We start from the raw sequence: 56,717 nt of genomic DNA, 5'->3' as shown, positions 1-56,717 counted from the left end.
CCGCGCCCCCTCTTCGTGTGGGCGTCTTCTCATCCGCGCGCGCCGCCTGCGCATGCGTGATCGAGCGGCTGCCTGAGCGCATCGCGCCCGGGCAGCCCCCACGTCTTACCCCTGGAAGCACCACCCCTTCGACGTCAGGCACGGCACGTCGCCCGTTTTGGGCGCACTTTGGTCCGAGCTCAGTCGCGCCACGTCCGCAGTTGCGGACGGTACGCCGTGACGCGTCCTGCCTGACGAGTTTTTTGCGCCCGGAGAGCAATGATGAGAAAGCCCCTGACGGCTGCGCTGCTGCTGGCGGCCAGCCTTTCGGTCAGCGCGCAGCAACTGACCGTGACCGAACCCTGGGTCCGTGCCACGGTGCCCCAGCAGAAGGCCACCGGCGCCTTCATGCACCTCAGATCCGATGCCGATGTCCGCCTTGTGGCCGCGGAATCGCCCGTTGCGGGCGTGGTCGAGATCCACGAGATGTCCATGCAGAACGATGTCATGAAGATGAGCCCCATCTCCGGCCTCGATCTGCCCGCCGGACAGGACGTCGAACTCAAGCCCGGGGGCTACCACGTCATGCTGATGGACCTCCGGCAGCAGGTGAAGGTGGGCGATGAGGTACCGCTACGCCTGGTCATCGAACGCCGCGACGGCAGCCGCGAATCCGTGGACGTCGTGGCCCCGGCCCGCCCGCTCAATGCCCGCATGCAGATGAAGCACTGATGCTTCGCCCAGCGCGTCGCCCGCTTGGCGAGTCGACGTCGGTGCATCGCGTGCATCGACCTTTTTCCGCTGTGTGCCGATGGCACGCCGCACCACCTGGCATTTTCACGCAGTTTTAGTCATCACTAGGAAAACGACATGAAGAAGACCTTCAAACGCCTGCCGCTCGCAATTGCCGTGTCGATGGCGATTCCGGCGCTCGCGCTTGCCCAGGAAGCGCGCCTGGATAGCGTGGTCGTCACGGCGCCGACCATGGACATGCCGCTGACCGTCACCACCGACCCCAAGGCGCCTCGCCAGCCGCTACCGGCGCACGACGGGGCAGATCTGCTCAAGAGCGTTCCTGGCTTTTCGGTGATTCGCAAGGGGGGCGCGGATGGTGATCCTGTGTTCCGGGGCATGTCGGGCTCGCGCCTGAGCATCCTGCAGGACGGCCAGGAGGTTCATGGCGGCTGTGGCGGACGCATGGACCCGCCCACCGCCTATGTCTACCCCGAGTCCTATGATCGCGTAACGGTGCTCAAGGGGCCGCAGACGGTGCTCTATAGCGCCGGCAGCTCGGCCGCGGTCGTGCTCTTCGAGCGCGACATCGAGCGCATGATGCAGCCCGGCTGGAGCATGAACGGCAGCCTCACCTTCGGCAGCTGGGGCCGCAACGACCAGGTCTTCGATGCGAAGGCGGGCAACCCCGACTTCTACGCGCGCATAGGCGCCACCCGTTCCGACAGCGACAACTACGAGGACGGTGACGGCAAGAAGGTGCATTCCTTCTACACCCGCTGGAGCACGACCGGCGCAATCGGCTGGACCCCGGACGACAACACCCAGCTCGAGCTCAACTTCGGGCGCAGCGATGGCGAAGCCGCGTACGCCGACCGCGGCATGGACGGCACCAAGTTCGAGCGCGAGCATGTCGGTGTGAAGTTCGACAAGCGCAACCTCTCGCCGCTGGTACAGCGCATCGAGGCCAATGTCTATTACAGCTACATTGACCATGTGATGGACAACTTCAGCCTGCGACGGAAGCCGCCGGCGGCGCCGTTCTCGGTCAACAATCCTGACCGCGAAACGAAGGGCGCCCGCTTCGTCGCAACGCTCACCCCGGCCGATCAGTGGATGTTGAAGCTCGGGGCGGACTACAAGGACGACATGCATACGCTGCGTGCGATGCAGGGCGCCACGCCGCCCGCATACGCCAGTGCCGCCCGCAACAAGGATCTCGGTTTCGAGCGCTATGGATTGTTCGGTGAGGGAACGTATTCCCTCGATGACATGCGCCGTGTCGTCGCAGGCCTCCGGTTCGACCAGCATGAGGGTACGGACTATCGGCGCGCGATCAAGGACGTGGCCGCTGGAAACATGCTCAACACCTCGCCAAACGCCTTTGCCAATCAGAGCCGTGAAGAGAATCTGACGAGCGGCTTCCTGCGCTATGAAAATGATTACGCGGGCGGAGCGGGGACGTGGTATGCCGGACTGGGCTATGTCGAGCGCTTCCCCGACTTCTGGGAGATGATGCGCGCTACGCCAATCTCGGGCACCTCGAACAGCGTGGCCGATGCTCGCGACTTCGGCAATCTCGACTACGAGAAGACGACGCAGCTGGACATCGGCGCGAACTGGGCCGTCGGGGCGGTGAGTGCTTCCGTTGCCGGCTTCTACAGCAAGGTCGATGACTACATGCTGCTGCGCTGGTGGCAGGTGGGCTCGACCGCGGTCGCCGACGTGCGCAATGTCGATGCGACGCTCTACGGCGCAGAAGCGGATGTCACGTGGCGTTTTGCGACGAATTGGAGTGCGACCGGCACCTTGGCATGGGTGCACGGCAAGAACGACACGGATGGCAAAGCGCTCGCCCAACAGCCGCCGCTCGAAGGTCGCCTGGCAGTCGAATACAACGATGGCAGCTTCTCGTACGGTGGTCTGCTTCGTCTGGTTGCCAAGCAGGATCGTGTCGATGTCGGCTCGGGTAGCATCGTTGCAGGAGGTAAGGACCTCGGTCCGACTTCTGGCTTTGCCACCTTGGCGCTGAATGCCGGATGGCGGCCGAACAAGGCGACCTTGCTCACCGTGGGGGTGGATAACGTCTTCGATCGCACCTATAGCGAGCACTTGTCGCAGGGCAGTGCCGCGATTTCGGGATACGAAGTCGCGGTTAACGAGATCATCAACGAGCCTGGCCGGACGTTCTGGCTGAAGGCTCAGATTGCACTTGACTGACGTGCGTCGCGGCTGAGGCCGCAGGGCGGGCGTGTGCGGGGGGACGGCTCTGCCGTGACGCACATACCCGCCTGACAAGGCGCATCGTCCCGGAGGGGAACGGGATGAATACTGGATTGAAACGCTCTTACGAGCTGGGCCAGTTCGACTGCGGGTCGTGCACGGCCAGCGGGACATCATCGTGCGGCGCGCTCGCCGCACTGATTTCGGCAGCCGGAATGCTGTCATTCAAATCATATGTCTTCGAGCCAGGGGCTGCGCTGATGCAGCGCGGAGCGCCTGCGCTCGGCGTTCACTTCGTGGTTTCGGGTGCAGTGAAGCTTGTGTGCGAGGACTTTGTTGGCAAGGAGCGCATCGTGCGCATTGTCCAGGACGGCGGAATCATCGGCCTGGAGGCCCTCACGGAGAGCAGGACGCGGCACGTTGCGCTTGCGCTGGACGAGGTCCGCACCTGCTGGATCGACGCGGTCAGGCTCCGGGATAGCCTGCAGCGCGTGCCGGAACTCCAACTGACGCTGCTACGCCAGATGCAGGCGGCCCTGCACGAGGCGGAGTCCTGGATCTCGGATCTGGCCAGTGGCACGGTGCCTGCGCGCGTGCGTCTGGCGCGGCTGCTGTTGCGCCTGCGTCTAGGCGGTGAGAATCGGGTGCGGCGGCTGAACCTGAGCGATGTGGGGGCCATTCTGGGGCAGACGCCCGAAACCGTATGCAGGGCGCTGAAGACCTTCACCCGCGACAAGGTGCTGGTGCCGCAAGGGGGGGGTATCGGTCAGCGCTTCTATCTGGCCGACATCGAGGCACTTCATTTGATCGCGCGAGATGGCGCGCCTGAGGTGGCGCGGGTCGAACCGGTCAAGCCGCCCTGTGCCGAGGGTGGCAAGCGCTGTCCGAAGTGCGCTACATGCGACCGCCAACCGACAGCGAACTGCATGGCGCAGGCGGCGGCCGCAAGCGATGTGCCGGCAGAGGCATGGAGTTGATCGCGGGCGGAAGTGCGACGCGGTCATTGCAGGGCAACCCGCGAACCGGGTTGCCCTGCGGTGGAGGCTTGCGGTGGTGCGTTGGGCGTGCGGGCCTCGTGTCCGCAAGCGCCTGAAAGCACGAGGGCGCCCGGGCCGTGTGGCGGGGCGCCCCTGCTTTTGCAGCGTGGCCTGTCGCGCGAGATTACTTCTTGCGCATCGGCGGCAGGTCGGTGCAACTGCCGTGCGCCACTTCGGCTGCCATGCCCACCGTCTCGCCCAGGGTCGGGTGAGGGTGGATGGTCTTGCCGATGTCGACCGCGTCGGCGCCCATCTCGATCGCCAGGCAGACCTCGCCGATCATGTCGCCAGCCGACGGGCCGACGATGGTGCCGCCGATGACGCGGTGGGTCTCGGCATCGAAGATCAGCTTGGTGAAGCCGTAGTCGGCACCGTTGGCGATGGCGCGGCCGGATGCCGCCCACGGGAACTTGGCGGTCTCGACCTTCTTGCCTTCGGCCTTGGCCTGCGCCTCGGTGTAGCCGACCCAGGCCACTTCCGGATGGGTGTAGGCCACGCCCGGAATCACCGTGGCGTCGAACGCGGCTTTATGACCTGCGGCGACCTCCGCCGCGACGTGCGCCTCATGGACCGCCTTGTGGGCGAGCATGGGCTGGCCGACGATGTCGCCGATGGCGAAGATGTGCGGCACGTTGGTGCGCATCTGCGCATCCACCGGGATGAAGCCGCGCTCGCCGACGATGACGCCCGCCTTGTCGGCGCCGATCTTCTTGCCGTTGGGCGCGCGACCGGCCGACTGCAGGATCATGTCGTACTTGACCGGCTCGGTCGGTGCGCCTTCGCCTTCGAACTTGACCCACAGACCGTCGTCCTTCGCCTCGACGGCGACGGTCTTGGTCTTCAACATGACCTTGTCGAAGCGGTGGGCGTTCTGCTTCTCCCACACCTTCACCGCGTCGCGGTCCGGCCCCTGCATCAGGCCGTCCATCATCTCGACCACGTCGATGCGCGCGCCCAGCGTGGAATACACCGTGGCCATTTCCAGGCCGATGATGCCGCCGCCGATGACCAGCATCTTGCCCGGCACCTGGCGCAGTTCCAGCGCGCCGGTGGAGTCGACGATGCGCGGGTCCTTCGGGATGAAGGGCAGATGCACGGCGGCCGAGCCGGCAGCGATGATGCACTGCTTGAACTTCACCACCTTCTTGGCGCCGGTCTTGTCCTGGCTGGTGCCGGTGGTTTCCTCGACCTCGAGGTGATGCGGGTCGAGGAAGTGGCCGTAACCGCGGATGACGTCGACCTTGCGTGCCTTGGCCATGCCGGAGAGGCCGCCGGTAAGCTTGCCGATGACGCCGTCCTTGTGCTTCCTGAGCGCGTCGACGTCCACCGTGGGCTTGGCGAACTTGATGCCGGCGGTGTCGACGTGCTCGGCTTCCTCGATGACCGCGGCGACGTGCAGCAGCGCCTTGGACGGGATGCAGCCGACGTTCAGGCACACGCCACCCAGCGTTGCGTATCGCTCGATGATTGCGGTCTTGAGGCCGAGGTCGGCGGCGCGGAAGGCCGCCGAGTAACCGCCGGGGCCGGCGCCGAGCACGACCATGTCGTACTCGATATCGGCGCTGCCGCTGTGCGCGGCGGCGGCAGGCGCAGCGACCGGAGCCGCGGCGGGTGCAGTCGTGGGCGCGGCTGCGGCGGCGGCCGGGGCCGCTGCTGCAGCACCTGCAGCCTCAAGCTTCAGCAGCACCGTGCCCTCGGCGACTTTGTCGCCGACCGCGACCAGCACTTCCCTGACCACGCCGGCGGCCGAGGACGGCACGTCCATGGTCGCCTTGTCGGATTCGAGCGTGCAGATCGCGTCGTCGACCTTGATGCTGTCGCCGACCTTCACGAACAGCTCGATAACCGGCACCGAATCGAAATCGCCGATGTCCGGAACCTTCACTTCAACTGGGCTCATGGCGATCTCCTTACAGCATCACGCGGCGGAAATCCGCCAGCAGTTGCGCGAGGTACACGTTGAAGCGGGTGGCCAGCGCACCGTCGATGACGCGGTGGTCCGCAGTCAGCGACATCGGCAGCGTCAGGCGCGGCACGAACTGCTTGCCGTCCCACACCGGCTTCATCACCGACTTGTTGACGCCGAGGATGGCGACTTCCGGCGCATTGACGATGGGGGCGAAGTAGGTGCCACCAATGCCGCCCAGCGAGCTGATCGTGAAGCAGGCGCCGGACATGTCGGCCGGGCCGAGCTTGCCGTCGCGCGCCTTCTTGGCCAGCGCGCCGGTCTCAGAAGCGATCTCGAACACGCTCTTCTTGTCGGCGTCCTTCACCACCGGCACGACCAGGCCGTTGGGGGTGTCGGCCGCGAAGGCGATGTTGAAGTACTTCTTGTAGACCAGGTTGTCGCCATCGAGCGAGGTGTTGAACTCGGGGAATTCCTGCAGCGCGCGTACCGAGGCCTTGATGATGAAGGCGAGCATGGTGAGCTTCTTGCCCGACTTCTCGTACTCCTTGTTCATCTGCACCCGGAAGGCTTCCAGGTCGGTGATGTCGGCATCCTCGTGGTAGGTCACCGCCGGGATCATCACCCAGTTGCGGGCGAGGTTCTGGCCGGAGATCTTCTTGATGCGCGACAGCGGCTTGACCTCGACCTCGCCGAACTTGGCGAAGTCGACCTTCGGCCACGGCAGCAGGTCCAGACCGCCGCCCAAGGAAGCACCCGCGGCAGCCGCCGGGGTCTTGCCCGGGACCACGCCAGTTGTCATCGCGCCCTTGATGAAGGCAGCGACGTCTTCCTTGAGGATGCGGCCCTTCGGACCGGTGGCCTTGACCTGACCCAGATCGACGCCCAGTTCGCGGGCAAACGCGCGCACCGAGGGGCTGGCGTGCACCTTGCCGCCTACCTTGACGGCGGACGGCGCGGCAGCCGGCATCGCCGCCGGGGCGCTGGCGGCGGGACCACCGTCGGCCAGCGGGGCGGGCGAGGGTGCGGCGGCCGGGGCTGCTGCGGCAGCGGCAGGGGCGACCGGAACGGCGGCCACGGCAGCGCCTGCGGCCTCGACCTTCAACAGCACGCTGCCTTCGCCGACCTTGTCGCCGACCTTGACCAGCACTTCCTTGACGACCCCCGCCGCGGACGAGGGTACGTCCATCGTCGCCTTGTCGGACTCCAGGGTGGCGATGGCGTCATCGACCTTGATGGTGTCGCCGACCTTCACGAACAGTTCGATGACGGGTACGGCGTCGAAGTCGCCGATGTCCGGCACCTTCACGTCGACCACGCCACCGGCGGCGACAGCGGGGGCAGCCGCCGGGACAGGTGCGGCGGCAACCGCAGGCGCCGCGGCCGGCGCAGGTGCAGCGGCAGCCGGTGCCGGGGCTGCAGCGGCAGCGCCCGACGCCTCGACCTTGATCAGCACCGTGCCTTCGGCCACCTTGTCGCCGATGCCGACCAGGATCTCCTTGACCACGCCGGCGGCCGAGGAGGGCACGTCCATCGTGGCCTTGTCCGATTCCAGCGTCGCAATCGCGTCATCGACGGCGATGGTGTCGCCGACCTTCACGAACAGCTCGATCACCGGCACGGCGTCGAAGTCGCCGATGTCCGGAACCTTCACTTCAATGAGTTGGCTCATGTTCTTGACTCCTTGCTCAGACCGACAGCGGGTTCGGCTTGGACGGGTCGAGCTTGTACTTGACCATCGCTGCGGCCACCTTGTCGCGGGCGATCGCGCCCTCGTCGGCCAGTGCCTTGAGCGCAGCCAGTGTGACCCAGTGGCGATCCACCTCGAAGAAGTGGCGCAGTTGCTCGCGGGTGTCGGAGCGGCCGAAACCGTCGGTGCCCAGCGTTACGTAGTTGCGGTCGAGCTGCGAGCGGATCTGCTCGGGGAACATGCGGATGTAGTCGGTGGCGGCGACGATCGGGCCCTCGAAGCCGGCGAGCTTCTGCTGAACGTGGCTCTTGCGGGGCTCTTCCATCGGGTGCAGCAGGTTCCAGCGCTCGATCTCGTGGCCGTCGCGAGCCAGTTCGTTGAAGCTGGGTGCCCCCCAGATGTCGGACTCCACGCCCCAGTCGGTCTTGAGCAGTTCGGCGGCGGCGATCACCTCCCGGAAGATCGTGCCCGCGCCCATCAGCTGCACGCGCGGCGCCTTCGCATCCGCGCCCTTGCGGAACAGGTACAGGCCCTTGAGGATGTCCGACTCCGCTCCGGCCGGCATCTCGGGATGTTCGTAGTTCTCGTTCATCACCGTGATGTAGTAGTACACGTCCTCCTGTTCGGCGAACATGCGGCGCAGGCCGTCCTGCACGATCACCGCGACTTCGTACTGGAAGGCGGGGTCGTAGCTGATGCAGTTGGGGATCATGTTGGCCATGATCAGGCTGTGGCCGTCCTCGTGCTGCAGGCCTTCGCCATTCAGCGTGGTGCGTCCGGCGGTGCCGCCGATCATGAAGCCGCGGGTACGCTGGTCGGCCGCCGCCCAGCACAGGTCCATCGTGCGCTGCAGTCCGAACATCGAATAGAAGATGTAGAAGGGGATCATCTGCACGTTGTGCACGCTGTAGGCGGTGCCGGCGGCGATCCAGTCGGCCATCGCGCCGGCTTCGTTGATGCCTTCCTGCAGGACCTGGCCGGTCTTGCTCTCCTTGTAGAACATGAGCTGGTCATGGTCTTCGGGCACGTAGTTCTGGCCTTCCTGGTTCCAGATGCCGTACTGGCGGAACATGCCCTCCATGCCGAAGGTGCGGCTCTCGTCAGGCACGATCGGCACGACGTGCTTGCCGATCTGCTTGTCCTTGAGCAGCGTGTTCATGATGCGCACCACTGCCATCGTGGTGGAGAGTTCGCGGCCTTCGCCCGAGGCCTTGAGCAGTGCGGCGAAGGTGTCCAGCCCTGGCACGGCCAGCGGCGCAGCCTTGGTGCGGCGCTGCGGCAGGAAGCCGCCGAGATCCATGCGGTGCTTGAGCAGATACTTGTATTCGGCCGAGTCCTCGGCGAACTTCAGGTAGGGCAGCTCCTCGAGCTGGTCGTCGGGCACCGGCAAGCCAAAGCGATCGCGGAAGCGGCGGATCGCGTCGATGTCCATCTTCTTCTGCTGGTGCGAGATGTTCATCGCCTCGCCCGCCTGGCCCATGCCGAAGCCCTTGATGGTCTTGGCGAGGATCAGCGTGGGCTGGCCCCTGTGCTCGCTTGCGGCCTTGTAGGCGGCGAAGATCTTGAACAGGTCGTGGCCGCCGCGGTTGAGCTGCCACACCTGGTCGTCGGTCCAGTCGGCCACCAGCGCCTTCAGCTCCGGCGTGTTGAAGAAGTGCTCGCGTACGTAGGCGCCGTCCTTGGCCTTGAAAGTCTGATACTCGCCGTCGCAGGCGTTCATCATGCGCTGCTTGAGGATGCCCTTCTTGTCGCGGGCGAACAGCGCATCCCAGGCAGTGCCCCAGATGACCTTGATGACGTTCCAGCCGGCACCGCGGAACTCGGATTCGAGTTCCTGGATGATCTTGCCGTTGCCGCGCACCGGACCGTCCAGGCGCTGCAGGTTGCAGTTGATGACGAACACCAGATTGTCCAGCTTCTCGCGCGCGGCCATACCGATGGCGCCGAGCGACTCGACCTCGTCGGTCTCGCCGTCACCGAGGAAGGCCCACACCTTGCGTTGCTCGGCGCGGGCGGCGTCGATCATGCCGCGGCTGGCCATGTACTTCATGAAGCGCGCCTGGTAGATCGCGCACAGCGGGCCGAGACCCATTGACACGGTCGGGAACTGCCAGAAGTCTGGCATCAGCCAGGGGTGCGGGTAGGACGAGATGCCCTTGCCGCCCACTTCCTGGCGGAAATTGTCCATCTGCTCCTCGGAAAGGCGGCCGAGCATGTAGGCGCGCGCATAGACGCCGGGGACCGAGTGGCCCTGGAAGAAGATCATGTCGCCGTCGTGCTGCTCGGAGGGTGCATGCCAGAAGTGCGAGAAACCCACGTCGTAGAGCGCAGCTGCCGAAGCGAAGGAGGCGATGTGACCGCCGACGTTGGTGTTCTTGTTCGCCCGCACCACCATCGCCATTGCGTTCCAGCGGATGTAGGAGTGGATCTTGATCTCCATGTCCGGGTCGCCCGGGTAGGGCGGCTGCTGCTCGGCGGGAATGGTGTTGATGTATTCGGTGTTGGCCGAGTAGGGGATGTTCACGCCTTCCTGGCGTGCGGTGGCGATCAGGTTCTCGATCAGATAGTGAGCACGCTCGGGGCCTTCGTGTTCGACGACGGCGGCGAGGGCTTCCAGCCACTCCTGCGTTTCCTGCGCATCCGTGTCGGCTTGCGGGAGAACGTTGCTGATTCCGGTCATGGTTTGTCTCCTCATGACGTTCAGTGAAGGATGCCTGCCCGGTAGGGCGGACGTTTTCTTGCTTGCAGGCGCGACCATGCCGACGGCTGCACGGCCAACTTTTCGAAATATAAAACGTGTTTTCGCATTGTGCAATCACTTTTCGTGGAGCGCAAAATGCACGTGTCTGCCGCGCATGCGCTCAAGGGGGCGGGTTGTCCTCCACGATGGCCTCGCGTGCAAAAACGACCTGCCCGTTGCGGATCTCGCCAAGGTGGATCTGGCGCGGGGCGTTCAGGGTTTCGTGGTTGTCCGGCGAGTAGGGGCGGCGGTAGGTCATGATTACGCCCTCCACCGCGGCCTCGAGGCTCTCCAGTGTCTCACGGATGCGCGGGCCCTCGGTGCTGTCGGCCTGGCGGATGGCAGCGGCGAGCAGGAGCATGGAGTCGTAACCCTGCGCTGCCGCCGGGGGTACTGGGATGCGCGAGGTGCCTGTGAGCCCTTTCCAAGCGTCGAGGAAGGCGGCTTGACGCGGGTTGCGCGCGACCTGGATGAAGGTCTGCGGCATGCGCGCGCCCTCGGCATTGGGGCCGGCGCTTTCGATGAAGTTGGACATCGCAAGCGTCCAGCTGCCGATGATCGGCACCGCCCAGCCCATGCGCGCACGCTCATTGGCGATGTGCGCCAGCTCTGGGCCGATGCCGTAGGTGAGCAAGGCCTGTGCGCCGGCGGTGCGGGCGCGCTCGAGCAGTGGCCGCATGTCGGTCTGGCGTAGCTGGAAGCGCTCGACCGAGACCGGTGCGATCCCGCGACGCCCGATCGCCTGCTCGAGGTCGTCCTTGCCCAGCACGCCATAGTTGGTGGCGTCGTGCAGGATGGCCAGACGAGTGAGCCGGCGTCGGTCCATGGCCTCCTCCACGATCACCTCGGCCTGCAGGGTGTCATTGGCCGAGACACGGAAGACATAGTTCTCCGGAAACGCCGGTGGCTGGAATTGGCGAGTGATCAGCGAGCCGGTGGCGACCGAGGTGATCACGGGAATGCGTGCGGTCTGATAGTGACGCTGACTGGCAAGCGCGACCCCGGTGTTGACGATGCCGAGGCCCGCCACCACGCGCTCGCGATTGACGAAGTCGCGCACGATGAGGGCCCCGAGCTCGTTGCTGGCTTCGTCGTCACGCTCGACGAGTTCCACGTAGCGACCGAGCACGCCGCCGCTCGCATTGATCTCCGCCGCCGCAATGCGTATGCCGTTGCGCATCGACAGGCCCATGGGTGAGGAAGGTCCCGAAAACGGACCGGATACGCCGATGCGCAGCCTCGCGCGCTGGGTGGTGCTCGCCGGGCGTTGCCAGCCGCTCATGTCGGGCGCCTGTGCCGATGCTGCCTGGACAGCCGCACAGGGCGCGAGAAGCAGCATGCGGAGGAGGGCGCGCCGACGCGGCGCAAAGTGCGCGTTCATGGCCTCACTGTAGGCAGGGGGGCGGACATCGACAACTTGGCGAAAACCCCGACGGTCGAACCGGGAGGCCTCTCCCGTGCATGACGAAAGGATGACGCGTTAGGGTTACACCGGATGACGGCAGGCGCGCCGGATCGACCAGAATCCGGCACCCGACCTTCGGTGGCCCCGTCGCTGCAATCCGCCCATGCAATCGCCAGCATCCTCCCCGGCCGCGCCGCCACGCTGGTACTGGGCCGTTCCCCATATTGCCCTCGCCCTGTTCGCGGTTTCCATGCTTGCGCTGGTCGCGCTGCTGCAATCGCGCGAAACCGGCATCGAACGCGAGGCCCTCGAGCGCGACCTGCAATGGACCGAGCAGTCCGTGCGCCGGACCATGCTCGGCACCGAGGAGTTCCTCGTCCAGCTCGCGCGTGACCTGTCGGCCGGTACGCTCGATCACGATGCCTTCCAGTTGCGCGCCAACGAGCACCTTGCGCTGAATGCGGCACTCACGAACATCGTCTGGGTGGGGCGCGATCAGATCGTCCGCTGGTCGGCACCCTTCGATACCCAGGACTGGCTGGCCGGTGAGCGCCTCGGTGACGCCCATGTACAGGGCTTCCAGCAGAGCGCGCTGTCCTTTCGTTTGGCGTACGGGCGTCCGCATGTGCGCGAAGGGCTGGGCGCGGAGCTCGAGGCGTTCGCACCCGTCCAGCGCCAGGGCGAGTTGCTGGGTGTGATCCTCGCGGTCTACTCGGTCGAGCGCATGGTCACCCGGCTGGTGCCCGACTGGTTCGCGGAGAAATACCGCCTTGCGGTCGTCGATGCGGAGGGGGAGGTGCTGGCTCTGAGTTCGGCGCTTCCGGCGCAAGACCGCCACATCGCACTGGAACTTCCGCTTGCGCCGCCGGGCAACGGCATGGCGCTGCAGGCAATGGCCTTTCCCGCCGGCGGTACGGCTGCGCGGGTGCTGCCGCCGGTCCTCATCGTCGGCTTGTCGATGCTGGTGCTGTGGAGTCTGTGGATGCTGCGCAGACATGTCCTGCGCCGCGTGCAGGTGGAAAAGGAGCGCGACCGCCTGTTCAATCTTTCGCTCGACATGCTGTGCGTGGTCGATCTGGAAGGTCGTTTCCGGCGCTGCAACCCCGCCTTCGAGCGGGTGCTCGGCCACGACCCGCAGACGCTGCCCGGGCGCGCCTTGATCGATCACGTTCACCCGGAAGACGTGGCGCAGACACTCGGCATGTTGCGGCGACTGATGGATGGCGAGCCGGTCAACTTCGAGAACCGCTGCCGCTGTGCGGACGGCAGCTACAAGTGGCTGGTGTGGAGCATCAACCCGGTGCGTGATGAGGGGCTGGTGTATGCCGTCGCGCACGACATCACCGGACGCAAGGCGACCGAAGACGCGCTGCGCGCGGAGTCGGCCTTTCGCAAGGCGATGGAGGACTCGGTCATCACCGGCCTGCGTGCCATCGACCTGAGTGGGCGCATCATCTATGCCAACACGGCCTTCTGCCGCATGCTCGGCTTCGAGGAGTCGGAGCTGATCGGGGCCGAGCCCCCGTTCCCGTACTGGCCGGAGGAGCAGCGCGAGGTGTGCGAGCGTAACCTGGCGCTGACGCTGTCGGGCCAGGCGCCGCGCAGCGGCTTCGAGATGCGCATCCGGCGCAAGAACGGGGAGCGCTTCGATGCCCGCTTCTATCTTTCGCCCCTGATCGACCTGACCGGGCGCCAGACCGGCTGGATGGCTTCGATCACCGACATTACCGAACCCAAGCGCGTGCGCGCAGCCCTCGAAGCCGCGCACGAGCGCTTCGAGGCGGTGCTGGACGGACTCGATGCAGCCGTGTTCGTGGCCGATGCGCGCACGGACGAGATCCTCTTCGCCAACCTCGCCTTCAAGCACATCCACGGCTTCGATGCCGTGGGGCGCACCGTTCCGGGTGTCGGCGTGCCCCAGCCCGAGCGGGGCGACTATCGCGCCGACCCGCGCGCACTGGCGCAGGCCGATGTGCCGCGCGAGCTTTTCGACGGCGAGTTGCAGCATCCGCTCTCGGGGCGCTGGTACCACGTGCGCGAGCGTGCGACACGCTGGGTGGACGGTCGTGTGGTGCGCATGGGCATCGCCACCGACATCACCGACCGCAAGCAGACCGCAGAACTGGCGCGCCAGCAGCAGGAGCGGCTGCAGCGCACCGCCCGACTGATCACCATGGGCGAGATGGCGTCCACGCTGGCGCACGAGCTCAATCAGCCGCTGTCGGCGATCGCAAACTACTGCTCCGGCTCGGTCACGCGCCTGCAGTCGGGCAAGGCCCGGCCGGAGGACGTACTGGTGGCCATGCAGAAGGCCGCAGCCCAGGCCGAGCGCGCGGGCAGGATCATCCGCAGCGTGCGCGAGTTCGTGAAGAAGAGCGAGCCGCGGCGTGCACCGCTGGACATGGGTGAGGTGCTCGAGGATGCGCTGGGCTTTGCCGACATCGACGCCCGACGCACCGGCACGCGCATCCAGACCGAGATCGAACCCGGCCTTCCGCCCGCCTTCGCTGATCGCGTCATGATCGAGCAAGTGCTGCTCAACCTGATCCGCAACGGGATCGATGCGATGCTCGATACCCCCAGGGCGCAGCGGGTGCTCGTCATCCGCGTGCGCGCGTTCGGACCCGCGGCGCTGGAGGTGGCTGTTGTAGATCGCGGGCACGGTATCGGGGAGGAGGGGCGGCGGCAGCTATTCACCCCCTTCTACACCACCAAGGTCGATGGCATGGGCATGGGGCTGAACATCTGCCGCTCGATCGTGGAGTTCCACAATGGGCGACTGATTGTCGACGCGAACCCCGAAGGCGGTACCATATTCGCGTTTACCCTGCCGACGGAGGCTTCCAGTGAGCGGATTGCCCGCAGCGCCTGATCAGATCGTTCATGTCGTCGATGACGACGAAGCCCTTCGCGACTCTCTCGCCTGGATGCTGGAGGCAAACGGCTACACGGTTGCGGCGCATGCGTCGGCCGATTCCTTCCTCGTCGGGCTGACGGACGGCATGACCGGTTGCGTGCTGCTCGACGTGCGCATGCCGGGCATGAGTGGGCTCGAACTGTTCGAGGAGTTGCAGCGACGACGCTGCGGGCTACCGGTGGTCTTCATCACAGGCCACGGCGATGTGCCGATGGCCGTTTCGGCGCTCAAGCAGGGCGCGGTCGACTTCATCGAGAAACCCTTCGGCGAACAGGACATGCTGCGCCTGGTCGAACACTGCCTGAAGCTCGAAAGCGAAACGCGCGGGAAGCGGCAGCAGGAGGCGGAAACCGCGCGCCGGCTCGCGCAACTCACGCAGCGCGAGCGCGAGGTGCTAGACCTGATCATCGTCGGCAAGCTCAACAAGCAGATCGCCGATGTTCTGGGCATCAGCATCAAGACGGTCGAGGTACATCGCGCGCGCGTCATGGAGAAGATGGGCGCGCACTCGCTGGCTGAACTTGTGCAGAACATCGTTTCACTCGAACCGGGCGCCGTGGTGCGCTGACCTGCCGCAGAGGGCGCCTGGGTACTGCGCTGACGGGTGTGCCCGCCAGCGTGCGCGCACGCTGTCACGGGCGCGTTTCCGGCCCTGTCCGTGCGGTGCCCAGTGCACCGCCCCAACAACACAAGATTCAGAATGACCGGAATCAACGCTCTCTTCCTCCTCACCGGCCTGCTGCTGTTCATCAGCGTGCTGGCCAGCACGATCTCGGCGCGGCTCGGCTTGCCGCTGCTGCTGCTGTTCCTCGGCGTCGGCATGCTGGCCGGCAGCGACGGGCCGGGCGGCATCGTGTTCGAGGACTTCTTCTTCGCCTCCATGATCGGCCAGGCAGCGCTGTCGGTGATCCTGCTCGATGGCGGCCTGCGCACGCGGGTGAGCAGCTTCCGGGTCGGCCTCAAGCCTGCAGCCGTGCTGGCCACCTGGGGCGTGGTGGGTACGGCCGGGCTGCTGGGCATCTTCGCCACCTGGCTGCTCGACGTCGACTGGCGGCTCGGTTTGCTGCTGGCGGCCATTGTGGGGTCGACCGACGCGGCGGCGGTGTTCGCCCTGTTGCGCAACAGCGGTGTGCGCCTGAACCAGCGCGTGCAGGCCACGCTCGAGATCGAGTCCGGCGCGAACGACCCGATGGCCATCCTGCTCGTCACGGCGCTCGTCGGTGCGCTGCTGCAGCCAGAGACGGCGAGCGTGAAGGACTTCGTGTGGATGCTGGTCAGCCAGCTTGGCCTCGGCGCACTGCTCGGGCTTGCGGGGGGCTGGGTGCTGTCGCGACTGATGGCGCGGCTGAAGTTGCCCGAAGGCCTGTATGCGCTGCTGATCCTTTCCGGTGGAACGCTGGTCTTTGCTGCTACCAATCTGCTCAACGGCAGCGGCTTTCTGGCGGTGTATCTGGCCGGGGTGGTGGTTGGCAACCGGCGCTCGCATGCGACGGAGCACGTGCTGCGCGTCATGGACGGCCTGGCCTGGCTGGCGCAGGCGGGCATGTTCGTGGTGCTGGGCCTGCTGGTGACGCCGTCCCAGCTGTTTGACCATGCGGCGGAGGCCGTCGCGATGGCGGTGTTCCTGATGCTGGTCGCGCGCCCGCTGGCGGTCGTGATCGGTCTGGCGCCTTTCCGATACAAGCGCAACGAGCTTGCCTACGTGAGCTGGGTGGGGCTGCGTGGGGCGGTGCCGGTCGTGCTCGCCATCGTGCCGGTGGTCATGGGGGTGCCGGAGTCCCGCCTGCTCTTCGACGTCGCCTTCGCGGTGGTGCTGCTGTCCCTGCTGGTGCAGGGCGCAACGGTGCCGATGGCGGCGCGCTGGCTCAAGGTGGAGGTGCCGCCGCGTGATGAGCCGCGCGACAAGCGCGAGGTGTGGGTGGGTGACGAAGCTGCGGTGGATCTGCTCGAGTACGGCGTGGTTGCGGGCTCGCGTGCCGAAGGGCAGCATCCGGACGACATCAGCGCCGAGTTCGAGGGGATCGACGTGCGCTGCGTCGCGCTCGTGCGCGGCGGGGCATTGCAGCGACTCACCGTGGAGACGCGGCTGATCCCCGGGGATTCGGTGTGGTTCATCGCACCGGATGAGGTGGCGGACCGGATCGCGCGCATGTTCGGCGGCATGGGGGGCAACCTCGGCGCGAATGCGAGCTTCTTCGGCGAATTCGTCGTCGATCCCGAGTGCCTTGCCGGCGATCTGGCCGATGCCTACGGGCTCGGCATCGAAGCGCGCGAGCGCACGCTCACGGTGGGGCAGATGCTGCTGCAGCGGCTCGGCCGCGCAGTGGTCGTCGGCGACCGTGTGCAGATCGGTGCCTTCACCCTCACTGTGCGCGAGATGAGCGAGGCCGGCGCCCTGACCTCGGTTGGCCTCAAGTGCCCCGCGCCCGTCAGCCTGCGCTGAAGCGCTTGGTCGGGGCGCGTCCGGGGGGCTCCAATGCTGTAAAATCCTGCTCTTTTTCAGGGGCTCTACCGATGACCGCTCGCATCATCGACGGCAACGCGCTTTCCGCGCAGGTCCGTGGCGAAATCGCTGAGCGTGCCGCAGCATTGACGGCGCGTGGTGTGCAACCTTGCCTGGCGGTCATCCTGGTCGGAGGAGATCCGGCGTCGGCGGTCTACGTGCGCAACAAGGTCGCCGGTTGCGAGAAGGCCGGCATCCGCTCGCTGCGCTTCGACTACCCCGAGAACGCCACTCAGGACGAGGTGATGGCGAAGCTCGCCGAGCTCAACGCCGACCCGTCGGTGCATGGCATCCTGGTACAGCTGCCCTTGCCGAAGCATCTGGACGAAACCGCAGTGCTCGAAGCCATCGACATCAAGAAGGACGTTGACGGCTTTCACGCCGAGAACGTTGGCCGCCTGTCGCAGAACCGCGAGGCCTTCATCCCCTGCACGCCGCACGGCGTCATGAAGATGCTCGAGAGCACCGGCACGCAGGTGCAGGGCGCCGAGGCCGTCGTGATCGGCCGCTCGAACATCGTCGGCAAGCCGATGGCGATGCTGCTGACCAACGCCGGCGCCACCGTCACCGTGTGCCATTCGAAGACGAAGGATCTGGCCTTCCACACCCGCCGCGCCGACATCCTGGTCGCCGCCATCGGCAAGCCGCGCTTCGTTACCGGCGACATGGTCAAGCCGGGCGCCACGGTCATCGACGTCGGCATCAACCGCCTGCAGGACGGACCCGACGCCGGCAAGCTGTGCGGCGACGTGGATTTCGAGTCGGCCAAGACCGTGGCCGGTGCCATCACCCCGGTGCCAGGCGGCGTGGGGCCGATGACGATCACCATGCTGCTCGAGAACACCGTGATTTCCGCCGAGCGCACCGCGAGCGATCGCAAGCTCGCGGCCGGCAAGTGAGGACTGCGAGATGAGCGAAACCCAACCCGTCGTCGGCATCATCATGGGCTCCAACTCCGATTGGCCCACCATGAAGGCCGCCGCGAAGATGCTGGAAGACTTCGGCGTGCCCTTCGAGGCGCGGGTCGTCTCCGCCCACCGCACGCCCGACCTGATGTTCGAGTACGCCGAGGCTGCGCGCAGCCGCGGGCTCAAGGCCATCATCGCGGGCGCGGGCGGCGCGGCGCACCTGCCGGGCATGGTCGCGGCCAAGACCACGCTGCCGGTGCTGGGCGTGCCGGTGCAGTCGAAGGCGCTGTCGGGGCAGGATTCGCTGCTGTCCATCGTGCAGATGCCCAAGGGCATCCCGGTCGCCACCTTCGCCATCGGCGAGGCGGGCGCGGCCAACGCCGGCCTGTTCGCGGTGGCGCTGCTCGCCGTCGAGGACGCCGGGCTGGCGCAGAAGCTCGCCGACTTTCGTGCCCGCCAGACCCAGGCGGTGCTCGACATGAGCCTGGATTGAGAGCCGCACCATGATCCTCCCGCCTGCCACCCTCGGCATGCTCGGCGGCGGCCAGCTCGGCCGCTTTTTCGTTTCGGCCGCGCACGAGATGGGCTACAAGGTCTGGGTGCTCGACCCCGACCCGCACAGCCCCGCCGGCCTCGTCGCCGACCGCCACCTGGTCGCCGCCTACGACGACTACGTCGCCCTCGACACCCTGGGCAGCGAATGCGCCGCGGTGACGACCGAGTTCGAGAACGTCCCCGCCGACACGCTGGATTACCTGACCAAGTTCATCCCGGTGCACCCGGCGGCGAGCGCGGTCGCGGTGTGCCAGAACCGCATCGCCGAGAAGACCTTCCTCGCCGACTACGGCCTGCCGCACGGCCCCTTCGCGGTCATCCGCGGCGAGGACGACGTGCGCAACGCCAACGCCGGGTTGTTCCCCGCCATCCTCAAGGTCGCCCGCTTCGGCTACGACGGCAAGGGCCAGGCCCGCGTCGCCGACCGCGACGCGGCGGTGGCCGCCTTCCAGCACTTCAAGGGCGAGCCCTGCGTGCTGGAGAAGATGCTGGCGCTGGATTTTGAAGTGTCGGTGGTGCTGGCGCGCGACGAGGCGGGCAATGTGCGCGCCTTCCCGACCGGCGAGAACCGCCACCGCAACGGCATCCTGGATGTGACCATCGCACCCGCGCGCGCGGCGGCCTGCCCCAGCGAGGGTACGCAACTGAGCGCGCAGGAGATCGCCGAACGTATCGCCGACAAGCTCGGCTACGTCGGCACGCTGGGGGTGGAGTTCTTCGTCTGCCGCGGCGAGCTGGTGGTCAACGAGATGGCGCCGCGCCCGCACAACAGCGGCCACCACACCATCGACGCCTGCGACGCCAGCCAGTACGAGCAGCAGGTGAGGGCGCTGTGCGGCCTGCCGCTGGCCACGCCGCGCCAGCACTCGGCGGCGGTCATGGTGAACCTGCTCGGCGAGCTGTGGTACGAGGATGGCAAGGGGCACGGCACCTACCGCGAACCCGACTGGTCGCTGCTGCACGCGGTGCCCGGCCTGCGCCTGCACCTGTACGGCAAGCACCACGCCCGCCCGGGGCGCAAGATGGGCCACTTCGTGGTGACCGGTGATGATGCCGAGGCCGTGCTCGAGCGCGCGCTCGGCGCGCGTGCCGCGATCGGCATCCGCGACGAGTGAGCACGCAGCGATGAGCGTCACCGGGCCCGGACCGCGCGGCAGCATCGCATCGCCTACGCCTGCGGCCATCGCCGAAGCCGCGGCCCTGCTGCGCGCGGGCGACATCGTCGGCATGCCGACCGAGACGGTGTACGGCCTCGCCGCCGACGCGCTCGACCCTGCGGCGGTGAATAAGATCTTTGCCGCCAAGGGCCGTCCCGCCGACCATCCGCTGATCGTTCACCTGCCCTCGGCGGAGTACCTGCCGCAGTGGGCCGCCGCCATCCCCAAGGACGTGCTCGCGCTCGCCCGCGCCTTCTGGCCCGGCCCGCTGACGCTGATCCTCAAGCGCACGCCCGAGGTGCCCGATGAGGTCACCGGCGGGCAGGACACCGTCGGTGTGCGCGTGCCCGCGCATCCGGTCGCGCTCGCGCTGCTGAGTGCCTTCGACGGCGGTCTGGCCGCGCCCAGCGCGAACCGCTTCGGCCGCATCAGTCCGACCACTGCCGCGCATGTGCAGGAGGAACTCGGCGAGCGCGTGGCGATGATCCTCGATGGCGGCGCCTGCGAGGTCGGCATCGAATCCACCATCCTCGACTTCTCGCGAGATGTGCCGGAGATCCTGCGCCCAGGGGCGATCGGCCCCGAGGACATCGCGCGCGTCATCGGTCGCCGGCCGCGGGTGCGGGGCGAGGCCCTATCAGAGGCCGATGAGACGGCTGCCGGGCAGGGGCGTTCGGACCTTGCAGGCGCCGGGGGCAAGGGCGCGGCCTCGCCTGCCGCAGCCGACTCCGCCCCGCGCGTCTCCGGCGCGCTGGCCGCCCACTACGCTCCGCGCACGCCTCTGCGCCTGGTGGAGCCCGGACTGCTCATCGACGAGGCTGCGGCGCTCGTGGGCGAGGGCAGTCGCGTCACCGTCCTCGCCCACTCCACGCCTGATCCGCGCGATGCCCGCCTGACCTGGCGCAGCCTGCCGGCTGAACCCGTCGCTTACGCCCAGGGTCTGTACGCCAGCCTGCGCGCGCTCGATGCCGTCGGCGCGGACTTCATCCTGATCGAGGCGCTACCCGGCGGTCCCGGCTGGCGCGCGGTTGCCGATCGCCTGGGCCGCGCGGCGGTCGGCTCGGGCGCCGCCGAGGCTTAGGCACGCCCCCCTCCGCCGGTCGCAGCGGAAAGGTCGTGGAGCTTCCACGGGACGCAGGGACGGGGCTTCCATTTCGATCGTCTGCTCTCTATAATGCGCGCTCTTTCAGGGCCGATAGCTCAGCTGGGAGAGCGCTGCGTTCGCAATGCAGAGGTCGGGAGTTCGATCCTCCTTCGGTCCACCATAATTTGAAATCCCAACCCTTATCGGTTGGGATTTTTTTTGCCCGGAGCGCCAGTGTTGGCGCGGTTTCGCGCCATTGCCTCGCGAGCGGCGCCCCCTTCGACACGCCGTTTCCACCCCGTCCGGGGCCTCTCTGTTCTCGGTTTTCTCTGGTGGTCTCGCGAGCGTTCGTGAGGTCACTTCCTTTGCTGGCGCGGGTTTGGAGGCGGTCGGTTGTGGTCGGAGACTGCTGCAGCAGTGGCGACCGAAAACGGAGCAGGCAGTTTTGCCACGGTGTTGACTCTGCGCCGGGGTGCCGATTCTGCACCTTGACGGCCGAGTCTCATGCCGGTCGCGTACCGGTCGTATCCCGCAGAGACTCCAACGCGCCACATTCTCCAATGCATGCCCCGCCGGCGCAGGCGCTGCGAATGCCCTGGATTTGCTTGCGCAAAGCCTTGAGCTCAGAAATGCGTCCCTCGACCAGTCGCAGGTGTTCATCGAGCAGCACATTGACATCGTCACAGGGCTTGGTCGGGTCGTCCTGCAAGTGCAGCAACACCCGAATCTCGTCATGAGTCATGTCCAGCGACCGACAGCGCCGGATGAAGGCCAGTCGGTCGACGTGACGGGCGCCGTAATCGCGGTAGTTGTTGCTGCCGCGAGCAGGCGCTTCCAGCAATCCCTCTGCCTCGTAGAACCGGATGGTGGGTACCCGGCACCCCGTCAGTGCTGCAAGTTCGCCGATCTTCATTTCATTCTCCCGAGGGCTTGACTCTATAGCTACTTGAGGGTTTCTAATAGAGGCAGGAGAACAAAATCATGAATACATGTCAACGCAGCGCCTGCTCTGGCGGGTGCGCATCGAACCAAATCAACACGCCCCCCTCGGCCGGCGCGGTGCCGCCGGGTCGAGATGGGGTGTCGTTCAGCGTTTTTGCTATCCCGAAGATGGACTGCCCATCGGAGGAGAATCTCATCCGGATGGCGTTGGTGGGGACCGACACCGTGACGGCACTGGATTTCGATCTGGCCGCGCGGCGTCTGACAGTCACGCATAGCGGTGAAGCGGAACGCATCGAGGCAATGCTCCGTCCGCTGAATCTTGGCGCGACGCTCATCGAGACTGCGGCAACGAGGTTGGCAGCCGGCACCCTGACCCGCTTCTCCATCCCCAAGATGGATTGCCCCTCGGAAGAGAACCTGATTCGCATGGCGTTGGTCGATCAGGCGGGTATCGGGACGCTGTCGTTCGATCTGGGCAAACGAGAACTGTCGGTCATCCACACCGGGCCGACGGAGGACATCCTCGCCAAGCTGGCCCCCTTGAGTCTGGGCGCTGAGCTCATCGATTCGGTGCCTCAGGGCAACGTGCCCTTGGCCAGACCGGAGGACCCTGATGGCGACGCTTCGGAAGCCCGTACGCTGAAGCTCTTGCTGGCCATCAACGGCACCATGTTCGTCTTTGAGATGCTGGTGGGCTTGGTCGCGCAGTCGACCGGACTGATCGCCGATTCGCTTGACATGTTTGCCGATGCGGCCGTGTACGGACTTGCGCTGTACGCAGTCGGGCGTGCTGCGGGCATGAAAGTCAGAGCCGCCCATATCGCCGGATGGCTTCAGATGGCGCTGGCACTTGGCGCGCTGGGCGAGGTGCTGCGCAGGGCCGTGTTCGGCAGCGAGCCGCAATCGAGCTTGATGATTGGCGTCGGGCTCATTGCCCTAGTGGCCAATGTGACCTGCCTCGTACTCATCGCCCGCAAGCGGGATCGCGGTGTGCACATGACGGCCAGCTACATCTTCTCGGCCAACGATGTCATCGCCAATCTGGGCGTGATCATCGCAGGCGCATTGGTGGCATGGACCGGCTCACCCTATCCGGACCTTGTCATCGGCAGCGTTATCGGCCTGGTCGTACTCAGCGGCGCACGGCGCATCCTGATGCTGAAGTGAAGGTAAGTGGCAAAGCCGATGACGGGCACTGGTGGCCTGCTGGAGGCGGCGCTGACGAGACAGAACCTGCAACTGGCGTGGAAGCGGGCCAAGGATGATCACCCTGCGGCCGTCTCCGCAATCAGCACGTCGGCCGGGATGCCCAGGCTCTTGTGCAGCCTGCGGATCATGGCCAGCGTCAACGGGCGCTTGCGGCTCAGGACTTCGTAGACGCGGTTGCTTTTGCCAATCATCGGCTCGAGATCTTTAACGGACAGACCGCTTTGATCCATCCGGAATTTGATGGCTTCTACTGGATCAGGCGCAGTGATGGGCACGTGCTTGGCCTCGTAGGCTTGCACCAGCGTGGCGAGGATATCCAGGCGATCCCCCTCCGGCGTGCCCAGATCAGGGTCGGACTCCATCAAGGCCGAAATCTCTTTGAGCGTGGCCTTGTAGTCTGCTTCGGTGTGGATAGGGCGGATGTCCATGTTTTCCTCCGTGGCCGGTCAGGCCATTTCAACGGTTTCTGCGTCCACTGCGTCGTACTCCTTGTGGGTGCCGACAAACTTCACGTAGACGATCTGCACCTTGTACGCAACGGCCACGATCAGCCGGTAGTCATTGCCTTTGATGTTGAACACCACGCGACGGTTCTTCAGCACGCTGGCGCTGCGGTACAGCGCTTTGATGTCAGCGGGCTGAGTCCAGGTCGCATTCGTTGCTTCCTCATACCAAGCCTTCAGCGGCTGCTCGGCGTCGGGATAGCGCTCCCAGAAGGTCCGAAGGGTAGACACGGCAATTACTCGCATTGGTCGCAGTTTAGTCCCATGTTGGGACTATTGCAACTGTGGCTGGTCCAAGTGGTTTTCACGATGCAAAACGGCCATTTGATAGAGGCGAGCACCCTCAAGATCAGTGCTTTTCTAAAGAACCTCATATGCGGACGCGGGTTCGGTTCCGTGTTCCGCCACCAAGAATTCCTAGTAAAAACAGCGCATTACACTTTGCAGTGTGATGCGCTGTTTTGCTTTGTATGGCAGGTTTTGCGAACTCAGTGTGGCAAAGTTGTTCAGCCCAGGGTCGTTGCCAAGTGCATGGCAAAGCAGTGCGGCTATCATGCGGACTGCGCCGCAGTGGTCTGCCGTCCGTTCTTGAAGCCGGTTTGTCGCCTGCAGCGCGCCGATCGACATCATGCAGGTCGCGTTAGCCAAACCCAGGCAAGCGACGGATTTCCGGATGGCGCAGACACCGCATACCCTCCAGCCCAAGTGCTTGATCTTCGATCTTGAGACGGTTCCGCAAGCAGACGGTGGCCGGCAGCGGATCATCAAGATCGGTGCGTTGCGAGCGGATAACGGTGAAACGCTCGAGTTGAGTACCGGTGCGGGGCTCGATGCGGCGCTTGGCCGACTCGATGCGATGTGCGCCGGGGCAAGCTTCGTGCTCGGGCATAACGTGCTGGCCCACGACTTGCCAGTGCTGCGCGAGGTTGCGCCGGGCTCCGCGCTGTTTCAGCTCCCGGTGATCGACACGCTGCGCCTGTCGCCGCTCGCCTTTCCGCAGAACCCTTACCACCGGCTGATCAAGGACTACAAGCTGATCCGCGACAGCCTGAATTCGCCGCTGTCCGACTGCCGCTCGACGCTGACACTGTTCGCCGACCAGCAGCACGCCTTCGACAAGCTGTTCGAGGCGAATCCTGAGGAGTTGCTGTGCTATCAGGCCTTGATCGCACCGCGCACGGGGGCGGGGCTGGGTAATTTTCTCTTTGCGCTGACACGGCGAGCTCCATTGTCGCTCGAGGACGTTGCCAGTCGTCTGCCGGTATTGCTGGCGGAGTCCGATCCTGGGCTTGAGCGTGAACTCAAGGTGTGCCGCACGCGGCTGAAAGGTTTGATCGAGGACGACCTGCGACGGCCCGAACTGCATTGGCCGATCGCCTACGTACTGGCATGGCTGCGGGTGTCGGGTGGTAATTCCGTGCTCGCGCCATGGGTGCGCCACCAGTTCCCGGCGGTGGGAAAGCTGATCGCCGAGTTGCGCGATCGGCCTTGCGACGACCCCGCCTGCACCTACTGCCGCACGGCGCACGACCCCCGGCGGGAACTCAAGCGCTACTTCGGCTTCGACGATTTTCGCTGCGAGGCAGAAGGCCGCAGCATGCAGCACGACATCGTCCAGGCCGGCATGCGAAGCGAGCCCGTGTTGGCTGTGCTCGCGACCGGTGGCGGCAAGTCGATCTGCTACCAACTGCCGGCGCTGAACCGCTACCACCGCAACGGCAGCCTTACGGTGATCATCTCGCCGCTGCAGTCGCTGATGAAGGATCAGGTGGACGGCCTGCTGGCCCGTAACGTCCAGTGTGCGGCCGCATTGAACGGCTTGCTGACCATGCCCGAGCGTGCCGACGTGCTGGAGAAGATCCAGTTGGGCGATGTGGGCATGCTGCTGGTGTCGCCCGAGCAGTTCCGCAACAAGGCCTTCCGCAGGGCGATCGCCAATCGGCAGATTGGCGCCTGGATTTTCGACGAGGCGCACTGCCTGTCGAAGTGGGGCAACGACTTCCGGCCGGACTACCTCTACGCGGCGCGTTTCATCCGTGAGTTCGCAGGCGAGGGTGAGCTCGCCCCCATCGGCTGCTTCACCGCCACCGCCAAGCAGGATGTGCTGGACGACATCCGCAAGCATTTCCTCGATGAGCTGGGCGTGCGCTTCAAATCCTTCATCGGCACGCCCGAGCGCCCGAACCTGCATTTCGAGGTCTTCCCGGTGGCGGCCGGGGAAAAATTTGCGCGCACGCACGACTTGCTGCACGACGAACTCGATAGGCGTGAGGGCGGCGCCGTGGTGTTCGTTGCCAGCCGCAAGAAGGCGGAAGAACTGGCCGATTTCCTCCTCGGGCAGAACTGGACCTGCAGGCATTTTCACGCTGGACTGCAGCCACACGAGAAGAAGGACATCCAGGAGGCCTTCATCCGGGGTGAGCTGCGGGTGATCGTCGCCACCAACGCCTTCGGTATGGGCGTGGACAAGCCGGACGTGCGCCTGGTCGTCCACGCTGACATCCCCGGATCCCTGGAAAACTACCTTCAGGAAGCAGGTCGTGCCGGGCGGGATCAGGGCGACGCCCGTTGCGTCTTGCTCTACGACCCGCAGGATATCGAAACCCAGTTCGGGCTCAGCGAGCGATCACGGCTGAGCTACAAGGACATCCAGCAGATCCTGAAGAAGCTCCGATTCGAAGCCGACAAGCGCAAGGGCGGGCAGGTGGTGATCACCGCAGGCGAAATTTTGCAGGACGAGACCGTCCAAACCAGCTTCGAATCGGATGACCGGGATGCGGAAACCAAAGTCGTTACCGCCATCGCCTGGCTGGAGCGTGGGCAGTTTCTGCGGCGAGAAGAGAACCACACGAAGGTTTTTCCCGCCAGGCTATGCCTGACTGAGGAAGAGGCGGCAAAGCGGCTCGACAACGCCCGCCTGCCGCAGCGGCGTCTCGAGGAATTCCGCGCGATCCTGCGCTACCTGTATTCAGCCGAGGCAGACGAGCGCATCAATACCGACCAGTTGATGTTGCTGACCGGGCAGACGAACGAGGAGGTCAGCGCTGCGCTCAGGCAGCTCGAGGCGCTTGGCCTGCTGGAGAACGACTCTCAGCTCACGCTATATCTGCGTCATGGGATTGGCGGGGCGTCGAGCGAGCGCCTGCAGCGCTGTCTGGCGCTGGAGGCAGCGCTGTTCAAGGTCTTGCGCGAGCTTGCGCCGGACGCGGATGACGGGAGCTGGCAGGACGTGAATCTGTCGCCGCTGACTGCAGTCCTGCGCGAGCGCTGCGGCCAACCCGAGTTGCTCCCCTTGCATGTCTCCCGTCTTCTTCACAGTCTCGCGCTCGATCGCGATGGCGACAGCCAGCAGCGCAGCAGCTTCGAGCTCAGGCAGGTGAACCGCGCCTACCTCAAGCTGCGCATCCGCGGCGGCTACAGCTGGTCGCAGGTCGAGGGGCTGGGCGACAAGCGGCGGCGCATCGCCGCGGCGGTGCTGTCTTACCTGCTCGGCAAGCTGCCACCCGGGCAGCGCGGCAAGGACTTGCTGGTGCAGACCACCTTTGGCGAGCTTCAGCATCTGCTCGCGGCGGATCTGGAACTGTCCGCCACGATCAAGCCGGAACAGCGTCTCAAGGCCTTGGAGCATGTACTGCTCTACCTGCACCACCAGGAGGTGCTGACCCTAAACCACGGCATGACCGTGATGCGCCGGGCGATGACGATTGACATCAACCCGGACAAACAGGGCGAGCGCTATGTGAAGGACGATTTCCAGCGCCTGGACGAGCACTACCGCGAGCGCCGCATCCAAGTGCATGTGATGCGCGAATACGCCGAGATCGCGCTCAGGGAGATGGCCGACGCCTTGCGGCTGGTCATGCATTACTTCACCCGCAGCAAGGACGATTTCCTGCGCCACTACTTCCCGGGCAAGGAGGAGATCCTGCAGCTCGCCACCAGCGAGGGCTCGTGGAAGGCGATCGTCGACACGCTGAATGCAACGCAGAAGGCCATCGTCACGGACCACCGGGACCAGAACCGGCTCGTTCTCGCCGGTCCGGGTTCGGGCAAGACGCGGGTCGTCGTGCATCGCATCGCTTACCTGTTGCGTGTGCGGCGCGTGCCGGCCGCGGCGATCATCGCGCTCACCTTTAACCGACATGCGGCCAACGAGATCCGCAAGCGTCTGTTTGCCTTGGTCGGCAACGATGCGATCGGGATCACCGTGCTCACCTACCACGCCATGGCGATGCGGCTGACCGGCACCAGTTTCGATCGCTGCGACAAGGTGGAAGAGGGCGAGCTCGATGCCGTCCTCGACCGCGCTGCGGAACTGCTGGAAGGCCGTGCATCGGTGGAAGGCGAAGACGATCTGCGCGAGCGTCTGTTGCAGGGCTATCGTTACATCCTGGTGGATGAATACCAGGATATCGACGACCGCCAGTACCGACTTGTCAGCGCGCTGGCCGGGCGGCACGACGGCCAGGGTGGCGATCTGTGCATCCTCGCCGTCGGTGACGACGACCAGAACATCTATCAGTGGCGGGGCGGCAGCAACCGCCACATCGCACGTTTCTGCGAAGAGTACGACGCGCAGATCAGCTATCTGGTCGAGAACTTCCGCTCCAGCCGGGCCATCATCGGTGCCGCAAATCACCTGATTGGCCAGAATGCCTCGCGGCTCAAGGCGCAGCATCCCATCCGCATCGATCCGGCGCGTGCGGCCGGGCCAGTGGGCGGCAGGTGGGAAGCGCTCGATCGCGAGCGGCGCGGCAGCGTGCTTCGGCTTCGCATTCCGGGGGCGGACCGCATCTGTGGCAACCTCCAGGCCCAGGCCGTGATCGCGGAGTGCGACCGGCTGAGGGTGCTGGAGGGGCGGGATGACTGGCAGGGGGTTGCAGTGCTGGCACGCAGTCACCGCTACCTGTGGCCGGTGCAGGCCTTGTGCGAGCGCAACGGCATTCCGTATTTCCTCGCGGCAGACAAGCAGAACGGCTTGCCGCTCACCCGGCAGCGCCCCTTCGTCCGCCTGGTGGCGCATCTGCGTGCGCTTTCCGTGCCTTCCCTCGCGGCTTCAGCGCTCGCGCAGCACGCCAGCCAGCTGACTGCGGATCCAGTCTGGCGGGATTTCTTCGCCACCGCGCTCGAGCAACTCGGCAGCGAGTACGGCGATTGCCTTCTTGCGCCGGGAACGGTGATCGACTGGCTCTACGACTACGCCCGCGAGATTCGCCAGCAGCCGCGCCCGGGGCTGTTCCTCGGTACGGTGCACTCGGCAAAGGGGCTCGAGTTCCGCCACGTCGCCGTGCTGGATGGAAGCTGGGAGGCGTCGGCCGAACAGTTGGAGGAGGCCCGCAGGCTCTACTATGTGGGCATGACACGGGCGGAGGAAACGTTGACGCTGTGCGATTTCGAGCCCGGCAACGCATTCGTCGCGACGCTTGGCGCCTCGACGCAGCCCCGCCGTTTTGAAGGCGATCATGACGCAGCGCTGGGCGTGCAGTATCAGCTGCTGACTCTGGGTGATGTCGACATCGGCTTCGCTGGCCGGCAGCCTCCCGGTTCATGGGTGCATGAGGCGATCAGCCGGCTCGAGCCTGGAGATCCGCTGGCGTTGCGCGCCGACGGTGATCGCTACGCGCTCCTCGACCTTCGCGGCGACATGGTCGGACGCACTGCAAAGGCCTTCAAGCTGGCGCTCGAACCCCAGCGGTGCGAGGTCTTCGGCATCGTCGTGCGATACAAGGAGGAGACCGAGCCCGCGTACATGGACGCGGTCAAGTGCGAGCAGTGGGAGGTCGTCGTTCCGCGCTTGCGCGGCAGCCCGAAGGCCTGACCGCCTGTTGTGAGCGTCTCATCTGCGATAATCCAGCCCAGTTTTTCACCTGCGAGTACGCGCCTTGCATCAACCCAGCATCACGCTCGCCCAGCTCGAATCGCACCTCTGGGAATCGGCCAACATCCTCCGCGGGCCGGTCGACGCGGCCGACTTCAAGACCTACATCTTTCCGCTGCTCTTCTTCAAGCGCATCTGCGACGTGTGGGACGAGGAATACCAGGAGATCGTCGACGAGACCGGCGACGAGCAGCTCGCGTGGTTCCCCGAGTCGCACCGATTCCAGATCCCCGACGATTGCCACTGGAACGACGTACGCGCCAAGGCGGCCAACGTCGGCGCGGCGCTGCAGCACGCGATGCGCGAGATCGAGAAGGCCAACCCCGACACGCTCTATGGCGTGTTCGGCGATGCCCAGTGGTCGAATAAGGAGCGCTTGTCCGATGCGCTGCTCAAGGACCTCATCGAGCACTTCTCGAAGCTGCCGCTCGGCAACCGCAACGTCACGTCCGACTTGCTCGGCGACGCATACGAATACCTGATCAAGAAGTTCGCCGACGCCACCAACAAGAAGGCCGGCGAGTTCTACACGCCACGCAGTGTGGTGCGGCTGATGATCGACATGCTCGATCCGCGCGAGGGCGAGACCATCTACGACCCCGCCTGCGGTACCGGCGGCATGCTGCTGGCTGCGGTGCAGCACGTGCAGGAGATGCACGGCGACGTGAAGCGCCTGTGGGGCAAGCTCTATGGTCAGGAGAAGAACCTCACCACCTCTTCCATCGCGCGGATGAACCTCTTCCTGCACGGCATCGAGGACTTCAAGATCGTCCGCGGCGACACGCTGCGCAACCCGGCCTTCTTCGACGGTGATCGCCTGTCCGCCTTCGACTGCGTCATCGCCAACCCGCCGTTCTCCCTGGAAAAGTGGGGCGAGGATCTGTGGCTCAACGACCCCTTCGGCCGCAACTTCGCCGGCCTGCCGCCCTCGTCGAGCGGCGACTTCGCCTGGGTGCAGCACATGGTCAAGTCGATGGCGGACGGCACCGGTCGCATGGCGGTCGTGTTGCCGCAAGGCGCGCTGTTCCGCAAAGGCGCCGAGGGCGGCATCCGCCAGAAGCTGCTCGAGCTCGACCTCATCGAAGCGGTGATCGGCCTGGCGCCCAACCTGTTCTACGGCACCGGTCTGGCCGCGTGCATCCTGGTGCTGCGCAAGAAGAAGCCGGGCGCGCGCCGGCGCAAGGTGTTGGTCGCCGACGCCTCGCGCCTGTTCCGGCGGGGCAGGGCGCAGAACTATCTCGAAGTCGAGCACGCCGCGCAGATCCTCGGCTGGTATCGCGACTTCCAGGACGTTCAGGACGCGGTGCGGGTCGTCGCGCTCGACGAGATCGAGGCCGAGGACTGGACACTCAACATCTCGCGCTACGTGCTGCCGCCGCTGCAGGAAGACATCCCGCCGCTGCCCGATGCAATCGCCGCCTTCAAGGACGCGCTCCAGCGCTGCCGCGAGGCCGAAGAGCGCCTCGCCCAGGTCATGACCGAAGGGGGCTGGCTGAAATGAGCAAGCGCATCACCCAGCAAGAACTCGAAAGCTACCTCTGGGGCGCAGCCGTGCTGCTGCGCGGGCTGATCGACGCCGGCGACTACAAGCAGTTCATCTTCCCGCTGCTGTTCTTCAAGCGCGTCTCCGACGTCTGGGACGAGGAGTACGAGGCCGCGCTGGCCGAGTCCGATGGCGACCTGTCCTATGCTCAGTTCGCCGAGAACCACCGCTTCCAGATCCCCGCGGGCGCGCACTGGAACGACGTGCGCCAGACGCCGCGCAACGTCGGCGCCGCGATCCAGCAGGCGATGCGGGCGATCGAATCCGCCAACCCGGACCTGCTCGACGGCATTTTCGGCGATGCGCCGTGGACCAATCGTGAGCGCCTGCCCGACGAAACGCTCAAGAACCTCATCGAGCATTTCTCCACGCAGACGCTCTCGGTCGCCAACGTGCCAGAGGACGAGCTCGGCAACGCCTACGAATACCTCATCAAGAAGTTCGCCGACGATTCCGGCCACACCGCGGCCGAGTTCTACACCAACCGCACCGTCGTCCACCTGATGACGCAGCTCCTCGCCCCGCAAGCAGGCGAGTCCATCTACGACCCCACCTGCGGCACCGGCGGCATGCTGATCTCGGCGCTGGACGAGGTGAAGCGTTCGGGCGGCGAATACCGCACGCTCAAGCTCTACGGTCAGGAACGCAATCTCATCACCTCGTCGATCGCGCGCATGAACCTCTTCCTGCACGGCGTCGAGGACTTCCAGATCATCCGCGGCGACACCCTCGCCGAGCCGCGCCACATCAAAGGCGACCGCCTGCGCCGCTTCGACGTCATCCTCGCCAACCCGCCGTACTCCATCAAACAGTGGGATCGCGAGGCGTGGGCGCAGGACAAGTGGGGCCGCAACTTCCTCGGCACCCCGCCGCAGGGGCGGGCGGACTACGCCTTCCAGCAGCACATCCTCGCCAGCCTGTCCGACCGCGGCCGCTGCGCCATCCTGTGGCCGCACGGCGTGCTGTTCCGCAACGAGGAACAGGCCATGCGCAGCAAGATGATCGAGCAGGACTGGGTAGAGGCCGTCGTCGGCCTCGGCCCCAACCTGTTCTACAACTCCCCCATGGAGTCCTGCATCCTGATCTGCAACCGGCGCAAACCGGCCGAACGCCAGGGCAGGGTGCTGTTCATCGACGCGGTGGGCGAGGTCACGCGCGAGCGCGCGCAGAGCTTCCTCAAGCCCGAACACCAGCAGCGCATCCTCGGCGCCTTCAAGGCCTTCGCCGACGCGCCCGGCTTTGCCCGGGTGGCGACGCTGGCCGAGCTGCACAAGAACGCCGGCAACCTGTCGATTCCGCTGTACGTGAAGCGCCCGTCGGCCACTGCCGCCGCTGCGGCAGGCGGCGAACAGCCGGCCAGCCTCGCCGAGGCCTGGGACGCCTGGCAGGAAAGCGGGCGGGCGTTTTGGCTGCAGATGGATGCGCTGGTGGAGACGCTGGACGGGTTCGGCGTGACGAAGGAGGCAAGCGATGCGTAGCGCGCAGGAGTTGCTCGACGAACTCAATGCCAGCGACGAGTCGCCGCGCATCGAGGCCAAGCGTGCGCGGGAGATCGGCAAGTCGGTGCTGGAGACCGTCATCGCCTTTGCCAACGAGCCCGGCATGGACGGCGGCCACTTGCTGCTCGGCGTCGATTGGTCGATCAATGACAAGGGCGACACCGTTTATCGCCCCGAGGGCGTGCCCGACCCCGACAAGCTGCAGCGGGACCTGGCCTCGCAATGCGCGAGCATGCTCAGTTTTCCATTGCGTCCGGAGATCAGCGTCGAACGCATCGACGGCAAGACCTTGGTCGTGGTGTATGTGGCCGAGGTCGATAGCGGTCACAAGCCGGTCTATCTCAAGGCCACCGGCCTGCCGCGCGGAGCCTTCCGCCGCATCGGCTCGACCGACCAGCGCTGCACCGACGAGGATCTGTGGGTGCTGCGCGGCGACACCCGGCCCCAAAAAGGGCCGGACCAGAGCATTCTCACCGATGCGCGCCTGGACGATTTCGACCCCGCCGCGCTGGCCGAGTACCGCCGCGTGCGCAGCCGCCTGAACGCCAGCGCCGAGGAGCTCGCCTACAGCGACGACGATCTGCTCGAGGCGCTCGGCGCGGTGCGCCGCGTCGATGGCGAGCCGCGCCCCACGCTTGCCGGCATCCTGCTGTTTGGCAAACCGATGGCCCTGCGCCGCATGCTGCCGATGGTCAAGATCGACTACATCCGCGTGCCTGGCATCGAGTGGATGGAAGACCCGCACGAGCGCTTCCAGTCCATCGAGATCCGCAAGCCGCTGCTGTTGGCGCTGCCCCTGGCCGAAGCCAGCATCATCGACGAACTGCCCAAGGGTTTTCATCTGCCCGAGGGCGAACTGCACAGCGTCCAGGAGCCGATCGTCCCGCGCAAGGTGATCCGCGAGGCGCTGGCCAATGCGGTGATGCACCGCAGCTACACGCAGCACAGCCCGATTCAGATCATCCGCTACAGCAACCGCATCGAGATCCGCAACGTCGGCCACTCGCTCAAGCCCGTCGCCGAACTCGGCATTCCCGGCTCCCGGCTGCGCAACCCCACCCTGGCCGCCGTGCTCCACGACCTGAACCTGGCCGAAGCCAAAGGCACCGGCATCCGCAGCATGCGCCGCCTGGCTGCCGAGGCCGGGCTGACGCTGCCCGAGTTTCACTCCAGCCGCGAGTCGGACGAGTTCCGCGTCACGCTCTTCCTGCACAACCTGCTCACGGAGGACGATCACGCCTGGCTGCGTTCATTGACCACTGAGGCGCTCGACTTGGAGGAGGTCAAGGTGCTGATCTACGCGCGGGCCACGGGTGCCGTGGATAACACCGCATGTCGGGACTTCACCGGCTTGGACACGCTCAGCGCCAGTCGCGCGCTTCGGCGGTTGCGGGACAGGGGGCTGTTGGTAAAACAGGGGGCAGGCAGTCGCACGCACTACGCGCTGGTGAGGCCTTCGGGAGGCGGCATGGATGTGAGGGGGCAGGTTCGTTTACCGCTCGAGACGCCTGCAGAAGGACATCAATCCCCATATGGGGTTGGCGCGAATCCCCATATGCTTGGGGCTCAAACCCCATATGGTTTGCATGAGGGGATTCCAGAGGAACTGCTGCTTCGACTTCAGCGTGCAGGCAAGAGACCTCGTCAGGCCGTGCTTCGAGACCTGATTCAAGATCTTTGCCGACTGCGACCTTTCACCGCAAATGAGCTGAGCGCACTGCTCGGTGGGCGTGATGCTGGTGAATTGAAACGGCTACACCTCAAACCGATGCGTAACGCCGGCATCCTGACGCTCCTTTTCCCGGAAAGTGAGAAGCATCCACACCAGGCGTACCTGGTTGCGGACCAAGACAAGAAGGAACGCGCTCGTGACGCTTGATACGGCGGCCCCCCTTAAATCCGGCTGGCGGCGCGTGAAGTTTGGCGACGTGGTGCGCCTGTCCAAGGCGCGCAGCCAGAGCCCGCTGGCAGACGGGCTCGAGCGCTATGTCGGCCTGGAGCATCTGGAGCCGGGTGACCTGCGCATTCGTAGCTGGGGCAATGTCGCGGACGGCACGACCTTCACCAACCGCTTCGAGCCCGGTCAGGTGCTGTTCGGCAAGCGCCGCGCGTATCAGCGCAAGGTGGCGGTGGCGGATTTTGCCGGCGTGTGCTCGGGCGACATCTACGTGCTGGAGAGCAAGGACGCGGGCGTCCTGCTGCCGGAGTTGCTGCCGTTCATCTGCCAGACGGATGCGTTCTTCGAGCATGCGGTCGGGACCTCGGCGGGATCGTTGAGCCCGAGAACGAACTGGACGAGCTTGGCGGAATTTCAGTTTGAGCTGCCATTGATCGACGAACAGGCTCGCCTATCTGGACTGCTTGCTTGTGCGCGGGAGTCCGTTGAGTCCTCTGCATCTGCACTGGATGCGGCAAAGGTAATGCTGAGGTCCGGCCTGGTTTCGATATTTGCTACAGAGGGGAGCTCTCCTGCAACCGTAGAAATGTCCCAAGCTGTAGTTCGCCCTGAGTGGCGGTTGGTCACTGCCGCGGACATCAGCGTGGTACCGATCACAAAGGGAGCTACGCCATCTGGCGCCACCGGTGTGAGCGACACAGGCATCCCGTTCTTGAAGGTTTACAACCTCACGTTCGATGGATCGCTTGATTTCAGCATCGAGCCAACATTCGTCGCCCCCGAAGTGCACTCAAAGGAATTGGCAAGGTCGAGGGTTCAAGCGGGTGATGTGCTCATGAATATCGTGGGCCCGCCTCTCGGGAAGGTTTCGATTCTTCCGCCGAATTTCCCGAGCGCGAACATAAATCAAGCGATAGCGCGCTTTCGAATGAGAGAAGGAATATATCCAGGGTACATCGCAGCGTACCTGCTATCAGATTGGGCGCAACGCTGGTTGGGTTCCAGATCGAAGAAGACCTCTGGCCAACAGAATTTGACGCTGGAACTATGCCAAACGCTACCAGTCCCGCTGCCGCCAGATCATCTAGTAGAAAGCGTTGTTTCAGCGATTGAGACGCTATTCGAGTCTGTACGACGGACCGAGGAGAGAAAATCGGTAACGTATCGCACCTACAAGAAAATTCTGAATGAGGTAGTCGGCGATGTTTAACGAGTCGAACACCGTCGAAGCCTACGTTCGCGACCTGCTTGCGGGCCCAGTCAAGGCAACTTCTGCCTACACCGCCCAGGAATCCCCTGCCAGCTATGGCTCCACGCACAAGAGGATCGGTTGGCACTTCGCAGCTCCCGCCGACATCCCCCGCCAGCCCCACGAACTCCTCGTCGAACCCTGGCTGCGCGACGCCCTCATCCGCCTCAACCCCGAAATCGCCGCCCGGCCCGATCTGGCCGATGAAGTCCTCTACAAGCTGCGCGCCATTGTGCTGTCGGTGCGTTCCGACGGTCTGATCCGAGCCAACGAGGAAATGGCCGCCTGGATGTGCGGCGAGCGCTCGATGCCCTTCGGGCCGAACAACGAGCATGTGCCGCTGCGGCTGATCGACTTCGACGACCTGGCGCGCAACGACTTCGTCCTCACCCGTCAATTCACCTTCCGCGCCTGCCCCGCCGAGCGTCGGGCCGACCTGGTGCTGCTGGTCAATGGCCTGCCACTGGTGCTGATCGAGGCCAAGACCCCGGTGAAGAAGTGCATCAGCTGGGTCGACGGCGCGCTGCAGGTGCATGAGGACTACGAGAAGTTCGTCCCCGAGCTGTTCGTCTGCAACGTGTTCTCGGTGGCGACCGAGGGCAAGGCGTTCCGCTACGGCTCGATCGGCCTGCCGGTGAAGGACTGGGGGCCGTGGAACCTGGATGGCGGGGCGGACGATGCGCGCGGCCAGACGCATCCGCTCAAGTCGCTGCGGCAGTCGGTGGAAAGCATGCTGCGTCCGCAGGTGGTGCTCGACATTCTCGCCAGCTTCACGCTGTTCGCCACCGACAAGAAGAAGCGCCGTATCAAGATCATCTGCCGCTACCAGCAATACGAGGCGGCCAACAAGATCGTCGAGCGCGTGCTGGCGGGCCAGCCGAAGAAGGGCCTGATCTGGCACTTCCAGGGCTCGGGCAAGTCGCTGCTGATGGTGTTCGCGGCGCAGAAGCTGCGCATGCACCCGCGGCTGAAGAACCCCACGGTGCTGATCGTGGTGGACCGCATCGACCTCGACACCCAGATCACCGGCACCTTCACCGGCGCCGACATCCCCAACCTGGAAAAGGCCGACTCGCGCGAGAAGCTGCAGCAACTGCTGGCGCAGGACGTGCGCAAGATCATCATCACGACGATCTTCAAGTTCGGCGAGCCGCCAAACGGGAAAGCCGGGGCGCTGAACGAGCGCAGCAACATCATCGCCCTGGTCGACGAGGCCCACCGCACCCAGGAAGGCGACCTCGGCCGCAAGATGCGCGAGGCGCTGCCCAACGCCTTCCTGTTCGGGCTCACCGGCACGCCGATCAACCGCGCCGACCGCAACACCTTCTACGCCTTCGGGGCCGACGAGGACGAGAAGGGCTACCTGAGCCGCTACGGCTTCGAGGAGTCGATCCGCGACGGTGCCACGCTGCGGCTGCACTTCGAGCCGCGGTTGGTGGACCTGCACATCGACAAGGCCGCGATCGATGAGGCCTACAAGGGCCTGACCGGCGGCCTGTCCGACCTCGACCGCGACAACCTTGCCAAGACCGCCGCCAAGATGGCGGTGCTGGTGAAGACGCCCGAGCGCATCCGCCGCATCTGCCAGGACATCGTCCAGCACTACCAGAGCAAGGTCGAGCCCAACGGCTTCAAGGGCCAGATCGTGACTTTCGATCGCGAGTCCTGCCTGCTGTTCAAGGCCGAGCTCGACAAGCTGCTGCCCGCCGAGGCGACCGACATCGTCATGTCGGTGCAGCCGGGCGACCGCAAGGAGCGCCCCGAATACGCCCGCTACGACCGCAGCCGCGACGAGGAAGAGCGCCTGCTTGACCGCTTCCGCGACCCGGCCGACCCGCTCAAGCTGATCATCGTCACCGCCAAGCTGCTCACCGGCTTCGACGCCCCCATCCTGCAGGCGATGTACCTCGACAAGCCGCTGCGCGACCACACGCTGCTGCAGGCGATCTGCCGGGTGAACCGCACCTATTCCGAGCAGAAGACCCACGGCCTCATCGTCGATTACCTCGGCATCTTCAACGACGTGGCCGCCGCCCTGGAGTTCGACGACCAGAGCGTGAAGCAGGTCATCAGCAACATCCAGGAGCTGAAGGACAAGCTGCCCGAGGCGATGCAGAAATGCCTCGCCTTTTTCCCCGGCGTCGACCGCAGCCAGCAAGGCTACGAAGGCCTGATTGCCGCCCAGCAATGCCTGCCGAACAACGATACCCGCGACGCTTTCGCCGCGGAATACAGCGTGCTCGCGCGCATCTGGGAAGCGCTGTCGCCCGACCCGCTGCTCGGCCATTACGAGACCGATTACAAGTGGCTGTCGCAGATCTACCAGTCGGTACAGCCCTCGAGCGGCCACGGCAAGCTGATCTGGCATTCGCTCGGCGCCAAGACCATCGAGCTGATCCACCAGAACGTGCATGTCGACACCATCCGCGACGACCTCGACACCCTGGTGCTCGACGCCGATTTGCTCGAAGCGGTGCTGTCGAACCCCGACCCGAAGAAGGCGAAGGAAATCGAGATCAAGCTCAAGCGCCGGCTGCGCAAGCACCAGGGCAATCCGAAGTTCAAAGATCTGTCCGAACGGCTGGATGCACTGAAGGAGCGCTTCGAATCCGGCCAGATCAACAGCGTCGACTTCCTCAAGCAGCTGCTGCAGATCGCCAAGGAAACCCTGCAGGCCGAAAGGGAGACCCCGCCCGAGGAAGACGAGGATCGTGGCAAGGCCGCGCTGACCGCGCTATTCAACGAGGTGAAGACCCCCGAGACCCCGATCATTGTCGAGCGCGTGGTGGCGGACATCGACGAGATCGTGCGCCTGGTGCGCTTCCCGGGATGGCAGGGGACGCAGGCGGGCGAGCGGGAAGTGAAGAAGGCGCTGAGAAAGGCCTTGTTCAAGTACAAGCTGCACGCGGACGAGGAGCTGTTCGAGAAGGCGTTCAGTTACATCCGGCAGTATTACTGAGCGACCCGAGCATCGACGGGCACAACGACACATGACCACGCAGACCCACCCCAACCCCTCGACCACCACCTGGTTCGTCGGCGCCAGCTTCGGACACACCGACGACCAGACCGCACGCTTCCTCAAGGACGGCATCTGGGAAATCCTCACCCCGACAGAGAAGGAGCGCGCGCTGGTGCGCGCCATGCAGCCGGGCGAGCGCATTGCCATCAAGGCCGCCTACGTGCGCAAGAACGGGCTGCCGTTCGACGGCCGCGGCCATAGCGTGTCGGTGATGGGGATCAAGGCCGTCGGCACCATCGTCCACAACCCGCAGGACGGCGAGCGCGTCCAGGTGCAATGGCGGCCGGCCGAGGGCGTGCGCGAATGGTATTTCTATACCTACCGCTCCACGATCTGGCGCGTGCTGCCGGGCGACTGGATGAACGACGCACTGATCGCATTCGCCTTCGACCAGCAGCCGCAGGACATCGAGCGCTTTCGCAACGAGCCCTACTGGCGCGAGCGCTTCGGAACCATCGCGCCGGACAAGCTGCGCTTTCCGTGGACCCGGTTTTACGAGGCGGTGGCCGAGAAGCTGCTCGATTACGCGAATGACCGCAGCCCGCTGATCGAGGGCATTCACCAGATCGCTGCGCGTGTGCCCGGCCTCGGTTACTTGCAGGACAAGTTTGCCGACGGCAGCGTCGGCCCGCTGCAGGACATCTGTCCCTTCACCGTGATGGGCACCTTCAATCGGGGCCTGACCGACGCCAATCGCAAGGTCATCGCCGGCGAGCTGGCGAAGCTGATCGGCGTCACCGTGCCGGTGCCGCCCTCGTTCGAGGGCATCCCGATCCTGAACAACCAGCGCTCCTGGTTCTTCCGCTATGCCGACAAGCGCGGCGCGGGCGACATCGACGCGCTGTGGCGGGTGTTCGTGGCGGGGCATGCGCTGGTGGAAGACGACCAGCCGGAGACGCGCGAGGCTTTCATCCAGGCCTACGACGTGGCGACCCAGGTGTGGGGCGTGGCGTGGAACCTGTCGGCGGGCCTGTACTGGGCGCATCCGTGGGACTTCCCGACCCTCGACAGCCAGTCGCGGCATTACCTCAACAAGCGGCTGGGCTTCAACGTGCCGGTCAGCGGCCAGCAAGGGCCGTGCGACGCCGCCACCTATCTGAAGCTGATGGACGACCTCTGTGCGCGTTTCAGCGAGAGCGACTATCCGGTTCACAGCTTCCCCGAGTTGTCGTTGGAATCCTGGAAGTACGAGGGGCCCAGCGTAGAGGTGATGTCGCCGGAGGGCGCACACGACCACGCAGGGGAACAGGATAGCGACGAGGCGCCGCCGGACACCGTTCAGGCAGCGTCGCCGATCGTGCCCTATTCGGTCGATGACATCCTCAACGACGGCTGCTTTCTCGAGCGTGCCGAACTCGACCTGCTGATCGACCGCCTGCGCGCCAAGAAGAACCTGATCCTTCAAGGGCCGCCCGGCACCGGCAAGACCTGGCTGGCGAAGCGGCTGGCCTTTGCGCTGATGGGCGAGAAGGACCCGAACCGGATCCGCGCGGTGCAGTTCCACCCCAACCTGTCGTACGAGGACTTCGTTCGCGGCTGGCGGCCGACTGGAGACGGCAAGCTCGCGCTGGCCGATGGCGTGTTCATGGAGGCGATCATCGCCGCGCGCAAGGCGCCGTCGGCGAAGTTCGTGGTGGTCATCGAGGAGATCAACCGCGGCAACCCGGCGCAGATATTCGGCGAGCTGCTCACCTTGCTGGAAGCCGGCAAGCGTACGCCTAGCGAGGCGCTGGAGTTGTGCTACCCGGACGCCGACGGCAAGCGGCGCCCGGTCCACATTCCCGAGAACCTCTACGTGATCGGCACCATGAACATTGCCGACCGTTCGTTGGCCCTGGTCGACCTCGCGCTGCGTCGCCGCTTCGCCTTCGTCGGGCTGGAGCCGCGCTTGGGGGCAGCGTGGCGGAACTGGGTCGTCGAGGCCTGCGGGGTCGAGTCGGCGCTGGTGGCGGACATCGAGCACCGCATCAGCGAGCTGAACGACACGATCGCCGCCGACGCGCGCCTGGGCAAGCAGTTCCAGATCGGCCACAGCTACGTGACACCGGCCCACCGCCTGGAGCCCGGCGACACGCGCATGTGGTTCCGCCAGGTCGTGGCCACCGAGATCGGCCCGCTGCTCGACGAATACTGGTTCGACGCGCCGGCCGAAGCCGAACAGGCGATGGCGCGACTGATCCAGGGCTGGTGATGACGGCCGTGGCCGCAAGCACGGCGAGCACGACGCCGGCCGCGGCGGGCTATATCGGCCGCATCCCGGTCCGCAATCTTTGGCTGCTGATGCTATATGCGTCCGACCTGTTTCGCAGCGGTGGTAACAAGGCCGTCGCGCTGGAGGACAACCCGGACGATCTCCCCGACCTCGTTGCCGAGTTGCTGGCGCACGCGGTCGAAGAACGCCGGCGCCGTCGCCTGAGCCTGGGCTATTACGTCCGCGACGAGGTGCTCAACCGCGTGCGCGGACGCATCGACGTGCTGCGCACCGAGCGCCACCAACTGCTGTCGCGCGGCCTGGTCGCCTGCCGTTTCGACGAGCTGAGCATCGACACACCGCGCAATCGCTTCGTGCGGGCGGCGCTGGAATCGATCGCCCGCGTCGTGAGCAGGAAGGACCTCGTCCACCGCTGCCGCGCGCTGGCGAACGGAATGAAGGCGATGGGCGTCTCGGGCCAGGCGCCGACGCGCGCCCAGATGAGCGCCGACCGTTTCGGCCGCAACGACGCGGAAGACCGCTTCATGGTCGCCGCCGCCCAATTGGCGTTCGACCTCGCCCTGCCGACCGAAGCCTCGGGCGCCAACCTGCTTGTGCTACCGGATCGGGAAGTCGCATGGGTGCGCCGCCTATTCGAGCGCGCCGTAGGCGGCTTCTACGCCGTGACGCTGAGCCCGCAGGGCTGGAAGGTGAAGTGCGGTGCCACGCTGGGCTGGCAGATCGAGGAGAGGACCGAAGGCATCGACCGCATCCTGCCATCGATGCGCACCGACATCGTGCTCGACCATCCGGCCAGGGGCAGGCGCATCGTCATCGACACCAAGTTCAACGCCATCGTCACCAGCGGCTGGTACCGCGAGGAAACGCTGCGCAGCGGCTACGTGTATCAGATCTACGCCTACCTGCGCTCGCAGGTGGGTCAGGGCGACCCGATGGCGGATACGGCGAGCGGGCTGCTGCTGCATCCGGCGGTTGGGGAGACGGTCGACGAGACGGTGGTTATCCAGGGGCAGCAGGTTCGGTTTGCGACAGTGGATCTTGCAGCGGGGGCTGGGGAGGTCCGGCAGCAGTTGTTGAAGATGGTGGGGGATGGGTGAGTCGGGCTCTCGGCCTGAGGGGGCATTTGGTGTGCAACTTCCCAGCGAAAGTCTCCGACTATAGGGGGCGTTCCTAAGATCCATCCGTGGGGGCGCACCACAGGTTTTGACTACAGCTGCGGTGGCTTCGGGACATCCTCGATGGCACAGTTTGCTGGTGCAACTCTGTGTGAGCACGGTCACTGCTGCTGATGGCTATTGCCGGCGGGATGTTCAAGCAGCGTGATGGCGGAGGGGGGATCCCCCTCAGGGAACTTGAACAAACGAACCCCTCGGGGGAGTCTCTGGTTACCAAGCCTAGAGACCGTTCAAGTGTGCCATGTTGACCTGCAGCGTTCGCAATTTTTCCTGTTCCTGATTCGCCTCGATGAAGAACTCGCTGCCCAGGCGCAGGGCGCGGGGTGTTCATGCGGCGGCGTGCTTCATCGTGCCAACTATCCCCGCAAGCCCCGTGGTTGCCCGACCCTCGCGATCCGCGAGGCGTTCTCGTCCCGGCTGAGCTTTTGCTGCAGCCGTTGCCGCCGGCGCACGACCTCGATGTCGGTGCGTTTCCTGGGCCGGCGCGTGTATCTGGGTTTGGTGGTGGTGCTGTGTTCTGCCCGGCATGCCGGGCAGAACAGCTTGACGCCTGGATGCTGTTCGTAGCCTGATTCACTGAAGGCACCGAACCCCCATGCCGCCCACACTATCGTCAGCAAAAACAGGAGGTATGGCCCCAGGTAAAGCCGCCAATAGGGGGTCGTCGGGTGGTGCCACGGCGCAAAGTAGTGCGTCGTCCAGATGGCGACGACAAAGACCAGTAGGCCAGCGCCTCCTTGCACAATCTTGCCTTGGACCAGAAACACCAGCCCGACAACGGTGACCCACAGAAAGCCACCGATCCAGCCCATGTCCAGCCCAAACGTTCGCCTCTGCGTTCTTCCATGGTCCAACTCTATATTGCGGCAGGGGCATGCTACTCCGAGGGTGCCGGATCGAGCCAGAGGGTCTTGTCGCGCGGGCGTGCAATACATCAGAAGCCTGGGGACTGGTGTGCAACGCGGAAGGGTGAGGTGAAGCCAAGCCTTAAGCGGTGCGTGATGAAGTACGGACGGCGCGGCACGAAACCGAAAGCCCAGGGTGAGACGATCTATGCCCGCCTTGCGTGCCATGCGGGTTTGAATTTCACACTCAGACTCTTTGTCGCCTGAAAAGAAGCATATAATATGACTCTTTAAGGCGCCAACAAGAGATCAAGATGTTCTTCACCCGACAGAAAGCTCGGCTGCACACTGCCGAGGCCGAGAATCTGCAACTGCAACAGGCCAACGCCTCCTTGCATGAACGTGTCCGCTTGCTCGAGGATGAACGGCTTGAGCTTCGCGCGCAGACAGAGAGGCTGCGCCGTGAGCGTGCGGTTCTTGATGGCGTATTCACGAGTTTGGGAAGCTTTGGCGATTCGCTTGGCGGCGTGCGTGAGTCCTTTTTCGGCCTCGCCACCACGCTCAACGACGAGAAGGCATCTGCACTCGAGGCGGCGGCGCAGTCCGATAGCAGTCGCAGCGCTTTCGAGCGCATCGCGGACAACCTGCACACGATGTTCGAGCGCATGGAAGAGGCCTCCAGGAATGTTGGAACCCTCAGCCGGCGTGCCGAGGAGATCGGCGGTATCGTGCGGCTGATCAAGGAGATTGCCGATCAGACCAACCTGCTCGCCCTCAACGCGGCGATCGAGGCGGCGCGCGCCGGCGATGCGGGCCGGGGATTTGCAGTTGTCGCCGATGAGGTGCGCAAACTGGCAGAGCGGACGGCGGGCGCGACCACCGAGATCGCGACCTTGGTGGAGAACATCCAGGAGGAGACGCGGGCCGCACGCGAAGTCATGGAAGTCGGTGCGTCAGACGCTGGCCGGCACTCCGCCGAGAGCAAGCAGGCGGTGCAGAGCATGAAGAACCTGCTCGAGTTGTCTCGCCGCATGGAGCAGGCGGTGACCTCTTCCGCATTGCTCTCCAATGTTGAACTGGCGAACATCGACGAACTCACGCTAAAGCTCGAGGTGTACAAGGTGTTCCTTGGTGTTTCGAGCCTGCGTCCGGAAGACTTGCCTGACGAGAAGCACTGCCGACTCGGTCGGTGGTACTACGACGGAGAAGGGCGTGAACGTTTTGCCGGGCTGGCTGGATATGCTGAGCTCGAAGATCCGCATCGCGCAGTTCATGTGCACGCACGGCGCGCGGTGGAACTGCATGCGCGTGGCGAGCTCGAGGCAGCGCTGGCTGAGCTGCAGGCAATGGAGAAGGCCAATCTCACCGTGATGCGGGGCCTGGACAAGATGCTCGAAAAGGCTGTCGCGCGCTAACGGCGCTCGCTTCTCCCGGAAATGAACATCACACAGCACACCGACTACGCGCTTCGGGTTCTCATGTACCTTGGGGCTTGTCCCGAACGGCGCGTCACCATCAAGGAGGTGGCCGAGCGCTTCGACATCTCGCGTAGCCACTTGATGAAGATCGTCACCGAATTGGTCGGAAAAGGCTTCATCGACGGCGCGCGTGGCAAGGGGGGAGGAATGAAGCTGGCGCGACCCGCAATCGAGATCGGCTTGGGTGACGTGGTTCGTCAGATCGAGCCCAGCCTTGCATTGGTCGAGTGTTTCGGAACGAAATCGCACTGCTTGCTCGATCCGGCCTGCCGGCTAAAGGGCGTCCTCGATGGCGCTTTGCGTGCATTTCTCTCTGCCTTGGACGATGTGTCGCTTGCAGACCTCGTTGGTGATGATGCGTGCCTCCACGAGGCGCTTGGCCTGGAAGGACCGGATCGCAGCGGATGGCCGGTCATGATCCTGCGTCAGGAGGGGCGCCGGGCAGGGGAATGATCCGCGTGGTTTCACGCGGGTTCCCAGGAGACATGCCGCTCGCGTCTCCGATGCCGAAAGCGGGTCGTCCGTTTCGTCCACGGGCTCCGGAATGAGCGCTTCGCGGCTGAGGTTGAGATCTTCACCATCCAGAACGAGGTCCTTGCGTAGGGCGCTGATGGTGAATGCGCTGTTGGCGCCGGCAAAAGTGATCACCAAAGATTCGGCGCTGGCGCCGAATATGGCGCCGTGGACCGCCTGCCAGCGATCGGTCACCATTGTCAGTGGTGCGGTGCTGATGTCGTTGGGGCGGATCGTGGCCGTGTAGCCCACCGCGGGTGGCTGCATCGGCGCGACGATACGCGACGCCGCCACGCTTGGCCGCTCGGAGGACACAGCGCCACCAAGTTGCGCGCTGCCGATGTCGAGTCGGCTCCCGGTCGAGTTTGCGTCGCAGGCGAAAACTTCCGTCAGGGCGATGGATCGGGTTGCGGCATCGAGCGTGAGCGTCACCATGCAGCCCGCCGATCCGAACTTCAGCCAGTCGCTCTCGGGGGCGCTGATCGGGCTGCCGTTCCCGGCCGTCATGCGCAGAATACCCACGTAGTCGATCCGGGAGCGCATCAGATTTGCGGCATCGCGCTGATCGGTCAAGGTGCCCAGCCAGCCCGACCAGCGTTTCTCGTCGACCACGTGCGTTCGCTGGCTGATGTCCTCCGGCGCGATGTTGAACCACTGGACGCCCACCGTACCCGGCGAGGGCTCCAGGATCATGCTCCCCGGCTCGGCGCTTTCGAGGGGAAACTCGAGCACAACGCAGTGGTGAGGGTAGTCGACGCAGTAGTAGCGGCTCTCGACCCCATCCTTCACGTCGAAGGTGCCGTGGTAGGGGTAGTCGCGCTGGTCGAAGCGGACATGCCCCTTGCGCACAACGATTTCGGGCTGGTGCAGGCCATAGCGGGCCTGGCCGCCGCGCGCCCGCTGCGTCCGCCGCTCGCCGCCGTCGGTGCCGGCCTCGCGCACGTGGTCGAACTCGCCGCGAAGCTCGAACAGCATCCCGGTTTCGGCGAAGCGAAGGGCCTGCGGTGCGCGGCCGTCGAGCACGTCGCGCACGAGCTTGGCGAACTCCGTGACGGCGGAGGAGGTTGGCGCGGCGCAGGGTTCGGAGGCGGACGCGCAGCCGTCGCTGGTGGCGGGGGCGAAGGCGGCGGCGATGGCATCGGCCGGGAGCTTGCCGGTCTCGACGCGGTCATTCGCGCTGGCGGCTGTGCTGAGGATGAGCAGGGGGAGGAGGGCGGAGCGGAGACTGCGCATGATCGTGTGACGGATTTGGGTTGGCTGAAAGAGGGCTGAGAGCGGGGTGCGGGAGGGCGACGGCGTGCGTGAGCGGCTGTCGGCGTCGCGAGGGGGGCGTTATGTGGGCGGGCATCTGGGTGCGTTTCAGTAGTCGGTTTCGATACGCTTACCCGTTAGGCGGTCGATGTACCAGCCCTTGCGTACGGGTTTGCCGTTGAAGATGTCTGCCTCGCGGAAATCGCCGCCGGCAAAGGAATGAACCGGGCCGACATAGACCGCTTCCCCCCATTGGTCCCGCTTCTTGGGGTCGAAGCCCGGGCGGCGCTCGATATCCCAGCCGAAGAGCGTGCCTTGGTTGCTCATGCGGAATTTGAGGCGCAGGGAGCCGCGCGGGTCGCGCTTGAGGTCGTCGATCAGCGCCTGGGGAATGCGCGTGCCGACTTCTATGGTTTCGTCGCAATGATGGACGGCAAGCTGCTGTTGGTCAGCAACGCCGAGGGGCTCACCGCGCAGAACGTGATTCAGCGCTACAAGTCGCTCGCCGACATCGAGCGCGGCTTCAAGGTGCTCAAGTCCGAGATCGAGATCGGTCCGGTGTATCACCGCCTGCCCGAGCGGATTCGCGCGCATGCGTCGATCTGCTTCATGGCGCTGATCCTGCACCGGGTGATGCGTAGTCGCCTGAAGGCGGCCGATGCGGGCTACACGCCCGAGCGGGCGCCCGAGCAACTGCAGCGCGTCCAGCATCACCGCGTGCGCCTGAACGGCGGCGAGCCGGTGGCCGGGGTGTCGACGCTCAGCACGGAGCAGAACGAGGTGCTTCATGCGTTAGGAATTGAAAAGCCAGCGGCGCCGGAGCAGTTGGCGCTGTTGTAGTGGCATTTTTGAAAGTGCGCCCTAGCAAAAACAAGTACTTGCGAGCGTAAGTGTCGAACTCGGGGGGCCGCGTTCGTCGGGTACGTCAATAGCCGTAAAGCACATCGAATTTCTGGCTTGTAGCTGATCTCGGCGGGTATCGATTCGCTGTCGATTCCGGGCGTCGTGCTTCGTTTCACGACGCCTGCCTTCCCCTCATGTCGCCGAGTGATCTCTGCGTGGCAGGCGAGAACGCTCTGCCCAAACCTTGCGTCAGGCGTCACCGCCAGTTCCCTGAACTCCGCTGTGAGCTCCCGTTTCGGCATCTTCAACTCGCTTTCTCCTTCCAGTTCTACGCCGCGTCATAACCCATCTCCTGTATGACGAGGTTTCGGGGGAAGCTCAAGCCTGGCCAAACCTCCTTTGGCGACCACCAGTGCCTCGGCGTCGTTCACAACGACCAACTGCACGACCGACGCGGGCGCCTCGACGCGATCGAACGTTTCGCCGCGCTGGACAAACACGCCATTGGCGGTGGCGATCACCAGATCTCCCCCCGGTGTCCGCGCAGCAATCGGAACGCGCGCACCGGCGTCGACTACCGCTCCGCACGCGGTTGACCGGCCGGCGTTTGCGTGAGGCAAGCGAGCCAAACGCGTTGCCGTAAAGGACGAATCGATGACGAATACCTCGCCCGACCATTCCCGCATCATGTACAGCGTGTCGACGTCGTCGTTGAAGACGTACTCCAGCGCGGTGTGCGCAAGCCCGCAGCCCGTCGGTGTCGGCAGGCTACGAACCTCGATGCCCTGGCGAAGTTCACCCGTGCGCATGTCGTAGAGGGCCAGTTGCGTTGGCGGGACTCGTCGGTCCTTGATCACCACCGCGTCTTCCCCGAAGCGCGCCATCGAATGGCTACCTTGGTCGAAGGGGCGGCTTGGTTCGAACAGCTTGGCCAGGGTTGCGTCTTCTGGCGTGCGGATTGCGTCTCCCGGCGGGCTCAGGTACTTGCCCATCATCTTTGAGGCGGTCGCGATGCCGCGACGGGTCGGTACGCCCATTTCGGTCGAGTCCGACCGTTCCGCCAGCCCGCTTCGCCTTTCACCGAATCCCCACACCCGCTGGTCAGCGAGACTCTGCAGCACCGCCTGACGGTCAGCCCATGGGAGATCGGTCGCCCCGGTTTCCAGCGATTCGAAGCTGATGCGTGATGGCTGCCCCGGCTCGATCTGCATCATGTGGCGCACCAAGAAACCGTCGGACCGGGAGTAGATGAGATACCGGTGATCAGCCAGTTGCACCAGGCGGTCGTTTGCTCCCACGCAAGGAGGACTCTGCTGCTTGCCCGCGGACGCAGGCGAGCCCTCAGGCAGACACGGCGGCAGATTGCCGAACAGGCGCTCCGGATCCCCTGTTCCCCGGTGGACATACAGTGACCGGGTGTTGTCGGCGATCCAGGCATGGCCCGCCTCGTCTGCTACTGCGCGTTGGATCGTCGACAGTTGACCGCGCTGGGATGCCTCCTGCGCGCAACGGACTCCGATGCCCGATGGACACACGGCCAACCGCCATAAAATCTGGCCGGCGTTGTTGATGGACGCCAGTTCGAGCCGAGTGTTCGAGATTGCCAGTACGCCTGCCTTGGATGGTTCAAGGGCGCCGTCACCGTAGAGACTCACGCCGGCCGGTACATCGGCAGCAAACGGCCACGATACCCGGTTCAGTTCCTCTCCGTGCGAACCGCGTCGGACAATATCTCTTGAGCCCGGCTCGATAACCCACAATGATCCCCCTGCGCCCAACGCCGCCGCTCTGAAGGCGGCTTGGTGTCTCCCTCCGTCGGGGGGCAAGGTGAGCCCCGGCACCTCGCGTATCGCCCACGTGCCCGGCTCGATGAACAAGGCGCTGCCCTCGTAAGCGTTCGTTACCCAGAAGCCATGGGCGGCGTCGCCACTCACCCGCCCGGCACTTTGTGCGTACATGAGATCGCGCAGCCGCGGATCCTGGAGCGAGAGCAAAGGCGCCGGACTCCCCAGCTCACCCAGCTGGAAGATGCGCAGTTCTCCGTCAAAACTCCAGAGGTAAGCGGCTTGCTGGTCGAAACTCGGGGCGACACGAGGGTAGTACTTGCCCGACATCTGGTGTCTCAGCGCGTGGACGGTAACCCAGCGACCATTCGACAAATCGCTCACCTTGACGAGATCCCGGTCAACCCTGATCTGTCGCAGCGCCGCACCGCGAGGCTCGAACGACGCATTGAGATCCAACCCAAGATTGGGATCGGCTTCGCTGGTGCGGGCGATCCACTCAAACGCGGCGCCGTCCTGTTGCGCGCGCGCGTCCGGCAGTGCGAGCACCGCGATGCCAAAGATCCAAAGACATGGCCAGAAGCGCATCATCGTTCATTCATCTTTCTGTAGGTGCAGATCACGGTCAGGCCATTCGCGGCGACCGTTCCCGCGAGCTGGTCTACGTGTGCGTCCATGAGCGTCAGGTCGCGCACAAGCTTGCCCATGGGCCTCGAGGCTTTGTACACAGGGACGAGGGCAAGCGCAGGAAGACGCCGTGCCGCGTCGTCCGAAGGGGCGCGTTCCAACGCCCATCCGGCCGCCGTCAGCCCCTTGAACAGCCCCTCCCTGTCCTCTGCGGGATAGAACTGGACTACGCCGAAAAAGCCGTAGCCCGCCAGAACCTGCAACTGGGCCCGTATGCCAGGCCATACCTCCAGCGGAATCAGCGGCGGTTCGCGCCCTGTCTCGAGCGCATGAAAACGTTCGGCGAGAAACGACAGCGCCTCGATAGGATGCTCGGCTTCGCCGAACTGGTTCAACGGGACTTCCTCGCAGCGCAGGTAAGCCAGCAGCGGCTGCATCTGAGGCATCAGGTGCCAGCGCTGGCTTGCCTGATCTCCGTCCCCAGGCTGCGCGGTTGCCGAGGGGGCGGCGGATTTCCCGCTCTGCGCATGGGCAGAAGCCGCCAGCACGAGCGCGGCGCTCGCCGCTGCTGCCATCACACGGGACAGTCGGATGCCTCGCCTCGCGTCGTGTTTCGATGATGTCATATCGTTGCCTCGCTCAGAAATCCGTTTCGATGCGCTCAGCTGTCCTGGGGTGGATGTACCAGCCCTTGCGCAAGACCTTGCCTTGATAGATGTGGGCTTCCTGGAAGTCACCGCCGGCATGATGGAACTTCGAGCCGTCGGGCGCCGAGCCTGGAGCGCGCTCCAAGTCCCAGCCGATGAGCGGCCCGTCGGGGTGGATGCGGATCTTCAGCCGAAAACCGCCGCCGTTGCGGCGCTTGTCTTCGAGGAGGGCATCGGGGATGCGGGAGGCCACTGGGACGGTGTAGTTGCCGAGGATGTTGCCACCGTAGAAGGCGGCGCCTGGCAAACCTCGTTTGAGCGCACCGTCGGGTTCCATCTCGATCCGGTCCCGCCATTCCACCCGCAAGAACTTAGGCACGCCAAACTCCGCACCATAGCTACCGATGAAGTTACCGCGGGGGGGGCTCATGCTCGCCGCCGCAAAAAACAACCACCCATGTTCGTCGAAGATGTTCAACCCACGAACAATGAACAACGAATCGACCCGCAACTGCCCCCCTTCGAGCCCTCGAAGCTTGCGCTTGAGCGCCTCGTTCTCCGCGCTCAAAGGGGGGCGTGGGGCCTGCTCTAGCCGGGGAGCGCTGCCGCGGCAGCCAGCCAGAAAGGCTACGCTCAGCGCCAGCAGCGTGCGTCGGGAAGAGGACGACAGAGGGGGGTGTGATCTCTTTGTCATGGCGTTCCTCCAGATGCGCAACGTGCCGAGCTTTGCTCGAAATAGCCATGTTGGCACAGCCAATCCATGTATACGGCGATGTTCACCCGCCCGGTCTGGTTGCCGGTGAGCGCGTTCCAGGTGTCGCTTGGGTTGCCCGATATCAGACGCTCGGTGTAGGCAATGAAGTCGTGCGTCTCGCCCGTGGTCAGACTACGGTCGTCAGGACCGAAGTCAGTAAAGCCCATGTTGCGCTGGGTAGTGCCGTCGACGGAGCCGCGCACCTCGCGGTCTTCGGCGCGCAGGCGCTCCGTTTCGATGAACGTCATGTCCCCCTGCCGAACCTCGCGTGAGACCGTCGGCGTCTCGCGCGGGTCGCCGATGCGTAACGTGTTGCTCTGGTCGTGGATGATGGGGTTGGAAACCGGGATCGAGTCCAGGCCAGAAGCGTCCATGGTCACCCCAGCCTTCTGCGCTTGCGCCACCATCCAGTTCAGTGCCACGAAGGACAGCTGGTTTTCACCCTCCTCGTAGCCGCCGCCGATATCGGCATGCGCGCCGATGAAGCCGCGCTCAATGCGCGTCTGCCCAGGCGTGTAGCTACTCGCGCCGATGGATTCCAGCGGGAAGCCGCCCTGGTGCAGGTCGTCGAGCAGGTTGCGGCGGGTCGCGTTCCAGAAGGCCGCATTCAAGGGGTAGCCGAACACGTCGGACGAATAGGGCTGGCTGCGGTACTCGTTGAGTGCCACGGCGTGCGCTACGTAGGCAAACTCCGCCGGTATAGCTAAGCGATAGGCAGCGCCCCAAGGCAGATCGGTGCTCAGGACGGTGTCGAACAAACCCATGAAGCGCAGGTTTACCGGTTGGCAGTGGGTGACCTCCTGGCGCGTAACGCTGTCGAGGGCCGTGTACCGGATGTAGCGGGCCCCATCGTGCACGACGCTGGCCGCGGCCAGCCGGCTGGCGAACTCCCGCGCCTGTGCGGCACCACGGCTGAAGCCCATGATGTCGATGTCCATGGTCTCGTCATCAGGATGGCCCTCGGCCTCGTCGATGAAGTAGCTCCACATGCGGTCGATGCGCGCGCGTCCGGTGAAGTTGCCGCCGCGATCAGGGATCGGCCCGAGGCCGTTCGGCAGGATGTCCAGATATTCATCGCCGAGGTAGTTGGTGTTTCCCTCCTCGAAATGGTGCGTGCCCACGCCGGACACGTAGCGGCGCGAACCGTCGTCATAAAGTCGCACAAACCGCGCGACGTTCGTCAGGGAGCCACCGAGGCGCTCAAGTTCGCGCCGATCACGGGAGTTGTCCGTGCCGTCGAACGCGAACAGGATGAGCCCGTCCGGATCGACGAACCGGAGGGGGTTGTGCGCGACGTAAGCGTAGGGGTTCGGCCCATCCGGAGTGCCGAGTGGGTCGGGGCTGAGGTACTGGCCCTGTTCCGGGTCGTAGTAGCGCACGCGGTTGTAGTGCAGCCCCGTCTCTGCATCGAAGACCTGCCCGGGCAGGCGCAGGTCGAGGGTGAAGTCGCGGGACTGGATGGTGGCGGCGCCGAAGGGGGCGTAGGTGGCCCGCCAGAGCACCTGGCCGTCTGCGCCGGTGGCGAGCTCGGGGGCGCCGAGGTGGTTGCCGTGCAGCCAGACGATGCGCTCGGACTGCGTGAATGTGGCGCGGATCATGCGGACGAGCTTGTCCGCGAATTGCATGGTGCCGGTGTCCCTGTGCTGCGCGGGCGCCACGCCCTGCGTGGTGTCGATGACGGCAAGGGGGAGATCCGCGAGCCAGACGTACTGGCGCAGGATGCGGCCGTCGGCGTCGAGTTCGGCGAGCGGTTGGCGGTGCTCGTCGTAGACCGTGTGAATCGTGCGCTTGCCGACCTGGCGGGTGTTGCGCAGGCCGCGGTGGTCGTAGCGGTAACGGGCCAGTACCTTGCCGTGGGCGCGGACCTCGACCAGGCGGCCGCGTGCGTCCCAGTCGTATTCGCGATCGCCCCAGCGTTCGGGCTGGCCGCTTGCCGTGTATCGGGCGGGGGCGGACGGATCGGCGTGGCGGTGGGTGCCGGGCTCGAAACGAACGGCTTGCGTGCCTGCGCTCAGTTCCTGCTGCGAGCGCACGCCCTGCTGGCTGAGGACGCGGCGCTGGGTGGCGTCGTAGGCGAAGCGCCAGACGGTCTCGTCGGTGGGCGCCTGATCATCGACCTGCCAGCGGACCGAGGTCAGCAGGCGGCCGTGTCGGTCGTAGGCGTGGCCGCTTGCAGTGGGCTGGGCGTCGTCGGCGGCGGCGCGCTGGCGAGTGTGGAGGAGGTTGCCGCGCACGTCCCACAGGTAACGATGGTCGAGCAGCGCTTGCGGATCGTCGGCGAGGCCGAGGGCGCCGGGCAGGGCCGCGCTTTCCGCTTGTTTGCTGGTGATGTCGGCGTCCGGCTTGGCGCCGGTGCCGTCCGCCTGCGCGTGCGCGGGCGCGATGCCGAGCAGGCGCTCGGCGATCTCCCGCGGGCTGCGGCCGAGCAGTTCCATCGGCGACGTGGCCGCCGTCTCGAGCCGCGGCGGTGAAATACGCCGGTGCACGACGCGGGCCAGTACCCCCTCGCGGCTGCGCTGGTGGAAGGTGTGGATACCGTTGCCGCTGACATAGCTGCGCAGGCCGGCGAGGTCGCGCTCGAAGCCTTCGGCGATGATCTGCTCGCGTGACGGCCACCTTGGCCATGAAGCGCCGACGGCGTCACGTTCGAGCGCCACGACCTGATCCTGGCCGTTGCGCACGTAGCGCAGGCGGCTGCCGTCGGGCAGCGTGGCGGCGACGAGTTGGCCGCGCTCGTCATGCTCGTAGCGGGTGACGATGCTCAGCTCGCCGCGCTCGGTGGGCAGGGTGAGGATGCGGGCGGTGCGCAGGCCGCGGGCGTCGTATTCGTAGCGTTCGCGCTGCGTCGGATGGATGAGCTCGACGAGGCGGCGGCCCTCGTAGCGCCACTGCGTCTCTTCGACGGCGCCGCTGCCGGCGTCGGTGATGCGCTGGCGCTGGATGCGGCCCTCGGGGTCGTAGTCATAGCGGGCATGGTTGCCACGGGCGTCGCGCATGGCGACGAGGCGGTCGAAGGCGTCGTAATCGTGCCGCACGGTGCCGCTGTCGGGGCTGCGTCGCCAGACGACTCGCCCGAAATCGTCGCGGAGCTGGCGAACGGCGGCCGGGGGTGCCGCATCTTCGGCGCGCGGCGCGGCTTCAGCGCGTGCGGGGTGGATGAGACCGTCGGTGTCGATGGCGTATTGCAGGCGTCCGCCCGTGTCGTAGTGCCAGTCGCGCCCGCGGCCGGCGTTGTCGCGGACCGAGGCGAGTCGGCCTTGCGCGTCGTAGCGCAGGTTTTCGGTCTGCTCGAAGCTCGCGCTGCGCCGGCTGCGTTCGAGCGGCCGACCTTCGGTGTCGAAGTGGAAGTTGTCGAGCACGCCGAGGGCGCTGGCGTGCCAGCGCAGGTGCCCGTGCTCGTCCCATTCCTGAAGCCAGTTCGAGGCGGGCGAAGAGGCGTTGCTCGCTTCGATCACCCGCCCGAGTGCGTCGTACTCGAAGTGCTGTGTCTGCGAGGGTGCCTGCCCGGGGCCATCGAAGCGAATGGTCGTCGGCTGCAGGCGCAGGTTGTAGGTGTAGCGGGTGCCGAAACCCTCGTCATTGCGCACGCTCTTCAACGTGCCGGTCGCGGGATCGTGCTCGAGCGTGCTGCGTCGGCCGCCGGGCAGGGTGAGTGCGGTGAAGTGGTTTCCCGCGGCATCCCATTCGAAAGTCGAAATGTCGGAGTCGGTTGGCGAGCCCTCGGCGCCGTTCGGGAGCGGCCCGTCAGTGGCAGTGAGCAGGGAGCGGCCGTTGATCCGGGCATACGCGAATGTGCTGCTGCGCTCGATCGGTGTCGCGCGCCTCGGGTCGTCGATCGGCTTGCCGTCCGTGTCGAGCGGGCTGAAGCCGCGCTCCACCATCCGTGTGACCTGGCCTGCGTCGTTGTAGGCGAGCTGCAGCCGATGCTCGCGCCCCGGGACGACGCTGGGGCGCGCGATGAGCACGGGGCGGGGCGAATCTTCGACGTATTCGTAGCGTGCGAGCAGGCGTTCGGGCAGGGGCTTGCCGCCGACGAAGGGCTGCAGCGATCTGCGCTGCGCGCGGCCAGCGTGGTCGCGGGCCAGGGTTTCGGCCACGACGGGCTGGCCCGCTGGATCGAGCCGCGTGATGCGGGCGAGCCGGCCGCGCTCGTCGTACTGGTAGCGCACGTTCGTCTCGCCGCAGCGCGCGCAGCCCGGGCCGATCGCCTCCAGCAGGCGCGGTTCGCCGTGGATGCGGGTGTGGCGGTAGATGGTGCGCTGGCCGAGGCTGTTGGTGAGTATGGTCCGGTCCGACGCGGCGAATTCCAGATCGACCTGCTCGATGCCGGTGCCGGGGCGCGGCTGGCCGGAGTCGTCCGCTACGCGCGGTGCGCCGCGCACGCTCATGACCGCGCGGCCCGTGCCGTCGTAAGCGTAGGTCGACAGCCGCCGCTCGCCCGCGTCGCCCTCGGTTCCAATCGCGGCGGGGGCGATGAGAGATATTCCCGTGAGGTGGTGCGGCCAGGCCGGCGCCGCTTCGCCGCTGTCGGCGCCATAGTGGTAACGCCGGACGGTGCCGTCGGGGTGGGTGGCGGCGACGAGGTTGCTCAGCCCGGGAAGCGCACGCTCGTTCTGGTGCGCATAGGTGAAGCGACCGAGCGGGCTGGTGATCGCGACCACCCCCCGAAAGCCGCGGCTGCTGCGTGGTGCGTACTCGAAAGTGAGGCTGCGCCCTTGCGGATCGGTCACCTTCACCAACTCGCCATCAAGGCCGCGCGCGAGGCTGAGGAGTTCGCCGGTGGGCAGGCGGATCTGCACCAGCTTGCCGCGCGCATCGAAGTCCAGCGTGCGTCCGTCAGACCAGGCCCAGCGATACGTCGCCACGTTTGGGCCGACCCCGGCTCGGCTGCTCGCCGAGATCGAGCCGCGGGCGGAGTCAGGATGGCGGTAGCGGCCCGCCTCGGCAGGATCGGGCGCAAACACCAGGCGGGTGCCGTCGGCCTGGACGATGTGCAACTGCGCGCCGGTCACATACAGATCAGTCTCGTAAGACAGCCGCCAGCCGCGCCCGAGCAGTCCGAGCGGCGCATCGGTGCTGGCCTGCGCGCTGTTGTAATGGCGCACGATCTCGATGCCGAGCACGCCCGGCAGCGCGGGCAGGTCGGTCTCGCGCTGGTACTTGTTGCCGGTGATGACGTCGATCGGGTTGCCCGCGCCATGGGCGACACTGTCCGGGTTGTCCTGGCTCGCGGGCGGCGCCTCGCCGCAGGGGTGCGCGGCGGCCGGGTCACCGCCGTCGATCGAGAGGCAGTTCGAGTCGAAGGCGCTCGATTGCGGGAGGGATTGTTGACTGGTCGCGGGGAGAACGCTGCTGCTCGCTGTTGCCGCGAAGGTTGCCGGTGCGTGGGCGAGAAAAAGCCCGAGCAATGGACCGAGCAGGCAGTGTGCGAGCAGGGTGCGGACGGAGGTATGGGCAGTGTTCATGGCGGTGACGGAGGTGGGCGGTGCGTCAGGGCGTTGTCGGTGTGGTGTTGATGCCCTTCAGCCAGTCCGCAGGCGCCTGGCACGAAGGCACGGACCAGCAACCAGGGTCGGTGAGGGGGTCGCATTCATCTGGCACAGGCTTTGGTGCGGGAGGGGGGACGGTCGGGGGCGCGCACGCCGGATCGGTCACCGGACATTCCGGCAGCCCCGGCCCTTGCGGCGGCGGCCCCGGATCGACCGGCCTGCCTGCGTTGCCGGCGCCGGGGTACGACGCATTCCCGGCCTCGATCGCCGGCGACTGCATGCGCATGACGGTATGGGCGACCACCGGGATGCGCCCGTCGGCGATCAATCCGGCGCGGAAGGCGTCGCTGTCGGCGGGATCGAGCAGCGCGAGCGCGCGCGCCATGAAGGGGCCGGCGAGCGGGATCTGCTTCTTCGCCGGGATGCCGTAGGTGATGCGCAGCTTGAGCAGGTTGGCATCGTGCAGGGTCTGGCCGCTGGCGTTGACGGCCGGGTTGCTGTGGCAGCCGGGGCGGTCG

34 protein-coding genes, 1 tRNA gene and 2 pseudogenes are annotated in these 56,717 nt (G+C 65.6%); 23 read left to right on the top strand and 14 right to left on the bottom strand.

Annotation, left to right across the window (positions count from 1 at the left end):
- Nucleotides 1–261 precede the first annotated feature (261 nt).
- The 3 genes from ACPT9U_RS13145 (at nucleotide 262) to ACPT9U_RS13135 (ending at nucleotide 3,911) form a co-directional block, all read left to right on the top strand.
- Nucleotides 262–711 carry a copper chaperone PCu(A)C gene (locus ACPT9U_RS13145; protein WP_435751265.1) on the top strand — a complete coding sequence of 150 codons (450 nt, stop codon included), beginning with the start codon at nucleotides 262–264 and terminating at the stop codon, nucleotides 709–711.
- A gap of 138 nt (nucleotides 712–849) precedes the next feature.
- A complete protein-coding gene (locus ACPT9U_RS13140; protein ID WP_418365382.1) occupies nucleotides 850–2,931 on the top strand; it encodes a TonB-dependent copper receptor in 2,082 nt (693 codons plus the stop codon).
- Nucleotides 2,932–3,149: 218 nt separating this feature from the next.
- Nucleotides 3,150–3,911, top strand: a complete 762-nt coding sequence (locus tag ACPT9U_RS13135) for a Crp/Fnr family transcriptional regulator (protein ID WP_418365383.1) — start codon at nucleotides 3,150–3,152, stop codon at nucleotides 3,909–3,911.
- 184 nt (nucleotides 3,912–4,095) lie between these two features.
- Here the strand turns inward: ACPT9U_RS13135 and lpdA are convergent, their stop codons facing one another.
- From lpdA to ACPT9U_RS13115, 4 genes are all read right to left on the bottom strand, one after another.
- A complete protein-coding gene (lpdA, locus tag ACPT9U_RS13130; RefSeq protein ID WP_418365384.1) occupies nucleotides 4,096–5,871 on the bottom strand; it encodes a dihydrolipoyl dehydrogenase in 1,776 nt (591 codons plus the stop codon).
- A 10-nt stretch (nucleotides 5,872–5,881) separates the two neighbouring features.
- Nucleotides 5,882–7,549, bottom strand: coding sequence for a dihydrolipoyllysine-residue acetyltransferase (gene aceF / locus ACPT9U_RS13125; protein WP_418365385.1), 1,668 nt, complete (start codon nucleotides 7,547–7,549; stop codon nucleotides 5,882–5,884).
- 16 nt (nucleotides 7,550–7,565) lie between these two features.
- A complete protein-coding gene (gene aceE, locus ACPT9U_RS13120; protein WP_435751264.1) occupies nucleotides 7,566–10,247 on the bottom strand; it encodes a pyruvate dehydrogenase (acetyl-transferring), homodimeric type in 2,682 nt (893 codons plus the stop codon).
- A 181-nt stretch (nucleotides 10,248–10,428) separates the two neighbouring features.
- Nucleotides 10,429–11,589 (bottom strand): ABC transporter substrate-binding protein, encoded by a 1,161-nt coding sequence (locus ACPT9U_RS13115; protein WP_435751263.1) that lies wholly within the window; start codon nucleotides 11,587–11,589, stop codon nucleotides 10,429–10,431.
- 286 nt (nucleotides 11,590–11,875) lie between these two features.
- Here ACPT9U_RS13115 and ACPT9U_RS13110 point away from each other — a divergent pair, with 286 nt between their 5' ends.
- The 8 genes from ACPT9U_RS13110 (at nucleotide 11,876) to ACPT9U_RS13075 (ending at nucleotide 21,017) form a co-directional block, all read left to right on the top strand.
- Nucleotides 11,876–14,584: a PAS domain-containing sensor histidine kinase gene (locus tag ACPT9U_RS13110; protein WP_435751262.1), complete on the top strand. Its 2,709-nt coding sequence runs from the start codon at nucleotides 11,876–11,878 to the stop codon at nucleotides 14,582–14,584.
- Nucleotides 14,559–15,197, top strand: coding sequence for a response regulator transcription factor (locus ACPT9U_RS13105; RefSeq protein WP_435751261.1), 639 nt, complete (start codon nucleotides 14,559–14,561; stop codon nucleotides 15,195–15,197). The genes ACPT9U_RS13110 and ACPT9U_RS13105 overlap by 26 nt, the downstream gene beginning before the upstream one ends.
- 132 nt (nucleotides 15,198–15,329) lie before the next feature.
- A complete protein-coding gene (locus tag ACPT9U_RS13100) occupies nucleotides 15,330–17,072 on the top strand; it encodes a potassium/proton antiporter (RefSeq protein WP_435751260.1) in 1,743 nt (580 codons plus the stop codon).
- Between the two features lie 71 nt (nucleotides 17,073–17,143).
- Nucleotides 17,144–18,031 (top strand): bifunctional methylenetetrahydrofolate dehydrogenase/methenyltetrahydrofolate cyclohydrolase FolD, encoded by an 888-nt coding sequence (gene folD / locus ACPT9U_RS13095; RefSeq protein ID WP_435751259.1) that lies wholly within the window; start codon nucleotides 17,144–17,146, stop codon nucleotides 18,029–18,031.
- A gap of 10 nt (nucleotides 18,032–18,041) precedes the next feature.
- Nucleotides 18,042–18,533, top strand: a complete 492-nt coding sequence (gene purE, locus ACPT9U_RS13090; protein WP_415258879.1) for a 5-(carboxyamino)imidazole ribonucleotide mutase — start codon at nucleotides 18,042–18,044, stop codon at nucleotides 18,531–18,533.
- Between the two features lie 10 nt (nucleotides 18,534–18,543).
- Nucleotides 18,544–19,710: a 5-(carboxyamino)imidazole ribonucleotide synthase gene (locus ACPT9U_RS13085; RefSeq protein ID WP_435751258.1), complete on the top strand. Its 1,167-nt coding sequence runs from the start codon at nucleotides 18,544–18,546 to the stop codon at nucleotides 19,708–19,710.
- Between the two features lie 10 nt (nucleotides 19,711–19,720).
- The gene (locus ACPT9U_RS13080) at nucleotides 19,721–20,833 is read left to right on the top strand and encodes an L-threonylcarbamoyladenylate synthase (RefSeq protein WP_435751257.1); all 1,113 of its coding nucleotides are present in this window, start codon (nucleotides 19,721–19,723) and stop codon (nucleotides 20,831–20,833) included.
- A 108-nt stretch (nucleotides 20,834–20,941) separates the two neighbouring features.
- Nucleotides 20,942–21,017, top strand: a tRNA-Ala gene (locus ACPT9U_RS13075).
- 321 nt (nucleotides 21,018–21,338) lie between these two features.
- Here the strand turns inward: ACPT9U_RS13075 and cadR are convergent.
- Nucleotides 21,339–21,749 (bottom strand): Cd(II)/Pb(II)-responsive transcriptional regulator, encoded by a 411-nt coding sequence (cadR, locus tag ACPT9U_RS13070; RefSeq protein WP_435751256.1) that lies wholly within the window; start codon nucleotides 21,747–21,749, stop codon nucleotides 21,339–21,341.
- 68 nt (nucleotides 21,750–21,817) lie between these two features.
- Between cadR and ACPT9U_RS13065 the strand changes: the two genes are divergently transcribed.
- Nucleotides 21,818–22,948 carry a cation transporter gene (locus ACPT9U_RS13065; RefSeq protein WP_435751255.1) on the top strand — a complete coding sequence of 377 codons (1,131 nt, stop codon included), beginning with the start codon at nucleotides 21,818–21,820 and terminating at the stop codon, nucleotides 22,946–22,948.
- 98 nt (nucleotides 22,949–23,046) lie between these two features.
- Here ACPT9U_RS13065 and ACPT9U_RS13060 read toward each other — a convergent pair whose 3' ends face one another.
- Nucleotides 23,047–23,418 (bottom strand): helix-turn-helix domain-containing protein, encoded by a 372-nt coding sequence (locus ACPT9U_RS13060; protein WP_435751254.1) that lies wholly within the window; start codon nucleotides 23,416–23,418, stop codon nucleotides 23,047–23,049.
- Between the two features lie 18 nt (nucleotides 23,419–23,436).
- On the bottom strand, nucleotides 23,437–23,724 hold the full coding sequence (locus tag ACPT9U_RS13055; RefSeq protein ID WP_435751253.1) for a type II toxin-antitoxin system HigB family toxin: 288 nt from the start codon (nucleotides 23,722–23,724) through the stop codon (nucleotides 23,437–23,439).
- Nucleotides 23,725–24,166: 442 nt separating this feature from the next.
- Here ACPT9U_RS13055 and ACPT9U_RS13050 point away from each other — a divergent pair, with 442 nt between their 5' ends.
- The 8 genes from ACPT9U_RS13050 to mcrC all read left to right on the top strand — a co-directional run bounded on the left by ACPT9U_RS13050 (nucleotide 24,167) and on the right by mcrC (nucleotide 41,890).
- Nucleotides 24,167–29,311 (top strand): RecQ family ATP-dependent DNA helicase, encoded by a 5,145-nt coding sequence (locus ACPT9U_RS13050; protein WP_435751252.1) that lies wholly within the window; start codon nucleotides 24,167–24,169, stop codon nucleotides 29,309–29,311.
- Nucleotides 29,312–29,375: 64 nt separating this feature from the next.
- The gene (locus tag ACPT9U_RS13045; protein WP_435751251.1) at nucleotides 29,376–30,872 is read left to right on the top strand and encodes a type I restriction-modification system subunit M; all 1,497 of its coding nucleotides are present in this window, start codon (nucleotides 29,376–29,378) and stop codon (nucleotides 30,870–30,872) included.
- Entirely contained in the window at nucleotides 30,869–32,392 is a 1,524-nt protein-coding gene (locus tag ACPT9U_RS13040) for a type I restriction-modification system subunit M (RefSeq protein ID WP_435751250.1), read from the top strand. The genes ACPT9U_RS13045 and ACPT9U_RS13040 overlap by 4 nt, the downstream gene beginning before the upstream one ends.
- Nucleotides 32,385–34,292, top strand: coding sequence for an ATP-binding protein (locus ACPT9U_RS13035; protein WP_435751248.1), 1,908 nt, complete (start codon nucleotides 32,385–32,387; stop codon nucleotides 34,290–34,292). The genes ACPT9U_RS13040 and ACPT9U_RS13035 overlap by 8 nt, the downstream gene beginning before the upstream one ends.
- Nucleotides 34,282–35,520, top strand: a complete 1,239-nt coding sequence (locus ACPT9U_RS13030; RefSeq protein ID WP_435751247.1) for a hypothetical protein — start codon at nucleotides 34,282–34,284, stop codon at nucleotides 35,518–35,520. The genes ACPT9U_RS13035 and ACPT9U_RS13030 overlap by 11 nt, the downstream gene beginning before the upstream one ends.
- Nucleotides 35,513–38,518, top strand: coding sequence for a type I restriction endonuclease subunit R (locus tag ACPT9U_RS13025; RefSeq protein ID WP_435751246.1), 3,006 nt, complete (start codon nucleotides 35,513–35,515; stop codon nucleotides 38,516–38,518). Before ACPT9U_RS13030 ends, ACPT9U_RS13025 begins: the two co-directional genes overlap by 8 nt.
- A 31-nt stretch (nucleotides 38,519–38,549) precedes the next feature.
- Nucleotides 38,550–40,772: an McrB family protein gene (locus ACPT9U_RS13020; protein WP_435751245.1), complete on the top strand. Its 2,223-nt coding sequence runs from the start codon at nucleotides 38,550–38,552 to the stop codon at nucleotides 40,770–40,772.
- On the top strand, nucleotides 40,772–41,890 hold the full coding sequence (gene mcrC / locus ACPT9U_RS13015) for a 5-methylcytosine-specific restriction endonuclease system specificity protein McrC (RefSeq protein ID WP_435751244.1): 1,119 nt from the start codon (nucleotides 40,772–40,774) through the stop codon (nucleotides 41,888–41,890). The genes ACPT9U_RS13020 and mcrC overlap by 1 nt, the downstream gene beginning before the upstream one ends.
- Nucleotides 41,891–42,324: 434 nt before the next feature.
- Here mcrC and ACPT9U_RS13010 read toward each other — a convergent pair whose 3' ends face one another.
- The gene (locus ACPT9U_RS13010) at nucleotides 42,325–42,780 is read right to left on the bottom strand and encodes a hypothetical protein (RefSeq protein ID WP_435751243.1); all 456 of its coding nucleotides are present in this window, start codon (nucleotides 42,778–42,780) and stop codon (nucleotides 42,325–42,327) included.
- 347 nt (nucleotides 42,781–43,127) lie between these two features.
- Between ACPT9U_RS13010 and ACPT9U_RS13005 the strand changes: the two genes are divergently transcribed.
- A complete protein-coding gene (locus tag ACPT9U_RS13005; protein WP_435751242.1) occupies nucleotides 43,128–44,228 on the top strand; it encodes a methyl-accepting chemotaxis protein in 1,101 nt (366 codons plus the stop codon).
- Between the two features lie 21 nt (nucleotides 44,229–44,249).
- Nucleotides 44,250–44,744, top strand: coding sequence for an RrF2 family transcriptional regulator (locus ACPT9U_RS13000; RefSeq protein ID WP_435751241.1), 495 nt, complete (start codon nucleotides 44,250–44,252; stop codon nucleotides 44,742–44,744).
- A 1,419-nt stretch (nucleotides 44,745–46,163) separates the two neighbouring features.
- On the opposite strand, the gene ACPT9U_RS12995 is transcribed toward ACPT9U_RS13000, so the two are convergent.
- Complete coding sequence (locus ACPT9U_RS12995) at nucleotides 46,164–46,382, bottom strand: hypothetical protein (protein ID WP_435751240.1); 219 nt, start codon at nucleotides 46,380–46,382, stop codon at nucleotides 46,164–46,166.
- Between the two features lie 96 nt (nucleotides 46,383–46,478).
- On the opposite strand from ACPT9U_RS12995, the pseudogene ACPT9U_RS12990 reads away from it, so the two are divergent.
- A pseudogene (locus tag ACPT9U_RS12990) lies at nucleotides 46,479–46,895 on the top strand (IS1634 family transposase); the annotation flags it as partial.
- Between the two features lie 341 nt (nucleotides 46,896–47,236).
- On the opposite strand, the gene ACPT9U_RS12985 reads toward ACPT9U_RS12990, so the two are convergent.
- The 5 genes and pseudogenes from ACPT9U_RS12985 to ACPT9U_RS12965 all read right to left on the bottom strand — a co-directional run.
- The gene (locus tag ACPT9U_RS12985) at nucleotides 47,237–49,273 is read right to left on the bottom strand and encodes a hypothetical protein (RefSeq protein ID WP_435751239.1); all 2,037 of its coding nucleotides are present in this window, start codon (nucleotides 49,271–49,273) and stop codon (nucleotides 47,237–47,239) included.
- On the bottom strand, nucleotides 49,270–49,884 hold the full coding sequence (locus tag ACPT9U_RS12980; protein WP_435751238.1) for a hypothetical protein: 615 nt from the start codon (nucleotides 49,882–49,884) through the stop codon (nucleotides 49,270–49,272). Before ACPT9U_RS12980 ends, ACPT9U_RS12985 begins: the two co-directional genes overlap by 4 nt.
- A 64-nt stretch (nucleotides 49,885–49,948) precedes the next feature.
- Entirely contained in the window at nucleotides 49,949–50,524 is a 576-nt protein-coding gene (locus ACPT9U_RS12975; RefSeq protein ID WP_435751237.1) for a hypothetical protein, read from the bottom strand.
- Between the two features lie 122 nt (nucleotides 50,525–50,646).
- Nucleotides 50,647–56,175: an RHS repeat-associated core domain-containing protein gene (locus ACPT9U_RS12970; protein ID WP_435751236.1), complete on the bottom strand. Its 5,529-nt coding sequence runs from the start codon at nucleotides 56,173–56,175 to the stop codon at nucleotides 50,647–50,649.
- A gap of 25 nt (nucleotides 56,176–56,200) precedes the next feature.
- A pseudogene (locus ACPT9U_RS12965) lies at nucleotides 56,201–56,717 on the bottom strand (pilus assembly protein); the annotation flags it as partial.

This window comes from Thauera sp. AutoDN2 (genome assembly GCF_051280715.1).
Classification (GTDB): Bacteria; Pseudomonadota; Gammaproteobacteria; order Burkholderiales; family Rhodocyclaceae; genus Thauera.
Note: the sequence above shows the minus strand (reverse complement) of the source record. Positions and strands in the feature narration are given on the sequence as shown.

Coding starts and splice junctions, on each gene's coding strand:
- ACPT9U_RS13145 (WP_435751265.1), top strand. CDS start 262: ATGAGAAAGCCCCTGACGGCTGCGCTGCTGCTGGCGGCCAGCCTTTCG.
- ACPT9U_RS13140 (WP_418365382.1), top strand. CDS start 850: ATGAAGAAGACCTTCAAACGCCTGCCGCTCGCAATTGCCGTGTCGATG.
- ACPT9U_RS13135 (WP_418365383.1), top strand. CDS start 3,150: ATGCTGTCATTCAAATCATATGTCTTCGAGCCAGGGGCTGCGCTGATG.
- lpdA (WP_418365384.1), bottom strand. CDS start 5,871: ATGAGCCCAGTTGAAGTGAAGGTTCCGGACATCGGCGATTTCGATTCG.
- aceF (WP_418365385.1), bottom strand. CDS start 7,549: ATGAGCCAACTCATTGAAGTGAAGGTTCCGGACATCGGCGACTTCGAC.
- aceE (WP_435751264.1), bottom strand. CDS start 10,247: ATGACCGGAATCAGCAACGTTCTCCCGCAAGCCGACACGGATGCGCAG.
- ACPT9U_RS13115 (WP_435751263.1), bottom strand. CDS start 11,589: ATGAGCGGCTGGCAACGCCCGGCGAGCACCACCCAGCGCGCGAGGCTG.
- ACPT9U_RS13110 (WP_435751262.1), top strand. CDS start 11,876: ATGCAATCGCCAGCATCCTCCCCGGCCGCGCCGCCACGCTGGTACTGG.
- ACPT9U_RS13100 (WP_435751260.1), top strand. CDS start 15,330: ATGACCGGAATCAACGCTCTCTTCCTCCTCACCGGCCTGCTGCTGTTC.
- folD (WP_435751259.1), top strand. CDS start 17,144: ATGACCGCTCGCATCATCGACGGCAACGCGCTTTCCGCGCAGGTCCGT.
- purE (WP_415258879.1), top strand. CDS start 18,042: ATGAGCGAAACCCAACCCGTCGTCGGCATCATCATGGGCTCCAACTCC.
- ACPT9U_RS13085 (WP_435751258.1), top strand. CDS start 18,544: ATGATCCTCCCGCCTGCCACCCTCGGCATGCTCGGCGGCGGCCAGCTC.
- ACPT9U_RS13080 (WP_435751257.1), top strand. CDS start 19,721: ATGAGCGTCACCGGGCCCGGACCGCGCGGCAGCATCGCATCGCCTACG.
- cadR (WP_435751256.1), bottom strand. CDS start 21,749: ATGAAGATCGGCGAACTTGCAGCACTGACGGGGTGCCGGGTACCCACC.
- ACPT9U_RS13065 (WP_435751255.1), top strand. CDS start 21,818: ATGAATACATGTCAACGCAGCGCCTGCTCTGGCGGGTGCGCATCGAAC.
- ACPT9U_RS13060 (WP_435751254.1), bottom strand. CDS start 23,418: ATGGACATCCGCCCTATCCACACCGAAGCAGACTACAAGGCCACGCTC.
- ACPT9U_RS13050 (WP_435751252.1), top strand. CDS start 24,167: ATGGCGCAGACACCGCATACCCTCCAGCCCAAGTGCTTGATCTTCGAT.
- ACPT9U_RS13040 (WP_435751250.1), top strand. CDS start 30,869: ATGAGCAAGCGCATCACCCAGCAAGAACTCGAAAGCTACCTCTGGGGC.
- ACPT9U_RS13035 (WP_435751248.1), top strand. CDS start 32,385: ATGCGTAGCGCGCAGGAGTTGCTCGACGAACTCAATGCCAGCGACGAG.
- ACPT9U_RS13025 (WP_435751246.1), top strand. CDS start 35,513: ATGTTTAACGAGTCGAACACCGTCGAAGCCTACGTTCGCGACCTGCTT.
- ACPT9U_RS13020 (WP_435751245.1), top strand. CDS start 38,550: ATGACCACGCAGACCCACCCCAACCCCTCGACCACCACCTGGTTCGTC.
- mcrC (WP_435751244.1), top strand. CDS start 40,772: ATGACGGCCGTGGCCGCAAGCACGGCGAGCACGACGCCGGCCGCGGCG.
- ACPT9U_RS13010 (WP_435751243.1), bottom strand. CDS start 42,780: ATGGGCTGGATCGGTGGCTTTCTGTGGGTCACCGTTGTCGGGCTGGTG.
- ACPT9U_RS13005 (WP_435751242.1), top strand. CDS start 43,128: ATGTTCTTCACCCGACAGAAAGCTCGGCTGCACACTGCCGAGGCCGAG.
- ACPT9U_RS13000 (WP_435751241.1), top strand. CDS start 44,250: ATGAACATCACACAGCACACCGACTACGCGCTTCGGGTTCTCATGTAC.
- ACPT9U_RS12995 (WP_435751240.1), bottom strand. CDS start 46,382: ATGAGCAACCAAGGCACGCTCTTCGGCTGGGATATCGAGCGCCGCCCG.
- ACPT9U_RS12985 (WP_435751239.1), bottom strand. CDS start 49,273: ATGATGCGCTTCTGGCCATGTCTTTGGATCTTTGGCATCGCGGTGCTC.
- ACPT9U_RS12980 (WP_435751238.1), bottom strand. CDS start 49,884: ATGGCAGCAGCGGCGAGCGCCGCGCTCGTGCTGGCGGCTTCTGCCCAT.
- ACPT9U_RS12970 (WP_435751236.1), bottom strand. CDS start 56,175: ATGAACACTGCCCATACCTCCGTCCGCACCCTGCTCGCACACTGCCTG.